General features: G+C 65.4%; 49 protein-coding genes (2 of these 49 cut by a window edge). 23 read left to right on the top strand and 26 right to left on the bottom strand.

Translation table 11 applies throughout. The annotated features are described in order from the left end of the window. Positions 1-332: the 3' portion of a DUF4148 domain-containing protein gene (locus LJ656_RS26190; RefSeq protein ID WP_230512426.1), read on the top strand. The gene continues 4 nt to the left of window position 1, outside the view; 332 of the gene's 336 nt are visible here — the last part of the coding sequence; the start codon falls outside the window, past its left edge; it ends in the stop codon at positions 330-332. Between the two features lie 267 nt (positions 333-599). On the opposite strand, the gene LJ656_RS26185 is transcribed toward LJ656_RS26190, so the two are convergent. Both LJ656_RS26185 and LJ656_RS26180 read right to left on the bottom strand, forming a co-directional pair. Continuing rightward, positions 600-1,436: an EamA family transporter gene (locus LJ656_RS26185; protein ID WP_230512425.1), complete on the bottom strand. Its 837-nt coding sequence runs from the start codon at positions 1,434-1,436 to the stop codon at positions 600-602. 117 nt (positions 1,437-1,553) lie between these two features. Continuing rightward, positions 1,554-2,711: an aromatic ring-hydroxylating dioxygenase subunit alpha gene (locus tag LJ656_RS26180; protein ID WP_230512424.1), complete on the bottom strand. Its 1,158-nt coding sequence runs from the start codon at positions 2,709-2,711 to the stop codon at positions 1,554-1,556. Positions 2,712-2,921: 210 nt separating this feature from the next. Between LJ656_RS26180 and LJ656_RS26175 the strand changes: the two genes are divergently transcribed. From LJ656_RS26175 to LJ656_RS26160, 4 genes are all read left to right on the top strand, one after another. Continuing rightward, positions 2,922-3,959 (top strand): M14 family zinc carboxypeptidase, encoded by a 1,038-nt coding sequence (locus LJ656_RS26175; protein ID WP_230512423.1) that lies wholly within the window; start codon positions 2,922-2,924, stop codon positions 3,957-3,959. Continuing rightward, positions 3,956-4,783, top strand: coding sequence for an alpha/beta fold hydrolase (locus tag LJ656_RS26170; RefSeq protein WP_230512422.1), 828 nt, complete (start codon positions 3,956-3,958; stop codon positions 4,781-4,783). Before LJ656_RS26175 ends, LJ656_RS26170 begins: the two co-directional genes overlap by 4 nt. A 222-nt stretch (positions 4,784-5,005) precedes the next feature. After that, positions 5,006-9,844, top strand: coding sequence for an NAD-glutamate dehydrogenase (locus tag LJ656_RS26165; protein ID WP_230512421.1), 4,839 nt, complete (start codon positions 5,006-5,008; stop codon positions 9,842-9,844). A 147-nt stretch (positions 9,845-9,991) separates the two neighbouring features. Further along, a complete protein-coding gene (locus LJ656_RS26160; protein ID WP_230512420.1) occupies positions 9,992-10,900 on the top strand; it encodes a cation diffusion facilitator family transporter in 909 nt (302 codons plus the stop codon). Between the two features lie 97 nt (positions 10,901-10,997). On the opposite strand, the gene LJ656_RS26155 is transcribed toward LJ656_RS26160, so the two are convergent. The 3 genes from LJ656_RS26155 to LJ656_RS26145 all read right to left on the bottom strand — a co-directional run bounded on the left by LJ656_RS26155 (position 10,998) and on the right by LJ656_RS26145 (position 13,844). After that, positions 10,998-11,978, bottom strand: a complete 981-nt coding sequence (locus tag LJ656_RS26155) for an aldo/keto reductase (protein ID WP_230512419.1) — start codon at positions 11,976-11,978, stop codon at positions 10,998-11,000. A gap of 314 nt (positions 11,979-12,292) precedes the next feature. Then, on the bottom strand, positions 12,293-12,598 hold the full coding sequence (locus tag LJ656_RS26150; protein WP_230512418.1) for a DUF4148 domain-containing protein: 306 nt from the start codon (positions 12,596-12,598) through the stop codon (positions 12,293-12,295). 241 nt (positions 12,599-12,839) lie between these two features. Next, on the bottom strand, positions 12,840-13,844 hold the full coding sequence (locus LJ656_RS26145; RefSeq protein ID WP_230512417.1) for a LysR family transcriptional regulator: 1,005 nt from the start codon (positions 13,842-13,844) through the stop codon (positions 12,840-12,842). Positions 13,845-14,030: 186 nt separating this feature from the next. Between LJ656_RS26145 and LJ656_RS26140 the strand changes: the two genes are divergently transcribed. From LJ656_RS26140 to LJ656_RS26115, 6 genes are all read left to right on the top strand, one after another. Further along, entirely contained in the window at positions 14,031-14,885 is an 855-nt protein-coding gene (locus LJ656_RS26140; protein ID WP_230512416.1) for an alpha/beta hydrolase, read from the top strand. A gap of 33 nt (positions 14,886-14,918) precedes the next feature. After that, positions 14,919-16,139: an efflux RND transporter periplasmic adaptor subunit gene (locus LJ656_RS26135; RefSeq protein ID WP_230512415.1), complete on the top strand. Its 1,221-nt coding sequence runs from the start codon at positions 14,919-14,921 to the stop codon at positions 16,137-16,139. Positions 16,140-16,173: 34 nt separating this feature from the next. Beyond that, the gene (locus tag LJ656_RS26130) at positions 16,174-19,359 is read left to right on the top strand and encodes an efflux RND transporter permease subunit (protein ID WP_230512414.1); all 3,186 of its coding nucleotides are present in this window, start codon (positions 16,174-16,176) and stop codon (positions 19,357-19,359) included. Between the two features lie 14 nt (positions 19,360-19,373). Beyond that, positions 19,374-21,053, top strand: a complete 1,680-nt coding sequence (locus LJ656_RS26125) for an efflux transporter outer membrane subunit (protein ID WP_230512413.1) — start codon at positions 19,374-19,376, stop codon at positions 21,051-21,053. Between the two features lie 229 nt (positions 21,054-21,282). Continuing rightward, on the top strand, positions 21,283-22,461 hold the full coding sequence (locus LJ656_RS26120; protein ID WP_425606014.1) for an acyl-CoA dehydrogenase family protein: 1,179 nt from the start codon (positions 21,283-21,285) through the stop codon (positions 22,459-22,461). A gap of 59 nt (positions 22,462-22,520) precedes the next feature. Further along, positions 22,521-23,849, top strand: a complete 1,329-nt coding sequence (locus LJ656_RS26115) for an Nramp family divalent metal transporter (protein WP_230512412.1) — start codon at positions 22,521-22,523, stop codon at positions 23,847-23,849. A 141-nt stretch (positions 23,850-23,990) separates the two neighbouring features. Here LJ656_RS26115 and flhC read toward each other — a convergent pair whose 3' ends face one another. From flhC to LJ656_RS26090, 5 genes are all read right to left on the bottom strand, one after another. Further along, on the bottom strand, positions 23,991-24,560 hold the full coding sequence (gene flhC / locus LJ656_RS26110; protein WP_075297567.1) for a flagellar transcriptional regulator FlhC: 570 nt from the start codon (positions 24,558-24,560) through the stop codon (positions 23,991-23,993). Positions 24,561-24,574: 14 nt separating this feature from the next. Continuing rightward, positions 24,575-24,895: a flagellar transcriptional regulator FlhD gene (gene flhD / locus LJ656_RS26105; protein WP_075297569.1), complete on the bottom strand. Its 321-nt coding sequence runs from the start codon at positions 24,893-24,895 to the stop codon at positions 24,575-24,577. A 537-nt stretch (positions 24,896-25,432) separates the two neighbouring features. Then, positions 25,433-26,656: a YeeE/YedE family protein gene (locus tag LJ656_RS26100; RefSeq protein WP_230512411.1), complete on the bottom strand. Its 1,224-nt coding sequence runs from the start codon at positions 26,654-26,656 to the stop codon at positions 25,433-25,435. A gap of 317 nt (positions 26,657-26,973) precedes the next feature. Continuing rightward, a complete protein-coding gene (locus LJ656_RS26095; RefSeq protein ID WP_230512410.1) occupies positions 26,974-27,507 on the bottom strand; it encodes a GNAT family N-acetyltransferase in 534 nt (177 codons plus the stop codon). A 24-nt stretch (positions 27,508-27,531) separates the two neighbouring features. After that, a complete protein-coding gene (locus LJ656_RS26090) occupies positions 27,532-28,422 on the bottom strand; it encodes a helix-turn-helix domain-containing protein (protein WP_230512409.1) in 891 nt (296 codons plus the stop codon). A gap of 186 nt (positions 28,423-28,608) precedes the next feature. Between LJ656_RS26090 and LJ656_RS26085 the strand changes: the two genes are divergently transcribed. The 5 genes from LJ656_RS26085 to LJ656_RS26065 all read left to right on the top strand — a co-directional run bounded on the left by LJ656_RS26085 (position 28,609) and on the right by LJ656_RS26065 (position 30,790). Beyond that, positions 28,609-28,977 carry a nuclear transport factor 2 family protein gene (locus tag LJ656_RS26085; protein WP_230512408.1) on the top strand — a complete coding sequence of 123 codons (369 nt, stop codon included), beginning with the start codon at positions 28,609-28,611 and terminating at the stop codon, positions 28,975-28,977. Between the two features lie 50 nt (positions 28,978-29,027). Then, positions 29,028-29,336 carry a hypothetical protein gene (locus LJ656_RS26080; protein ID WP_425606012.1) on the top strand — a complete coding sequence of 103 codons (309 nt, stop codon included), beginning with the start codon at positions 29,028-29,030 and terminating at the stop codon, positions 29,334-29,336. A gap of 99 nt (positions 29,337-29,435) precedes the next feature. Then, positions 29,436-29,900 carry an RbsD/FucU family protein gene (locus LJ656_RS26075; RefSeq protein WP_230512407.1) on the top strand — a complete coding sequence of 155 codons (465 nt, stop codon included), beginning with the start codon at positions 29,436-29,438 and terminating at the stop codon, positions 29,898-29,900. Positions 29,901-30,014: 114 nt separating this feature from the next. Then, a complete protein-coding gene (locus LJ656_RS26070) occupies positions 30,015-30,449 on the top strand; it encodes a DoxX family protein (RefSeq protein WP_230512406.1) in 435 nt (144 codons plus the stop codon). Between the two features lie 68 nt (positions 30,450-30,517). Next, positions 30,518-30,790: a hypothetical protein gene (locus LJ656_RS26065; protein ID WP_230512434.1), complete on the top strand. Its 273-nt coding sequence runs from the start codon at positions 30,518-30,520 to the stop codon at positions 30,788-30,790. Positions 30,791-30,966: 176 nt separating this feature from the next. On the opposite strand, the gene LJ656_RS26060 is transcribed toward LJ656_RS26065, so the two are convergent. Continuing rightward, positions 30,967-32,496, bottom strand: coding sequence for an MFS transporter (locus LJ656_RS26060; protein ID WP_230512405.1), 1,530 nt, complete (start codon positions 32,494-32,496; stop codon positions 30,967-30,969). 296 nt (positions 32,497-32,792) lie between these two features. Further along, complete coding sequence (locus LJ656_RS26055; RefSeq protein WP_230512404.1) at positions 32,793-34,094, bottom strand: MFS transporter; 1,302 nt, start codon at positions 34,092-34,094, stop codon at positions 32,793-32,795. Positions 34,095-34,432: 338 nt separating this feature from the next. On the opposite strand from LJ656_RS26055, the gene LJ656_RS26050 reads away from it, so the two are divergent. Next, the gene (locus LJ656_RS26050) at positions 34,433-35,200 is read left to right on the top strand and encodes an AraC family transcriptional regulator (RefSeq protein ID WP_230512433.1); all 768 of its coding nucleotides are present in this window, start codon (positions 34,433-34,435) and stop codon (positions 35,198-35,200) included. Between the two features lie 27 nt (positions 35,201-35,227). Beyond that, on the top strand, positions 35,228-35,554 hold the full coding sequence (locus tag LJ656_RS26045) for a hypothetical protein (protein ID WP_230512403.1): 327 nt from the start codon (positions 35,228-35,230) through the stop codon (positions 35,552-35,554). A 160-nt stretch (positions 35,555-35,714) separates the two neighbouring features. On the opposite strand, the gene LJ656_RS26040 is transcribed toward LJ656_RS26045, so the two are convergent. The 3 genes from LJ656_RS26040 to LJ656_RS26030 all read right to left on the bottom strand — a co-directional run bounded on the left by LJ656_RS26040 (position 35,715) and on the right by LJ656_RS26030 (position 38,553). Next, positions 35,715-35,969 (bottom strand): hypothetical protein, encoded by a 255-nt coding sequence (locus LJ656_RS26040; RefSeq protein WP_230512402.1) that lies wholly within the window; start codon positions 35,967-35,969, stop codon positions 35,715-35,717. Positions 35,970-36,122: 153 nt separating this feature from the next. After that, positions 36,123-36,455: a hypothetical protein gene (locus tag LJ656_RS26035; protein WP_075297599.1), complete on the bottom strand. Its 333-nt coding sequence runs from the start codon at positions 36,453-36,455 to the stop codon at positions 36,123-36,125. 205 nt (positions 36,456-36,660) lie between these two features. Beyond that, the gene (locus LJ656_RS26030; protein ID WP_230512401.1) at positions 36,661-38,553 is read right to left on the bottom strand and encodes a bifunctional sugar phosphate isomerase/epimerase/4-hydroxyphenylpyruvate dioxygenase family protein; all 1,893 of its coding nucleotides are present in this window, start codon (positions 38,551-38,553) and stop codon (positions 36,661-36,663) included. Positions 38,554-38,991: 438 nt separating this feature from the next. Here LJ656_RS26030 and LJ656_RS26025 point away from each other — a divergent pair, with 438 nt between their 5' ends. Further along, positions 38,992-39,930, top strand: a complete 939-nt coding sequence (locus tag LJ656_RS26025) for a shikimate dehydrogenase (RefSeq protein WP_230512400.1) — start codon at positions 38,992-38,994, stop codon at positions 39,928-39,930. Positions 39,931-39,976: 46 nt separating this feature from the next. Next, positions 39,977-41,329 (top strand): MFS transporter, encoded by a 1,353-nt coding sequence (locus tag LJ656_RS26020; protein WP_230512399.1) that lies wholly within the window; start codon positions 39,977-39,979, stop codon positions 41,327-41,329. Between the two features lie 190 nt (positions 41,330-41,519). Here LJ656_RS26020 and LJ656_RS26015 read toward each other — a convergent pair whose 3' ends face one another. The 3 genes from LJ656_RS26015 to LJ656_RS26005 form a co-directional block, all read right to left on the bottom strand. Continuing rightward, positions 41,520-42,245, bottom strand: a complete 726-nt coding sequence (locus LJ656_RS26015) for a TetR/AcrR family transcriptional regulator (protein ID WP_230512398.1) — start codon at positions 42,243-42,245, stop codon at positions 41,520-41,522. A 157-nt stretch (positions 42,246-42,402) separates the two neighbouring features. Continuing rightward, positions 42,403-43,692, bottom strand: coding sequence for an NAD(P)/FAD-dependent oxidoreductase (locus LJ656_RS26010; RefSeq protein ID WP_230512397.1), 1,290 nt, complete (start codon positions 43,690-43,692; stop codon positions 42,403-42,405). A gap of 77 nt (positions 43,693-43,769) precedes the next feature. Then, positions 43,770-44,708 carry a dihydrodipicolinate synthase family protein gene (locus LJ656_RS26005; RefSeq protein WP_230512396.1) on the bottom strand — a complete coding sequence of 313 codons (939 nt, stop codon included), beginning with the start codon at positions 44,706-44,708 and terminating at the stop codon, positions 43,770-43,772. Positions 44,709-44,904: 196 nt separating this feature from the next. On the opposite strand from LJ656_RS26005, the gene LJ656_RS26000 reads away from it, so the two are divergent. Both LJ656_RS26000 and LJ656_RS25995 read left to right on the top strand, forming a co-directional pair. After that, complete coding sequence (locus tag LJ656_RS26000) at positions 44,905-45,861, top strand: LysR family transcriptional regulator (RefSeq protein ID WP_230512395.1); 957 nt, start codon at positions 44,905-44,907, stop codon at positions 45,859-45,861. A gap of 258 nt (positions 45,862-46,119) precedes the next feature. Continuing rightward, positions 46,120-49,272 (top strand): transglycosylase domain-containing protein, encoded by a 3,153-nt coding sequence (locus tag LJ656_RS25995; RefSeq protein ID WP_230512394.1) that lies wholly within the window; start codon positions 46,120-46,122, stop codon positions 49,270-49,272. A 17-nt stretch (positions 49,273-49,289) separates the two neighbouring features. Here the strand turns inward: LJ656_RS25995 and LJ656_RS25990 are convergent, their stop codons facing one another. The 7 genes from LJ656_RS25990 to dkgB all read right to left on the bottom strand — a co-directional run bounded on the left by LJ656_RS25990 (position 49,290) and on the right by dkgB (position 57,143). After that, the gene (locus LJ656_RS25990) at positions 49,290-50,531 is read right to left on the bottom strand and encodes an ROK family transcriptional regulator (RefSeq protein ID WP_230512393.1); all 1,242 of its coding nucleotides are present in this window, start codon (positions 50,529-50,531) and stop codon (positions 49,290-49,292) included. Positions 50,532-50,574: 43 nt separating this feature from the next. Further along, on the bottom strand, positions 50,575-51,375 hold the full coding sequence (locus LJ656_RS25985; RefSeq protein ID WP_230512392.1) for an ATP-binding cassette domain-containing protein: 801 nt from the start codon (positions 51,373-51,375) through the stop codon (positions 50,575-50,577). Between the two features lie 20 nt (positions 51,376-51,395). Next, positions 51,396-52,385 (bottom strand): ABC transporter permease, encoded by a 990-nt coding sequence (locus LJ656_RS25980; RefSeq protein WP_230512391.1) that lies wholly within the window; start codon positions 52,383-52,385, stop codon positions 51,396-51,398. 97 nt (positions 52,386-52,482) lie between these two features. Next, positions 52,483-53,487 (bottom strand): sugar ABC transporter substrate-binding protein, encoded by a 1,005-nt coding sequence (locus LJ656_RS25975; RefSeq protein WP_230512390.1) that lies wholly within the window; start codon positions 53,485-53,487, stop codon positions 52,483-52,485. 550 nt (positions 53,488-54,037) lie between these two features. Then, on the bottom strand, positions 54,038-55,036 hold the full coding sequence (locus LJ656_RS25970) for an aldo/keto reductase (protein WP_230512389.1): 999 nt from the start codon (positions 55,034-55,036) through the stop codon (positions 54,038-54,040). Positions 55,037-55,117: 81 nt separating this feature from the next. Then, complete coding sequence (locus tag LJ656_RS25965; RefSeq protein ID WP_230512388.1) at positions 55,118-56,236, bottom strand: alkene reductase; 1,119 nt, start codon at positions 56,234-56,236, stop codon at positions 55,118-55,120. A 100-nt stretch (positions 56,237-56,336) separates the two neighbouring features. After that, complete coding sequence (gene dkgB / locus LJ656_RS25960; protein ID WP_230512387.1) at positions 56,337-57,143, bottom strand: 2,5-didehydrogluconate reductase DkgB; 807 nt, start codon at positions 57,141-57,143, stop codon at positions 56,337-56,339. Between the two features lie 21 nt (positions 57,144-57,164). On the opposite strand from dkgB, the gene LJ656_RS25955 reads away from it, so the two are divergent. Further along, positions 57,165-57,317, top strand: coding sequence for a hypothetical protein (locus LJ656_RS25955; protein ID WP_230512386.1), 153 nt, complete (start codon positions 57,165-57,167; stop codon positions 57,315-57,317). Here LJ656_RS25955 and LJ656_RS25950 read toward each other — a convergent pair. Continuing rightward, a protein-coding gene (locus LJ656_RS25950; protein ID WP_230512385.1) for an MFS transporter crosses the window boundary here: on the bottom strand, positions 57,307-57,671 show its end. It continues 838 nt past the right edge of the window; only the last 365 of its 1,203 coding nucleotides appear in the window; the start codon falls outside the window, past its right edge; its stop codon occupies positions 57,307-57,309. The two genes, LJ656_RS25955 and LJ656_RS25950, sit on opposite strands and share 11 nt — an antisense overlap.

Genomic DNA, 57,671 nt, shown 5'->3' with positions numbered 1-57,671 from the left:
AGTCGCTGATCGAAGCTGTCGTCATCGCCGCTCTCATTGCCACGCCGCTCGCGACGTTCGCTCAATCGAATCAGACCAGTGAGCCGCTGACCCGCGCGCAGGTGCGCGCCGAACTGATTCAGTTCGAACACGCCGGCTACCGGCCGTCGTCGGCCGACACGCACAACTATCCGGCCAACCTTCAGGCCGCCGAAGCGCGTGTCGCTGCCGGGAACGACGCGGCACGGACCAGCGGCTATGGCGCGCCCGCCGTTGGCTCGTCGCAGTCGGGCAGCCGCCCGGATACCGCTCCGACTTCCTATTCGGTGCCGGTGGTGAAGTACGTGCGTTAATGCGCGCGAGGCTCGCGAGCAGCCACTGATCCGAAGATCACGCGTGCTGTTGATTCAGCTTGAACACGAATGGCCTGCTGTCACTCCAACGTGACGCAGGCCATTCGCGCATCCAGGTTTGTCCCTTCTCCAGCAGCGTTTTTCGCGACTACGCAAACTTCCATTGCCCCCACGGATTTTGAATAGCAACGCGTCGCCGGCCGCACTTACACTGCATTCCGAACTGTTGTTGAACGCTGGCAAAGGATCGAGCGGCGTCGCCCAAATTCAAATCCGGATCAACACCGCCCCCAGCGTCACCAGCGCGCACGCCACGATGCGCCGCGCGGTCAGCTTCTCGCGCATGAAGATCACACCGATCAGCACCGCGAAGATCGAACTCAACTCGCGCAGCGCGGAGACCATCGCGATCGGCAGATAGCGATACGCCTCGATGATCAGGCAATACGCGCCGAGCGCGAGCACGCCGGACGCGACGCCCTTGAGCACCAGCGTGCGGCCGATGAACAGCCCCTTCGCACCGCCGCGCCAATGCCACGCGAGCAGGAACTGCGGAATGTTCCAGATCAGATAGACCCACATGATGTAGCTGAGCCCATTGCCGGCAACGCGCGCGCCGACACCGTCGACGACCGAATACGTCGCGATGAACAGGCCGGTCAGCAGCGCGAACGGCACGCTCTCACCGGAGAAGCGCATCCCGCGCCGGAATGCGAGCGAGACGATTCCGCACGACACCAGCGCGACGCCGAGCGCGGCGAGTGGCTTGAGCGCTTCGCCGGCGAACACCAGCGCGCCGACGAATACCAGCATCGGCGACATGCCGCGCGCGATCGGATAGATCTGGCCGAAGTCGCCGCTGCGATACGCGCGGATCAGCGCGAGCAGATAACCCCATTCGAGCACCGCCGACGCGACGATAAACGGCCACGCGGCCGGCGCGGGCAGCGGCAGGATCAGAACGCCGAGCGCGCTGACCGCGATATACGGCATCGCCATCATGCCGAGCAGCCACACGCGATCCTCGGACAGATGCAGGAACGCGTTCCAGGTCGCGTGAAGCAGCGCGGAGAACAGCACCAGCAGAACCACAAAGGTTTCCATCGACAGGCAATCGGGCGGCGGGAGGAGGGCAAAGGAAGGCCGCCGGGCGGCCGCAAGCCCGTGATTATTCCAGCAGAACGCCGAAATCGACGGATGGGCGACTAAAGCGAAGGGGCTTTATGGGGAAAAAAGTGGCGTTTTGGGGCGCTCGTCTCGCGGTGTGAGCGCCGCGTCGAGCGCCCAGGTTTGCACTTCATGGCGCGCGGGACAAGCGATTACGTTCACGCTGCGCCGGGCTTCACCACTGCCGTTCGCACCGTCCGCACCATTCGCACCATTCGCCGCGGCGGCGAGCCAGCCGCGCCTCTCCAGCGCCCGCACCCGCTGCCGGAACGCGATCTGCAACGCGTCCGATTTGACCGACACCTCGCTCTGCCATCCCTCCGGCACACACTCGGGACGAATCCGCCGCAGCACCGCGTGATCCTCCGCGAAGATCCGCAGATTGCGCTTGCGAAAACGCGCATCGAGCAGCGGACTCCTAAGGAACGTGCGACCCATCATCCAGTAAGTGCGCGTGTGCAGCGCATCGACCGGCACATGGGCCGACGCGATAAAAATCCGCCAGCCGTTGCCGAGCGTGAGTTCGAGCGTTGCGCACGGCCCGCTCAGATGAAAGCCGGTCTGCGTGACGACGTCGACGTGCTCGCCGGTCTCCCGGCGCTTGAGCAGACCTTTGCGCACCGGCCGGCGCATCGTGAGCCGCGCGTGGGCGCTCCAGTCGTCCTCGGCGGTCACGTCGAACGCGTCGATTTCGGGGCGGTCGGGCGCGCCGAACGAAGTGCCGTGCACGAACGGCGCGTGCGCGAAATCGAGCCCGTTTTCGACGATGCGCTCCCAGTTGGCGGCCCACTCGAAGGTGCCGTGGATCACGCGTACTGCGGGATCGTCGGCCCAGCCGAGTTCGGGCAGCGGCGGGCGTCCGCCGTCGGGCAGATCGCCGAGCAGCGCCCACACCCAGCCGTGCCGTTCGACGACCGGGTAGCTGTCGACGCGAGCGCGCGCCGGAATCCGCGCGTCCGGTTGCGCCGGAATGTGCGCGCACCGCCCATCGCCGCGATAACGCCAGCCGTGATACGGGCATTGCACTTCGCCGTGCATGCGTTGTCCGGCGGACAGCGACGCGCCGCGATGCACGCAGATATCGGATAGCAGATGGGCGCGCCCCGCTTCGTCGCGAAACGCCACGAAGCGATGGCCGAGCACGGTCACGGGCAGCAGCGCGTCGCGCAGATCGCTCGAAGCGGCGACGACGTACCAGAGGTTCTTGAGCATGGAGAGCGGTTGGCAATGAAACGTGGCAAGCAGTCTAAACGAGCGGCCCCGCGCATTGCAGATCGTCGGCCCGGCCGCGTTGGAGAGATCCGCATCTCAAGGCATCTGTGCCCCAGCCAACGTTGCGAATAAACAATCGTCATATGGGACGGATATATTGGAGGACAGCGCGGCGCGCCGCGTTCTTCCCAACGATCCGATCGACGCCCTATGCCGGCTCTGAGCTTCCTGCCAGATACCTTCGACGAATACGAGGACCTGAAAGCTCTGCTGGACGAGGGCGCGCGCTGGTTCGACACGACCAGCCTCGCGACCGTCGAGGTACGGGGACGGCGCTTCGAGGTGTACATGGCATCGGTCGGATCGACCGATCCGCGGGCGCCGGCGGTGGCCTTTTTCGGCGGCGTGCACGGGCTCGAGCGGATCGGCTCGCGACTCGTGCTCGAGTACTTGCGGTCGCTGATCTCGCGCCTGTCGTGGGACGATCTGCTGCTGCAAACTCTCGATTCGATAAGGATATATTGCTGCCCGATCGTCAATCCGGGCGGCATGTGGGCGTCCACGCGGGCCAATCCGCATGGCGTCGACCTGATGCGCAACGCGCCGCAGAACGCCGACGCACGCGTGCCGCTGCTCGCCGGCGGCCAGCGCGTCGGCGCATGGCTGCCGTGGTATCGCGGCCGCCGAGGCACGCCGATGGAGCCGGAAGCGGCCGCGCTCTTGCAGATGGTCGAGACGCAACTCGCGGCACGGCCGTTGAGCTTCGCGCTCGATTGCCATTCCGGCTACGGCTGGGGCGACAGCATCTGGTTCCCGTATGCGCGCACCCGCAGGCAGATGCCGCATCTGCCCGAAATGTACGTGCTGAAAAGCATGTTCGAGCACGCGCATCCGCATCACGGCTATACGTTCGAGCCGCAAAGCCACCAGTACCTGTTGCACGGCGATCTGTGGGACTACGCGTACGACCGCACGCCGGCGCCGAACATCTTCCTGCCGATGACGCTCGAACTCGGTTCGTGGCTGTGGATCAAGAAGAACCCGCGGCAACTGTTTTCGCGCCAGGGGATGTTCAATCCGGTGATGGCGCATCGCACCGCGCGGGTGCTGCGCCGCCACGCGAACCTGCTCGACTTCCTTGCGCGCGCGGCGTTTTCGTCGCCGCGTTGGTTGCCGCAGGGCGATCAGCGCGAGCAGATGCTGCAACGCGCGCTCGATCACTGGTATCGACCGGCGCCGCCGCGATGAGCACATGGATCTTGCTGCGCGGACTCACGCGCGAAACGCGGCACTGGGGGCGCTTGCCGCAGACGTTGCGCGAAGCGTTGGGCGCATGTGCGGGCGAGGGTGCGGGCGAGGCTGCGCGTCTGTTGCTGCTCGATCTGCCCGGCAACGGCGAATTCGCGCAACAGCGCGCGCCGGCTTCGGTCGCTGCAATGGTCGCGTCCGTGCGCGACGCAGCGCAGCACAGCGGCCTGCCGGGCCCGTACAGCGTGCTCGCGATGTCGCTCGGCGCGATGGTCGCGACCGCGTGGGCGCAGCGGCATCCGCACGAAATCGAACGGCTGGTGCTGATCAACACCAGCATGCGGCCGTTCAGTCTTCCTCACGAACGGCTGCGGCCGTCGGCGTGGCCGGCTCTGCTCGGCGTCGCCGCGCGCTGGAGCGACGCGCTCGATGCGGAGAGCGGCATTCATCGGCTGACCTGCAATAACACTGCAACATTGAGCGCCGATCTTGACGCGTGGGCCGCGATTCGCCGCAGCGCGCCGGTCAGTCGAGGGAACGCGCTGCGGCAGTTGTGGGCGGCCGCGCGTTTCAGCGCGGCACCTGGGCGGCCCGCGTGCGCGCTGCTGATCCTGTCGTCGCGCTCTGACCGGATGGTCGATCCGGCCTGTTCGGCGAAGCTCGCGGCCGCGTGGGACGCCGAGCATCGCGAGCATCCGTGGGCCGGTCACGACCTGCCGCACGACGATCCGGACTGGACTGCCGCGCAGGTTCGCGCGTGGCTCGCGCATGGCGACATACTGCAGGCGACACGCTGCGGGATGCGCTTCACGCAGCCGCCGTGAAACCCGCGTTCTCAACGGCTGGCGGGCATTGCCGCGCTGCAACGCGGCAAGCGGTTGCGGCGCCGAGCAGACGCGCCGGTGCGCCGCTCGCGTGGCCTCGCCAGCGGGTATTACCTGGCGGCGCGACGCATCGCGGCGCCCGCCGCAGGCGCATAATCCGGTTCAGACGTTGCCTGCGAATTTCGCCGTACTCACCATTGCCGCCAGCCAGGGGAGTCGATCATGCAAGCAAAGAACGAAGAAGCCGTCACGCACCTGCTGAACGATGTCGTCGAATTCGCGCGCGGGCGTTTGCCCGAGCCGACCTTCAGGATCGTCGAACCCTTCCTGCGGCACTACTACGATTTCGTCGACGCGGGCGACCTGCAAAGCCGCTCGATCGCCGATCTGTACGGCGCCGCGCTCGCCCACTGGCAAACCGCGCAGCGCTTCGCGCCGGGTCAGCAGAAGCTGCGCGTGTATAACCCGATTCTCGAACAGCACGGCTGGCATTCCGATCACACGGTGATCGAGATCGTCAACGACGACATGCCGTTCCTCGTCGATTCGGTATCGATGGCGGTCAACCGGCATGGGCTCGCGCTGCATTCGGTCGTGCATCCGGTGTTCAGGATCTGGCGCGCGGCGGACGGTAGCATCGAGCGCGTGAGCCAGGGCGCCGAAGAGGCGGGCGACACGCGCTCGCATCTGACCTCGTGCATCCATTTCGAAGTGGACCGCTGCGGCGATGCGGCGAAGCTCGACGCGCTGCGCGACGACATCGCGCGCGTGCTCGGCGACGTGCGCGCGGCGGTCGAGGACTGGCCGAAGGTGATCGAGCGCGCGAAGGAAACGATTCAGGACATGAAGGCGCGCGAGACCGGTGTGGAAGGCGTCGAAGCGCGCGCGTTCCTCGAATGGATGGTCGCCGATCATTTCACCTTCCTCGGCCATCGCGACTACGAGCTGGTGCAAATGGACGGCGGCTACGGCTTGCGCGCGGTCGCCGGCTCCGGGCTCGGGATTTTGCGCGACGCGCTGCGGCCCGCCGGCGCCGCGGAAGTGACGCCGTTGCCGCCGGCCGCCGCCGAAATCATCACGGGGTCCTCACCGATTTTTCTGACCAAGGCCAATTCGCGCGCGACCGTGCATCGGCCCGGCTATCTCGACTACGTCGGCATCAAGCTGGCCGGCCCGGACGGCAAGGTGCGCGGCGAGCGGCGCTTTATCGGCTTGTACACGTCGACCGCGTATTTCGTGTCTGCGGCGGAAATTCCGATCGTGCGGCGCAAATGCGCGAACATCGTGCGGCGCGCGGCTTTTCTGCCGAAGGGCCACCTGGCGAAATCGCTGGTGACGGTGCTCGAAACCTATCCGCGCGACGAGCTGTTCCAGGCCGATGAAGACCAGCTGTACGACACCGCGCTCGGCGTGCTGCGCTTGCAGGAGCATCAGCGCACCCGGCTGTTCGTGCGGCGCGATCGCTTCGACCGCTTCGTGTCGTGCCTCGTATTCGTGCCGCGCGACAAGTACAACACCGATCTGCGCCAGCGTATCGCGAACCTGCTGGCCGACGCGTTCAACGGCGAGAGCGTCGAATTCACGCCGCTGCTGTCGGAATCGACGCTCGCGCGGATTCATTTCGTTGTCCATGCGAAAGCGGGCGGGATGCCGGGCGTCGATACCCGCGAACTCGAAGCGCGGCTCGTGCAGGTCGCGCGCCGCTGGCAGGACGATCTGGCCGATGCGCTGCTCGATTCGTATGGCGAAGAGCACGGCAACCGGCTGTTGCAGCACTACAGCGACTCGTTCCCGGCCGGCTATCGCGACGACTATCCGGCCCGCACCGCGGTGCGCGATATCGAATTGATCGAACGCGTGCAGGGCAGCGAGCGCCTCGCGATGAACCTGTACCGGCCGATCGAATCGGGACCGCGCGCGTTCCGCTTCAAGGTGTATCGCGCCGGGTCGCCGATCGCGCTGTCGCGCAGCCTGCCGATGCTCGAACATCTGGGCGTGCGCGTCGATGAGGAGCGACCCTATCTGATCGAAGCGCCGGGCGCGCTGCCCGCGTGGATTCACGACTTCGGCCTCGAACTCGCGGACGACGCCGAGTTCGACATCGAGCGCGTGAAGGATCTGTTCGAGGAAGCGTTCGAGCAGGTGTGGACCGGCGCGATCGAAAGCGACGACTTCAATCGCCTCGTGTTGCGCGCGCAACTGAATGCGCGCGAGGTGACGATTCTGCGCGCGTATGCGAAGTATCTGCGCCAGGTCGGTTCGACCTTCAGCGACGCGTATATCGAGCGCGCGGTGACCGGCAATCCGGCGATCGCGCGGATGCTGGTCGAATTGTTCACCGCGCGCTTCGATCCGGTGTTCGGCGATACGCGCGACGCGCGGGTCGAACGTGCGCTGGAGGCGATCGACAGCGCGCTCGACCAGGTGCCCAATCTCGACGAAGACCGCATCCTGCGCCAGTTCCTCGGCGTGATCAAGGCGACCAAGCGCACCAACTACTATCGCTACGATGCGAACGGCCAGCCGAAGCCGTATCTGTCGTTCAAGTTCGATCCCGCCCAGGTGCCGGGCCTGCCCGAGCCGAAACCGATGTTCGAGATCTGGGTGTATTCGCCGCGTGTCGAAGGGGTGCATCTGCGCGGCGGGCGCGTCGCGCGTGGCGGCTTGCGCTGGTCGGACCGGCGCGAGGATTTCCGCACTGAAGTGCTTGGGCTGATGAAGGCGCAGATGGTGAAGAACGTCGTGATCGTGCCGGTCGGCTCGAAGGGCGGCTTCGTCGTCAAGAATCCGCCGCCGCCAAGCGAGCGCGATGCGTGGCTGCGTGAAGGTGTCGCGTGTTATCAGACCTTCCTGCGCGGCCTGCTCGATGTAACCGACAACCTCGCGGGCACCGACGTCGTGCCGCCGCCCGACGTGGTGCGGCACGACCCCGACGATCCGTATCTGGTGGTCGCCGCCGACAAAGGCACCGCGACCTTCTCCGATTACGCGAACGCGATCTCGCAGGAATACGGCTTCTGGCTCGACGACGCGTTCGCGTCGGGCGGCTCGGTCGGCTACGACCACAAGAAGATGGGCATCACCGCGCGCGGCGCGTGGGAGTCGGTCAAGCGGCACTTCCGCGAAATGGGCGTCGATACGCAGAGCATGGACTTCACGGTGGTCGGCGTCGGCGATATGTCGGGCGACGTGTTCGGCAACGGCATGCTGCTGTCGCCGCATATCAAGCTGCTCGCCGCGTTCGACCATCGACATATCTTTCTCGATCCGAGTCCCGATCCGGCTGCCAGCATGGCCGAGCGCGCGCGACTGTTCATGCTCGACCGCTCGAGCTGGGCCGACTACGATCCGTCGCTGATCTCGGCGGGCGGCGGCGTGTTTCCGCGCAGCGCGAAGACGATTCCGCTGTCCACCGCGGTGCAGATGACGCTCGGGATCAACGCGGCGGCGCTCTCGCCGGCCGAACTGATGCGCGCGATTTTGCAGGCGCCGGTCGATCTGCTCTATAACGGCGGGATCGGCACCTATGTGAAGGCGAGCCGCGAAACGCATCTGCAGGTCGGCGATCGCGCGAACGACGCGATCCGCGTGAACGGCGCCGAGCTGCGCTGCAAAGTGGTCGCCGAGGGCGGCAATCTCGGCCTCACGCAACTCGGGCGGATCGAGTTCGCGCAGCGCGGCGGCCGCATCAATACCGATGCGATCGACAATTCGGCCGGCGTCGATTGTTCGGATCACGAAGTCAACATCAAGATTCTGCTCGGGCTGGTGGTTTCCGATGGCGAGATGACCGAGAAGCAGCGCAATGCGCTGCTGGCCGAGATGACCGATGAAGTCGGGCTGCTGGTGCTGACCGACAACTACTATCAGACTCAGGCGCTGTCGATTGCGGGCCGCTATGGGGTCGAACTGCTCGACGCCGAGACGCGGCTGATGCGCTACCTGGAGCGGGCCGGGCGCCTGAATCGCGTGATCGAGTTTTTGCCGACCGACGAGGAAATCGCCGAGCGCGCGGCTGCGAAACAGGGGCTCACGACACCGGAGCGCGCGGTGCTACTCGCGTACAGCAAGATGTGGCTGTACGACGCGCTGCTCGAATCGTCGATGCCGGAAGACCCGCTCGTCAGCGATATGTTGATCGAGTACTGTCCGAAGCCGTTGCGGCAGCGTTTCCGCGAGCCGATGCAACGGCACCCGTTGCGCCGCGAAATCCTCGCGACGCATCTGACCAACGCGCTGGTGAACCGGGTCGGCTGCGAGTTCGTGCACCGCTTGATGGAGGAGACCGACGCGCAGCCCGGCGACATCGTGCGCGCGTGCATCATGGCGCGCGACGTGTTCGATCTCGACCAGATCTGGCGCAATATCGACGCGCTCGACAACCGCGTGCCGGACGACGTGCAGGCTCGGATGTTCGTCGAAGTCGCGCGGCTGGTCGAACGTTCGGCGCTGTGGTTCCTGCGCCATCTGCAATCGGGCGCGGCCGGCGACGACGTAACCGGTCTGCTCGCGCGCTGCCGCGATGCCGCGCAACGGCTCGCGCCGCAATGGCCGGCGCTGTTGCCGCACGCCGATCTCGAAGCGCTGTCGGAGCGGCAGCGCGGTTTCGTCGATGCGGGGGTCGATAGCGATCTCGCGGTGCGGATCGCGAGCGGCGAGGTGTCGGCGGCGTTGCTCGATATCGCGGAAGTCGCATCGACGTGCGGGCGCAATCTCGAACAGGTCGCCGGTGTGTATTTCGAACTGGGCACGCTGCTGAACTACAGCTGGATCAGCGAGCGCGCCGCGTCGTTGCCCGCGCCGACTCACTGGGACATGCTCGCGCGCGCCTCGGCGCTGGCCGAACTTGCGCGGCTCAAGCGCGCGTTGACCACCAGCGCGCTGGCCGGCGCGGACGATGCGTCGACCCCGGAGACGCTGGTGCACGCGTGGCGCGACAAACGCGCCGCGCAGCTCGAACGCTATACGCGGCTGTTGACCGATCTGCGCGCGACCGGCGGCGCGAGTCTGTCGGTGCTGCTGGTGGTCGTGCGGGAGATGGCGGCGCTCGAGAGGGCGTAGCGGCGCGCGCCGCGGCGGGCATGGACGTGCCGGTTGGCGGCCATACCCGTCGTTGTCGTCCATAATGCGGACTCTTGCCGATTCCTTTAGCGGCTGCTGCGCCGGTCGGCAAGAGACCCTGGTACTCTCACGGACGCTCTCCCGAAGATGAAAGAAGAATCGCCGAAAGCCATTTTCTACGCCCTCGCCGCCAATCTCGGCATTGCCATTTGCAAGTACGCCGCAGCCGCGTTCACCGGTTCCGGCTCGATGCTCGCGGAAGCGATTCACTCGACCGCCGATTGCGGTAATCAACTGCTGCTGCTATTCGGTTTGCGCGAGTCCCGCAAGCCGGTCAGCCCGTTGCATCCGATGGGCAGCGGTCGCGAAATCAATTTTTATTCGCTGCTGGTGGCGTTGCTGCTGTTCTTTGTCGGCGGCGCGTTTTCCGTCTATGAAGGCGTGCATCGGCTGATTGCCCGCCAGCCGCTGCAATACGCGTTCGTCGCGCTGGCGGTGCTCGGTGTGTCGGTGGTGCTCGAAGCGCTGTCGCTGTGGGGCGCGCTCAAGGAAATTCGCAAGACGAATCCGGATAAAAATCTGTGGCGCTGGTTTCGCGAGACGCGTGAATCGGAACTGCTGGTGGTGGCCGGCGAAGATATCGCCGCGCTGTTCGGTCTTGCGATTGCATTCGTCGCGGTGCTGCTGACGATGATCACCGGCAATCCGGTGTTCGACGCGCTCGGTTCGATCGGCGTGGGTTTTCTGCTGATGGTGATTGCGTGGCTGGTTGCGCGTGAAGTGAAGTCGATGATCGTCGGCGAATCGGCGAGTCCGGAAGTGCGCGGTGCTATCGAAGTGCATCTGGCCGCGCGGCCGGAGATTCGCGGGATCATCAATATGATCACGCTGCAGTGGGGGCGCCACGTGGTGGTCGCGGTGCAGGCGGAAATGATCGACTATGCGAGCGGCCGCGCGATGGTGGATGCGATCAATGTGATCGAAGCCGATTTGCAGGCGGCGTTTCCGCAGGTGCGGTGGGTGTTTTTCGAGCCGGATGTGCCGCGCGGCGGCTAATGCAGCGTCGGCGGTGATGTGAGGTCGAGCGAAACGACGGGTGCAATTGTGAGCCGTTCCGCGCGACTTCGATCAATCCGGTTATGAGTCGCGCCGCTTATTTAAACCCCGTCACCGCATGCGGCACATAACGCTCTTCTAAACGCCGGATCTCTTCGTCGCTAAGCTTCAGCGACAACGCCGCCACCGCATCATCGAGATGATGCAGCCTGGTCGCCCCGACGATCGGCGCGGTGATCGGCTTCTTCTGCAACACCCACGCAAGCGCGACCTGCGCGCGCGGCACGCCGCGCTCTTTCGCGATCTCGCTGACGCGCTCGACGATCTGCCGGTCCGCATCCTGCGTATGCGCGTACAGCGTGCGGCCGAATTCGTCGGTTTCCGAGCGCGCGCTTTCGGTGTCCCAGTCGCGCGTCAGGCGTCCGCGCGCGAGCGGGCTCCACGGAATCACGCCAATCCCTTCGCTCTCGCACAGCGGCAGCATCTCGCGCTCTTCCTCGCGATACAGCAGATTCACGTAGTTCTGCATCGTCACGAAACGGGTCCAGCCGTTGCGCTCGGCGACATGCAAGGCTTTCGAGAACTGCCACGCGTACATCGACGACGCGCCGATATAACGCGCCTTGCCGGCCTTCACGACGTCGTGCAGCGCTTCCATCGTTTCTTCGATCGGCGTGTGATAGTCCCAGCGATGAATCTGATAGAGGTCCACGTAGTCGGTGCCGAGGCGCCGCAGGCTGTGGTCGATCTCGGCCATGATCGCCTTGCGCGACAGGCCCGCGCCGTTCGGCCCCGGATGCATGCGGCTATTGACCTTGGTGGCCAGCACAATCTCGTCGCGCTTCGCAAAGTCCTTCAGCGCGCGGCCGACGATTTCCTCGCTGGTGCCGTCCGAATAGACGTTCGCGGTGTCGAAGAAATTGATGCCGTGATCGAGTGCCTGCTTGATGAAGGGACGCGCCGCTTCGTCGTCGAGCGACCACGGATGCGTGCCGCGCGAGGGCACGCCATAGCTCATGCAGCCGAGACAAAGACGCGATACATCGAGACCGGTGCGGCCGAGTTTCACATAATCCATCGTTGGTGCTCCTGTGGTGAAGTGCACAAACACGCTGCGTGAACAGAACGAAGCGGGTCTTCGATTATAGGGAAACGTCGATGGATGCGTGGACGCCGGCGACAGATGCTTTCAAAAGCACTTTCAAAACCGCTTTCAAAAGCAATACGCCCGCGGAGCCAAGTCCGCGGGCGCATGTCGGCAAAGGCCGAGACCGGCGATGAACAACGCTCAATGCGACGGACGATACGGCGTCCACACAGGCGTGTCGGTATCCCAGTTGTCGAGTTCCGATGGGGTCATGATGTACTCCTTGATAAAGAGGTGCGAAGCGCTTACTGGCCTTTCGCGACGCGGGTCACTTCGCCGTTCGTGCCTTCCTGCAGCGCGAGTCGCGCGGCTTGCGTCTCACCGACAAGGCCCTTGTTCGGATACGAGTTGCGATTGAGCGAAGGCAGCGAGCCGTCGCGGTACGCGGCGACGAGTTCGGCTTTGACTTCGGCGCGCGTTTTGGTGCTGGCGGTTGGCGCCGGTTGCGTGTCATAAGTGCCGGCACGGCCGATGCCGCCGCCGCCTTCGGCAAATACCGGCGCGCTGACCAGCAGCGAAAGAGCAAGACCTGCGAGCAGATGGCGTTTCATGATTCACTCCTGTCGATTCATTGGCGGCACGGGTGGTGCCGCGACAGGGTGAAATGTAGACGTGGGCGTCGCGCGGATAAATCGCGCTTTTGCGAAATGAATTGTCGCGATTCCAGAACAATCGCGCGACCAACGCGGCGGCACGCGGAATGTGCCTGATATGCAGGGCTTTTATGCGCCAGCCGCGGCATTAGTGCCGCGGCTGGAATTGAGTGTTTCAGTTGGCGAGCGCGTGGTCCGCTCAGGCGACCCACTCCGACATCACCGGCGTGTCGAGCGTCGGCGCGGACTCGCGTTCTTCGAACGTGCGCTTCGTGCAGGTCGCATCGAGACTGCCGCGGCCGCTGAGCAACGGGCAACGGTCGAACAGCTCGGCGATCCAGTCAACGAATACCCGCACTTTCGGCGACAGGTGCCGGCTGTGTGGATAGACCGCCGAAATCGGCATCGGCAGCGGCTTCATCTCCGGCAGCACCTCGACCAGCTGGCCCGAGCGCAGATGCGGCAGCACCATGAACAGCGCCGGCTGGATCAGGCCGAAGCCTTCGATTCCGCAGGTCACGTACGCATCGGCGTCGTTGACCGACACGATGCTCTTCATCTTCACTTCCACTTCCTGACCGTCGACCATGAATGCCCAGTCGATCGTGCGGCCGGTGCGGCTCGAAAAATAATTGACCGCTTTGTGGTTGTCGAGATCTTCGAGAGACGTCGGCATGCCCGCGTGCTTGATGTAGTCCGGCGACGCGCAGGTCACGCCTTCGAAAATACCGATCCGGCGCGCGACCAGCGACGAATCCTGCAACTCGCCGACCCGCACCACGCAATCGACGCCTTCCTGCAGCAGATCGACGGGCCGGTCGGTCAGACCCAGTTGCAGATCGATATCCGGGTAGCGGGTGTGAAATTCGCACAGCGACGGAATCACGATCAGCCGGCCGATCGAGCCCGGCATATCGATGCGAAGCTTGCCGTGCGGCTTCTTGTTGCCGCTCTGAAAACTCGCCTCGGTTTCTTCGACGTCCGCGAGGATGCGCACGCAGCGCTCGTAATACGCGGCGCCGTCCGGCGTCAGCGACAGACGCCGGGTGGTCCGGTGCATCAGCCGCGTGCCGAGAAACGCTTCGAGGTTCTGAATAATCGTGGTGACGGACGCGCGCGGCAGATCGAGCGTTTCCGCTGCACGGGTAAAGCTGTTGGTATCGACGACACGGGTGAACACTTGCATGGCCTGAAGCCGGTCCATTGCAAACCTCCAGAAGGGGCGGGTGCGGCGGCGGTAATGGAATCCGCGAGAACAGTCGCAAGCGCAATCGCGAGCCGATTGTTCAGAGGCACCGAATTGTGTTGCCGGATTATAGGCATTTATTTGCGAGTCTGCCGAACCCACAATTCGCACCATTGAAGTTCTATGCGCGTTTGCGCGGCTGACATGGATGCATTCAAATTCCCGTACTCGTCGGTTCCCGCTGCCAATGAAGCGGTGGACACCGGCGGCGCGGTGCTCGAAGTGACCGACGTGCGGATCGACGGCCATGCGCAGGAAATCACCTTGCGCCTGTACCGGCTCGCGAAGAAGACCTCACTGCCGGTGCTGCTTTACTTTCACGGCGGCGGCTATACGAAGGGCTCGATAGATCAGGCGGACTTCGCCGCGCGTTATTTCGCAGAACACTTACCGGCACTCGTCGTGTCGGTCGGCTACTCGCTCGCGCCGCGCTTTCCGTTTCCGGCCGCGCCCGAAGACGCGCACCGCGCGGCGCTGTGGGCGCAGACGCGGGCGCGCGCATTCGGCGGCAACAGCAGAAAGATCGGCGTCGCCGGCCACGACGCGGGCGGGCAGTTGGCCAACTGTCTGGCGTTTATCGCCCGCGATCGCGGCGACGTCGAGATCGTCGCGCAGGCGCTGTTCGGGCCGATGCTCGATCCGAGCCTCACGCGGCTGGGCGACGAACAGCGGCTCGGCTCCGACATCACCGCGCGCGAGTGCGCCGCGTGTTACCGCGCGTACCTGCCGCAAGCATCGCAGCGCATGCACCCGTATGCGGCGCCGCTCGAATCGTGCCGGCTGTCCGGTTTGCCGGCCACGCTGATCGCGACCGCGCAGAACGACGTGCTGCACGTGGAGGCCGAGAAATACGCGAGCAATCTGATCGATGCCGGCGTACGCACCCAGGTGGTGCGTTATCCGAGCGTCTCGCACGCGGCGCTTGCCGATCATCCGCCCGCTTTGCAGGAAGCGGTGCGCTTTTTCCAGTGGCGCTTCGACGCGCGCGCTCATCGATAAACACAAATCAAGCAACGATACCTGGAGCTACTCATGACTATCCTTCCGCTTTCCCGCCGCCGCGTCACGCTTGCCGCGCTGGCCGTTCTCGTCCTCGCCGGGCTCGGCACGTTCGGTGCAATTCGCGTGGATGCCAGTTCGCCGGCCGCGCCGACCATCGTGCCGGAGGTCGACGTCGCGACCGTGATTCAAAAAACGATCACCGACTGGCAGACCTATTCGGGCCGCCTCGAAGCGGTCGAAAAAGTCGACGTGCGTTCGCAAGTGCCGGGCACGATCGTGTCGGTGAACTTCAAGGACGGCGCGCTGGTGAAAAAGGGCGACACGCTGTTCGTGATCGATCCGCGTCCGTACGCGGCCGAAGTGGACCGTGCGGCGGCGCAACTGGCGGCCGCGCAGGCGCGTACCGGTTACACGCAAAGCGACTGGGAGCGCGCGCAGCGGCTGATCGTCGACAACGCGATCGCCAAACGCGACTACGACGAGAAGCAGAACGCCGCACGCGAGGCGAGCGCGAACCTGAAGGCCGCGCAAGCCGCGCTCGAAACCGCGAAGATCAATCTCGGCTATACGCGGATCGTCGCGCCGGTGTCGGGCCGCGTGTCGCGGGCGGAAATCACGGTGGGCAACGTGGTGTCGGCGGGCGCCAGCGCCGCGCCACTGACCACGCTGGTGTCGGTGTCGCCGATCTACGCATCGTTCGACGCGGACGAACAGACCTACCTGCAATACCTGAGTCGCGCGAAGGACGGCGGCAAGGTGCCGGTGCAGCTCGGTCTGGCCGATGAGACCGGCTACTCGCGCAACGGCGTGATCGAATCGGTCGACAACCGTCTGGACACCTCGTCGGGCACGATCCGCGTGCGCGCGAAGTTCGACAACGAAGACGGCGCGCTGATTCCCGGCCTGTATGCACGCGTGAAAGTGGGCGGTAGCGAGCCGCATCCGGCGCTGCTGATCGACGACGCGGCGGTCGGCACCGACCAGGACAAGAAATTCGTGCTGGTCGTCGATCAGGGCAATCACGTCGTGTATCGCGAGATTTCGACCGGCGCGATGCAGGGCAATCTGCGCGTGGTCAAGGATGGTCTGAAACCGGGCGACCGGATCGTCGTGAACGGTATTCAGCGGGTACGGCCCGGCGATGCCGTGCGCGCGCACATGGTGCCGATGACCGCCGACCAGGACCCGAACAGCGCGCCGCTCGCGCAGTCGCGTGCGAAGGCAGCGGCCAATGCGAACGGCAATTCGTGAGCCGCGGCGCCTGCACCAACTTTAAGAGCTTCCCATGAACATATCCAAATTCTTCATCGATCGCCCGATCTTTGCAGGAGTGCTGTCGGTATTGATCCTGCTCGGGGGCATCATCGCGCTCTTCAAGCTGCCGATTTCCGAGTACCCGGAAGTGGTGCCGCCGTCGGTGGTGGTGCACGCGCAGTATCCGGGCGCGAACCCGAAGGTGATCGCCGAGGCGGTCGCCGCGCCGCTCGAAGAGCAGATCAACGGCGTCGAGAACATGCTGTACATGCAGTCGCAAGCCAATAGCGACGGCAATCTGACGCTGACCGTTACGTTCAAGCTCGGCACCGATCCGGACCTCGCGACCCAGCTCGTGCAGAACCGCGTGAATCAGGCGCTGCCGCGTCTGCCGGAGGACGTGCAGCGGCTCGGCGTGACGACGATCAAGAGTTCGCCGACGCTGACGATGGTCGTGCACCTGATCTCGCCGAACGACCGCTACGACATGACGTATCTGCGCAATTACGCGCTGTTGAACGTGAAGGACCGGCTCGCGCGGATTCAGGGCGTCGGCGAAGTGCAGCTGTGGGGTTCGGGCGACTACGCGATGCGGATCTGGCTCGATCCGCAGAAGGTCGCGCAGCGCGGCCTGACCGCAACCGAAGTCGTCAACGCGATTCGCGAGCAGAACATTCAGGTGGCGGCCGGCGTGATCGGCGCGTCGCCGTCGGTGCCGGGCACGCAGTTGCAGTTGTCGGTGAATGCGCGCGGCCGCCTGAAAACCGAGAGCGAATTCGGCGACATCATCGTGAAGACCGCGCCGGATGGCGGCGTGACTTATCTGCGCGATATCGCGCGCATCGAACTGGCGGCTTCCGAATACGGGCTGCGTTCGCTGCTGGATAACAAGCCGGCGGTCGCGCTCGCGATCAATCAGGCGCCCGGCGCGAATTCGCTGGCGATTTCCGAGCAGGTGCGCGCGGCGATGAAGGAGCTCGCGCAGGACATGCCGGCCGGCGTCGAATACCGGATCGTTTATGACCCGACGCAGTTCGTGCGCTCCAGTATCGAGGCGGTGATTCACACGCTGCTCGAAGCGATCGCGCTGGTCGTGATCGTCGTGATCGTGTTCCTGCAAACGTGGCGCGCGTCGATCATTCCGTTGATCGCGGTGCCGGTGTCGATCGTCGGGACTTTCTCGCTGCTGCTGGCGTTCGGTTTCTCGATCAATGCGCTGTCGCTGTTCGGGATGGTGCTCGCGATCGGTATCGTCGTCGACGATGCGATCGTGGTGGTCGAGAACGTCGAGCGCAACATCGCCAGCGGGCTCAGTGCGCGCGATGCGACCTATAAAGCGATGCGCGAGGTGAGCGGGCCGATCATCGCGATCGCGCTGACGCTGGTCGCGGTGTTCGTGCCGCTCGCGTTCATGACGGGCCTGACCGGCCAGTTCTACAAGCAGTTCGCGATGACCATCGCGATCTCGACGGTGATCTCCGCGTTCAACTCGCTGACGCTGTCGCCGGCATTGTCCGCGTTGCTGCTGCGCAGCCACGGCGAAAAGGAAGACTGGCTGACGCGCGTGATGAACAAGCTGCTCGGCGGCTTTTTCCGGCGCTTCAACAAGGTGTTCCAGCGCGGCTCGGAAGCCTACGGCCGCGGCGTGACCGGCGTGCTGCGCCGTAAGGGCGCGATGCTCGCGGTGTACGCGATCCTGCTCGGCGCGACGGTGCTGGTCGCGCGCATCGTGCCGGGCGGCTTCGTGCCCGCGCAGGACAAGGAGTATCTGATCGCGTTCGCGCAGCTGCCGAACGGCGCGTCGCTCGATCGCACCGAGAAGGTGATTCGCGACATGAGTGCGATTGCGCTGAAGCAACCGGGCGTCGAAAGCGCGGTCGCGTTCCCGGGTTTGTCGGTGAACGGCTTCACCAATAGTTCGAGCGCGGGGATCGTGTTCGTCACGCTCAAGCCGTTCAAGGAACGCGGCGACCGCAAACTTTCGGCCGGTGCGATTGCCGGTGCGTTGAATCAGCAGTACGGCGCGATCAAGGACTCGTTCGTCGCGGTGTTCCCGCCGCCGCCGGTGCTCGGTCTCGGCACGCTCGGCGGCTTCAAGATGCAGCTGGAGGATCACGGCGCGCTCGGCTACGCGGAATTGAACAAGGCCGCCGAAGCGTTCGTGAAGCGCGCCGCGCAGACGCCGGAACTCGGCCCGAGCTTCTCCAGCTATCAGATCAACGTGCCGCAACTGAACGTCGATCTGGATCGCGTGAAGGCGAAGCAGCTCGGCGTGCCGGTCACCGATGTGTTCAACACGATGCAGATCTATCTGGGCTCGCTGTACGTGAACGACTTCAACCGCTTCGGCCGCGTGTATCAGGTGCGGGTGCAAGCCGATGCGCCGTTCCGTCAACGCGCGGACGACATCCTGCAACTGAAGACGCGCAATACGTACGGCGACATGGTGCCGTTGTCGTCGCTCGTCACGGTGACGCCGACCTTCGGGCCGGAGATGGTGGTGCGCTACAACGGCTATACCGCGGCCGATATCAACGGCGGACCGGCGCCGGGCTTTTCGTCGGGACAGGCGCAGGCCGCGGCCGAGCGCGTGGCCGCCGAAGTGTTGCCGCGCGGCGTGAAGCTCGAATGGACCGACCTCACGTATCAGCAGATTCTGGCCGGCAATGCGGGTATGTGGGTGTTCCCGATCAGCGTGCTGCTGGTGTTCCTCGTGCTCGCGGCGTTGTACGAAAGTCTGACGCTGCCGCTCGCGGTGATCCTGATCGTGCCGATGAGCGTGCTGTCCGCGCTGACCGGCGTGTGGCTGACCGGCGGCGACAACAACATCTTCACGCAGATCGGTTTGATGGTGCTGGTGGGGCTGTCGGCAAAGAACGCGATTCTGATCGTCGAATTCGCGCGCGAACTCGAACACGATGGACGCACGCCGCTCGCGGCGGCGATCGAGGCGAGCCGCCTGCGTCTGCGGCCGATTCTGATGACGTCGATCGCATTCATCATGGGCGTGGTGCCGCTGGTGCTGTCGACCGGCGCGGGTTCGGAGATGCGTCACGCGATGGGCGTCGCGGTGTTCTTCGGGATGCTCGGCGTCACGCTGTTCGGGCTGATGCTGACGCCGGTGTTCTACGTGGTGCTGCGTACGCTCGCGGGCGGCACCGTGCACGTCGCGCAGAAGGATTCGCCGCGTTATGGGGCGGCCGTTACGGACGCCTAATGGAGAAAACAATAATGAAACGCTATCAATCGCGTGATCTTTTATCCGGTTGGGGCCGGGCCGCGGCGAGCGGTTTGCTGCTTGCGATGCTGGCCGCGTGCTCGGTGGAGCCGGTCTATCAGCGACCCGACGTCGCTGCGCCGGCCGCGTTCAAGGAAGCGCCGGTGACCGCGTCGACCGCTGCATCCGAGGTGCCGGCAACCACCGCGCAAAACGCCGGGACGTGGAAGCCCGCGCAACCGAACGACGATGCGCTGCGCGGCGAGTGGTGGAAAGTATTCGGCGACCCGCAACTCGATGCGCTCGAAGAGCAGGCCGCGGCCGCGAATCAGGATCTGAAGGCCGCGGCGGCGCGCGTGCAGCAGGCGCGCGCGGTGACCCAGGCCGCGAAGTCCGACTGGTTCCCGAAGTTCGACGCGGGCTTCGGCCCGACCCGCGAACGGGCGTCGGCAGCTTCGCAATTTCTGCCGGACAGCGCGGGCGGCACGACCGGCACGATCTGGCGCGCGCAGGTCGGCGCATCGTATGAGGCGGATCTGTTCGGGCGGGTCGGCTCGAACGTCAACGCATCGCGCGCCGATGAGCAGCAGAGCGAAGCATTGTTCCGTTCGGTGCAGTTGTCGTTGCAGGCCGACGTCGCGCAGAACTACTTCCAGTTGCGCGAGCTCGATACCGATCAGGATCTGTACCGCCGCACCGTCGCGCTGCGCGAGGATACGCTGAAGCTGGTCGAGCGGCGCTTCCGGGAAGGCGATATCAGCGAGCTGGATCTGTCGCGCGCCCGTAACGAACTCGCGAGCGCACGGGCCGATGCGGTCGGTGTCGCGCGCCAGCGCGCGGCGTCCGAACATAGCCTCGCGATTCTGCTCGGCAAGCCGCCGGCGGATTTCTCGTTTGCGGAAGCGCCGCTCGCGCCGATGACGGTGCGGGTGCCGCCGGGTCTGCCGTCGGCGCTGCTCGAACGCCGGCCTGATATCGCGGCGGCCGAGCGTGCGATGCAGGCAGCCAATGCGCGGGTCGGGCTCGCGAAGTCCGCGTTCTTCCCGAAGCTCGATATCACCGGCGCGTTCGGCTTTGAATCCGCGACGCTCGGCGATCTGTTCATGTGGTCGAGCCGCGCGTTCATCCTCGGACCGCTCGCGGGCACCGCGTTGACCTTGCCGCTATTCGACGGCGGCCGGCGCAAGGCCAACCTCGCGCAGGCGCGCTCGAAGTATGACGAGGACGTCGCGCAATACCGGCAGCAGGTGCTGGTCGCGTTTCGCGAGGTCGAGGACAACCTGGCCGATCTGCGTCTGCTCGACGATCAGATGCGCGAGCAGAACAACGCGGTCGACGCGTCGCAACGGGCCGCGCATCTGTCGCGTACACAGTACACCGAAGGCGCGGTCAGCTATCTGGACGTGATCGACGGCGAGCGCCAGGTGCTGTTGTCGCAATTGCAGGCGAGCCACCTCGCGGGTACGCAGGCGGTCGCGACCGTGAATCTGATTCGCGCGCTCGGCGGCGGCTGGGGCGATGTGCAGGCGGGCGATCCGGGCGCGGCGGCGGTTGGGGCGGCGCCGGCACCGGCGGTGCCTGTCGCTGCTTCGCGTGTTGCCGCGGCGCCGGTTGCTTCGGTCTCCGGATCGTCTTCGGTGCAGCAGGGTGCCGCCGTGGCGGAGCACGCGCAGCAAGTCGTCGCGAAACGCTGAGCGAGCGCCGCACGCCGGTCTCGCAGTCGCTTCGCTATTCAGTACTTTTAACGCCGGGCCGCGCGCAAGCGCGCGCCCGGCGTTTTCGCATGCGTCGCGTGCAAATCGTTTTTCGCGCTTTCCTTGTGCGAATCGCTTCGTAGACATGCGTGCGCGACGCTCTCTATCATCGCCCGGATCGAGCCAACGACATCAGCAGAGCCAGCCAGTGACTTTCGTGCATGACGGCATCGCGCAGGTGCGCGAGCAGCAGCAATCTCTTCCCGCGCATGACCTGTCGGCGCTACTCGCCGCATTGCGCGCCAGCGCCGCGCAACGCGATCGCGACGGCGGTCACGCCGCGCAGGAAAAACAATGGATCGCCGACGCGGGCCTGCTGACGCTCGCGGTGCCACGCGAATTCGGCGGCGCGGGCGCGCGCTGGTCCGAGATTTACGACGTCGTGCGCGAACTGGCGCGGGTCGACAGCGCGCTCGCGCATCTGCTCGGCTTCACCTGCCTGCAGGTGGTGAGCATCGATCTGTGGGGCAATCCACGGCAACGCGAGCGTTATCTGCGCGGCACCGTCGAGCACCGTTGGTGGTGGGGCAATGCGGTGAATCCGCTCGACACCCGGCTCATCGCCAGCGCGACGCCCGACGGCGGCTATCTGCTCGATGGTCAGAAAGGCTTCTGCTCCGGCACGCGCGGCTCGCACATGATGACCGTGTCCGCGCAGGACCCCGCAACCGGCAAGACGATATTCGCCGCGCTGCCCACTACGCGCGACGGCATCACCGTCCACGACGACTGGAATCCGATCGGCCAGCGCCAGACCGATAGCGGCAGCGTGTCGTTCACGCGCGTGCGGATCGAGCCGTACGAAGTGCTGGAGCGGCCCGACACGCCGCATGCGAGTCTGCGCACGCTGATCTCGCAACAGGTGCTAACCAATCTGTTCGTCGGCCTCGCCCAGGGCGCACTCGACGAAGCACGCGCGTACGTGAACCAGCACGGCCGGCCGTGGATCAGTGCCGGCGTCGCCAAAGCCACCGACGATCCCTACCTGATCCAGCGCTTCGGCGAGATGCATCTGCAGACGGTCAGCGCGCAGGCGTTGGCCACGCGCGCCGCGCACGCACTGGATCAAGCGTGGCAGCAAGGCCCAACGCTCGATGCGGACAGCCGCGCGCGGGTCGCGCTCGCCACCTCGGAGGCGAAGATCGTCGCGCAGCGCGCGGCGCTCGAACTCGGCGAACAGCTGTTCGACGCATGCGGCGCCCGCGCGACCCATGCGCCGCTCGCGCTCGACCGCTTCTGGCGCAACGCGCGCGTGCACACGTTGCACGACCCGCTCGACTATCGCGTGCGCGACGTCGGCCGCTACGCGCTGAGCGGGACATTGCCGGAGGTTTCTTTGTACACTTGAGCCGGTTCGCGACGCCCACCCCGGGCGTCGTATCGATTCCCCATCGAGAGAGTCCCGGCTTGCTGTTCAAACTACCGACCACCGCGACCGCGCCGTTCTGCCCATCCGAGGTACAGGGCTCGGTCGCCGTCTCGCCAGGCGCGCCGTTCTGGAAAAAAATCCTGCAGTTCGCCGGCCCCGGCCTGCTGATTTCGATCGGCTATATGGACCCGGGCAACTGGGCCACCGCGATCGAAGCCGGTTCGCGCTACGGCTACAGCCTGCTGTTCGTCGTGCTGCTGTCGAGTCTCGCGGCGATGGCGCTGCAATGCCTGAGCATGCGGCTCGGCATCGTCACCGGACGCGACCTCGCGCAACTGTCGAGCGCGCGCTATTCGCCGAACGTCGCGCGCGTGCAGTGGCTGCTCGCGGAACTGTCGATCATCGCGTGCGATCTGGCCGAGGTGCTCGGCGGCGCGCTCGCGTTTCACCTGCTGTTCAACTGCTCGCTGACCACCGGCGTGCTGCTGACCGCGTTCGACACGCTGATCGTGCTCGGTCTGAAGGGCAAGAACTTTCGCGATCTCGAAGCGATCATGCTCGGGCTGATCGCGACGATCGGCGTCGGCTACATCATCGAACTCGCGCTCGTGAAGCCGCACTGGCCGTCGGTCGCGCAAGGCCTCGTGCCATCGTGGCAGGCGCTCAGCTCGCGCGAGTCGATGTATCTGGCGATCGGCATTCTCGGCGCGACGGTGATGCCGCATAACCTCTATCTGCATTCGTCGATCGTGCAGACCCGCGCGGTCAAGCGCGATCCGGCGAGCCTGCGTTCCGCGATCGGGCTCTCGCGCATCGATACGATCGCGTCGCTGGTGCTCGCCGCGCTGATCAACATGGCGATCCTGATTCTCGCGGCCGCCGCGTTTCACGCGACCGGCCATCGCGAGGTCACGCAGATCGAGGACGCGTACCGGCTGCTCGCGCCGATCGTCGGCACCGGCTTCGCGGCGATTCTGTTCGCGATCACGCTGCTCGCGTCCGGCCAGAGCTCGACCTTCACCGGCACGGTGGCGGGGCAGGTCATCATGGAAGGCTTTCTGAAGATGAAGATTCCGTGCTGGCAGCGGCGCTTCATCACGCGCGCGCTCGCGTTGATTCCGGCGTTGATCGGCGTGCAGATGCTCGGCAACGGCGCGGTCGGCCAACTGCTGGTCGCGAGCCAGGTCGTGTTGAGTCTGCAATTGCCGTTCGCGCTTTATCCGCTGATCCGGATGACTAACGATCGCTCGCTGATGGGCGAGTTCGCGAACAGGCTGCCGACGCGATTGCTGGTGTGGGGGCTGTTCGTTGCGATCAGCGCGGCGAATCTGTGGCTGGTCGCGCAGACGGTGGGGCTCGCCGGCTGAGCGATCGAAAGACCAGAAGACCGGAAGATCGGAAACGCAGGCGAAAAAAAATCCGCGCAGCTCACGTGAGCTGACGCGGATTTTTTATGAGCTTCGGTTCGAAACGGTTTGGCCCCGTCGAGGTCGGGCGAATCTGGTCGTTCAGGCGGCCTGAGCAACCTGCGCTGCTTCGAGCGCTTCCTGGCGGGCGGCGGCCGCCTTCTTGGTCTTGCCGGCACGCGACGGCGGCTGGCATGCGCCGCACACCACGTTGTGCTGCAGGTCGTGCTTGTGCGCGACGAACTTGCCGGTGCAGCGGCAGCACCGGGTCAACTGCAGAATGTCGGCGTCGAAGAAACGCACCAGCGTCCATGCGCGCGTCAGATCGAGCACCGGTTCGGTTTCGCTGTGCTGGCAATGCTCCAGATACAGCCGATAGCCTTTGGTCAGCGCGTCCAGATGCGAGCAGCGCGCCTCGTTCTTCAGGAACAGGTACGTGTTGTAGAACAGCGACGCGTGAATGTTCGCGAGCCACGTCATATACCAGTCCGCCGAGAACGGCAGCATGCCTTTGGGCGGCGATACGCCCTTGACCTCGCGGTACAGGCGGATCATGCGGTCGCGCGAGAGCGTCAGTTCGCTTTCCAGCACTTGCATGCGGGCGCCGAGCTCGATCAGCGCGATCGCGCGGAATACTTCCTGTGCGTCTTCGGTCAGGCTTCGCTTGAGCATTGCGGTTACCCCGGTCAGGCAAATTGCTCGGCGGGCTGGCCTGCGAGCAGGATCGCCGTATGAGTCGGTGCGACTGCGGTGTGCTTGGTGGTTTGCGTCAACGCCGAGAGCATCGAATGGTCGTTGAAGCGGAAGAAGCACAAAAGCTGATCGGAAGAGGCCAGCTTGACGATCTGCGCGAGCGACAGCCCGGCAAGCAGATCGGCCAGTTCCGACGACAAACCCAGCCGGAACATGCCGACCGGTTTGTCCTCACGCAACATGCGTTGCGCGAGCATGATGTAAGACAAGTTGATTTCGCGGATTGAATCCAGCGTCTCGCTGCTACGGTCCATTTTTTCTGTTTCCGAAGCCCCGAATTACTCTGTCGGCTTTTTGCCGTTATCTCTTTTCTGCCTCGCCGGAGGCACCCCTCCGGTTACATGTTGCGGCCTGATACAGACCTGCAACTTTTGATACATCGCGTTACATTTCGTAACAGCTTGGGACGAATTGTATGAAGGGTAAAAAGAGAAAGCAATCCCTTGTCGCAAAAATATCTCAAAAAAATGAATGATTTTTCGGTAACTTTTTCAGGTCACCGTAATGACTCATGCGAACAGAATTTTTGACCGACCGAGATTTCCCTCTAATTCGTGGAAACCCTTGTCGCACGGGCGTTCGGCAATATTGTCCGATCAAATCGAAGGGCGAGCCTCGAGTCGCCGGATAGGCTGCCTGAATAAGAAAGGAAATAGAAAGGCGCGCAAAGACGCAGTAATAAGTACTGCTTTTGTAACGGCCTTAGGGACAGGTCGGAGATGTAACGGCGGGATGTTGCCCCGGTTACAAACCGGGGCGGCGGGCAGCGTTTGTAACGAGGTGTGTAAGGACTAGCAGCCGGTCGAACGGATGCGCTCGACTTCGAGGCCGAACAGCGGCCGCAGGCGGGTGCCGAGCACGTTGCCGGCGAACGCCGCGGCGAGCCACAGCCAGCCATGCAGGCTGCCCGACACGATGCCGCTGAAATATGCGCCGATGTTACAACCGTAGGCGAGGCGGGCGCCGTAACCGAGCATCAGGCCGCCGACCAGCGCGGCGATCAGCGAGCGCGCCGGCACTTTCCAGACCGGCGCATAGCGGCCGGCGAGCGCGGCCGCGGTCATGGCGCCGAGCACGATGCCGAAGTCCATCACCGACGTGACGTCATGGCTAACCGGCGCGGCGAGCGAGCCGGCGTTGGCCGGAGCGGCCCAGTACGGCCAGCTGGCGACGTCGACGCCGAGCGCGCCGAAGATCTTCGCGCCCCACAGCGCGAACGCGGACGTCACGCCCCACGGCCGGCCAGACAGCGCGAGCGTCGCGAAATTGAGCAGGACCAGCGCGATCGCGCCGACGAACAGCGGCCACGGGCCATGCAGCCACGGCGACGCATGCGGCGCACGCACCGGCTCGTTCACGAGGCGGCCGTGACGGCGCCGTTCGACCAGCACGGTCAGCGCGGCGATCACCGCGAAGATCACGAGGTTCAGCGCGATGGCCGGGCCGGCGCCGAGCGTCTTGACCAGCGACAGCGGCTTGAGCGACGGCAGCGCGGTCCAGAACGGCATATGGGCGGTCGCCACGACCGAACCGACGATGAACGCCGCCAGCGTCACCAGCATCCGCGTGCTGCCGCCGCCGACCGTGTACAGCGTGCCGGACGCGCAGCCGCCGCCCAGCTGCATGCCGATGCCGAACATGAACGCGCCGACCAGCACCGAGGTGCCGGCGGGCGCGACCAGCCCGGTGACCGGATGGCCGAACAGCGTACCGGCGGCGAGCGCCGGGAAGAACAGCAACACGCCGAGCGCGAGCATCAGCATCTGCGCGCGCAGACCGGCGCCGCGGCCATCGGCGATAAACACCCGCCATGCGGACGTGAAACCGAACGCCGCGTGATACAGCGACATGCCGAGCAGCGCGCCGACCACGTAGAGCGCGGCCTGACGGCCGCTGACGGCTTGTGCCAGATAGATAGCGCCGAGCGCAATCAGGATGAGCGCAATGACCAGCGGTTTCGGATTGACGTCGAAACGGCGCGGCACGCGCGGAAGTGAGGTAGAGAGGTCGGACATGGATAAGTTGACAGACAGGCAGCGGTAACAGCCGCGAATCGAGGCCGCGGGGCGACGGCCGGAAACACGCTACGTGATTGACGCAGCGACAAAAAAGCAACCTGAAAAGATAGCACGGATCGCGGGTTCTGGCCGGGTAGCCGGGCAGGCGGCGGGGGCATCGGCGCGATGGGCACGGACTGAACGGGAGCTAAAAGCGCATTTCCACGTGCAGCGCCGCGCGATTGGTTTGACAACATCGGGTTTGACAACATGGGCTTTCCGGCGGCGCGCCACCCGCTGCGTGCGGCGTGCCGGCCGCAGCGGATGGTCGGTCGTTACAGGAAGCGGGCCATCAGGTCCTCGTCGTGGAATACGCCGCCGACGTTCAACGCTTCGATCTCGCAGCCGTATTTGCGAAACCCGACCGCCTCGTACAGCTTGCGCGCGGCGTCGTTGCGGCTGCCGACGGTCAACTGGAGCTGCCGCAGTCCGTCGACGCGCGCCGCGCGGCTAATCAGCTCGCCGAGCAATGCCCGTCCGACGCCGCGCCCAGTCGCCTCCGGCGCGACGTACATGCCGACGACGTTCGCTTTGTGGCGCTCCTTGTCGGCCTGGTGGCGCAGCAGCCCGACTATGCCGACGAGCGGCGCGTCGTCTGAAGCGAACGCACCGAGCAGGAACGTGCCTTCCGCCGACGAGCTCTGCAACGTCGCGTCATGATGTGCGGCGCCTTTTGCCAGCGCCTCTTCGTAACTCTGGCCGAACGCCGCCGGATGCGCGCGCAGTCCGCGCAGACGAAGCTGGAAATAGGCGTCGCGGTCGGTTGGGCCGAGTTGGCGAATCAGCGGGGTGCGGGCGTTGACGGACATAGTGGCGTTGGATTGTGTTGGTTGTTACCCGGCGCGGGCATTGACATCGGCAGTGGCGCCGGCGCTGGCCGCGCGTTCGCCGGCGGCAAACGCGCGCAGTGCCGCCGCGGTTTGCTGATCGGCCGGAAAGAACGCTTCGATCGCGAGCTCGGACAAAGTCACGTCCACCGGCGTGCCGAACACGGTGGTCGTGCTGAAAAACGACAGCACGCCGATCGGTGTACGCAGCCGCAACGGTACGGCGACCTGATTGAAGCCGGCATCGGCCGGGTCGGCGGCGTCCGCATCCGGCGGCGCGGGATAGCCGGCGAGTTCGTCGCGCAGCGCGCTCAGCGTGTCGTCGCCGCTCACCTCGATCTGCCGTTGCAGGCGCGCTAGCACATGCTCGCGCCACGCATGCCAGTTGACGATCGATGCGGCGATGCCTTGCGGATGCAGACTCAGACGCAGCGCGTTGACCGGGGGCTGCAGCAGTTCGGCGCTCGCGCCGCTCAACAAAGGCGCGAGCGCGTTGTTGGTGGCGACGATGGTCCAGTGCCGGTCGATCGCCAGCGCCGGGTAGGGCTCGTGTCCCTTCAGCACCAGTTCGACCGCTTCGCGCGCGGCGGCCAGTTGCGGGTCGGACAGCGGACGTTCGCGAAAGAGCGGTGCGTAACCGGCGGCGACCAGCAGCGCATTGCGCGCGCGCAACGGCACATCGAGGCGTTCCGCCAGATGCATGACCATCTCCCGGCTAGGCAGTGCGCGGCCCGATTCGACGAAGCTCAGATGCCGGGTCGAAATTTCGGCCTCGGTGGCGAGCAGCAACTGACTCATGCGCCGCCGTTGCCGCCATTCGCGTAGCAGATCGCCGACCGTGCGGCTTGCTGCCGGCGCGGGCGATGCCGCCGTGTGTGCAAGTGAAAGTGTGTTCATGGCATCGATGATAGTGAATGCGCGCGAGAAGTCCATTACGTGCGAGGTAATGCATTTACGTCGGCAAGTTACCTGCGACGTAATCGACTCGATGCGCGCAAACGCCGAAGCTTGATACCGAGCCCGGCGCATACGACGTGTGCGGCGCGAAGTGCTCAGTCCTGCAAATCAATCAAGGAGTTCGAGATGAATGCGCATACCGATCTGATCGACCGTTATTTCGACACATGGAACGAAACAGATGGCGCGCGCCGTCGTGAGCTGATCGCCGCGACGTGGAGCGCCGACGCGGACTATCGCGACCCGCTGCTCGCGGGCAGCGGCCATGACGGCATCGACGCGATGATTCGCGCGGTGCATGAGCGCTTTCCGCAGCACACGTTTCGCCGTACGACCGATGTCGACGGCTTCGCGAACCGGCTGCGGTTTTCGTGGGCGCTGACCACGCCGGCGGGCGAGTCGATCGTCAAGGGATCGGACTTTGGCGTAGTCGACGAGCAAGGCCGCTTGCAGGCGGTCACCGGGTTCCTTGACCAGGTCCCGGGCGGCGCCTGAGCCGCCGCGTTCGACAGCCCGCGCGCCTCGCGCTTTTTATGGAGACGATCATGTCCGACCCCGCTGCCCGCACTTGCGTCGAAGACCGCCGCACCTGCCTCGCATTCACACGCATGGCGGCGGGCGTCGAACTGTTATCGAGCGCGATTGCCGGCTTCGCGTTGCTCGCCGGCGCGCGGGCATTCATGTTCGTCGCGCTGCTCGGCTGGCGCGAGCCGGTGCTGGGCGGCGCGGGACTACTGCTGCTTGCGGTGATCGGCTGGTTGCGCTCGCGCTGCGATGCGGGCGTCGTGACGCGCACGGCCCGCAAGCGTGCGACGCTGCTTGCTACAATCGATCGCCGTGCGGCTGACGCGTAATCACTCCCGCATAACGCGTGATGCCTGTCATACGCGCCGCCCGCGCCCATCATTCACCGCGCCGCCGTCGCTCGCTCGCTCGAACAACAAGGAGACACCGTGCTGAAGAATCTGGATCCGCTGCTGAACGCCGACATCCTCTATGCGCTGCGCTCGATGGGTCACGGCGACGAAGTCGTGATTTGCGACGCCAATTTCCCGGCCGAATCGGTTGCGCGCGATACCGTGCTCGGGCAGTTGCTGCGACTGGACGGAGTGAGTTCGCCGCGCGCGGTTCGCGCCGTGCTGTCGGTGCTGCCGCTCGATACCTTCATCGATCATCCCGCGTCACGGATGGAAGTGGTCCGCGAGCCGCACACGATTCCCGCGGTGCAGCGCGAGGCCCAGGCCGAGGTCGACGCGGCGGAAGGGCGCGCGGTGCCGTTCGTATCGATCGAACGGTTCGCGTTTTACGAGCGCGCGCGCAACGCCTACTGCGTGATCGCGACCGGCGAGGAGCGCGGCTACGGTTGCTTCGTGTTCACGAAGGGCGTGCTGCTTGCGCCTGATGCGCCGCACGGCTGAGCGCACCGATCCGGGCTTGGAAAACGCGCCCGTTGCACATATGCTCTGGGGCAAGGCGGGGAACTGCGGCAGGCCATCCGGGTCTGCTGCTTATTCAATTTCAGGGAGCCCCCCATGTCGCGTCCAGTCGATTCCGGCATTATCTTCATCGCCCGTCTGGCACTTTCGGTGCTGTTCCTGTGGAGCGGAGTGATGAAGCTGCTGGGCTACGCGGGCTTCGTCGGCTACCTGCATTCGAAGGGCGTGCCGTTCGTGCAGATCGCCGCGCCGATCGCGACCGCGATCGAAGTGCTCGGCGGCCTGCTGCTGGTGATCGGCTTCAAGGTGCGCCCGCTCGCACTGTTCATGGCCGTCTACACGGTCGCGACCGCGGTGCTCGGCCACGACTTCTGGAACGTCGTCGACCCCGCCGCGCAGCACGACATGGTGATCCACTTCTGGAAAAACATCGGCATCGCCGGCGGTTTCCTGCTGCTGTTCGTGACCGGTGCGGGGCGTCTGAGCATCGACGGCGCGCGCGCGCCGCGTGGCGGTCTCGGCGGCCTGTGACGCGCCGCCTGGCGCGGCCGGCTCGCCAGATAACGCAATCCATTGCGCGGCAATCAACGGAGCACATGATGATTCAGAACTTCGAGCAGATGATTGGCGGTCAGCTTACCCAGCTATGCGCGAGTCTTGGCGAAGGGCCGACCCCGCATCGCGTGATCATCAGTCTCGCGGAGTCGGCGAAGACGCTGGTGGTGCTGGACGCGTCCGGATTTCTTGGCACGCTGAAGGCGGAAATCGAGGACCCGGAAAAGCTGATCGCCGATGCAATTGCAAAAGCGCGCAGCGAAGGGCTGATCGAACGCGCGCTCGACACCGGCGTGATTCAGGAGGCGTCGCTGTAGACGCTTGCACCGGCACGCGAGCGTCGGCGTGCCAGCCGTTTCGCGATGCTCGCCGCGCGTCGCCGCACAGTTGTTTTCGCGGCGCTCGTTTGTTTTGCGCGGCGCTCGTCGCGTGTCCCGCTCACTGGTTTTTCGTTCGCTGGCTTTTCGTTCGCTGGTTTTTCGTTCGCTGCCTGTCATTCGCCCGTGGCGCTCGCCCGGCGCCCCGTGCCTGTCGCCGCGTGCGGTTGCGGATGCACGAGACACGCGAGCACGCCGCCCAGCACCAGTAACGCCACCGAAATCGCGGTCGCCAGCTGCATCCCGGGCACGATCTGCGCGGCCGTCGCGCCGCCCGCGAGCGCGCCGAATGCGGCCACGCCGACCGCGCCGCCCGCCTGGCGGGCAGTGTTCAGCACCGCCGACGCGGTGCCCGCCCGCTTCGCTTCGGTCGAGGCGAGTACCGCGGTCGTCATCGCCGGCACCGCAAGTCCCATCCCCGACGGAATCAGCAGGAACGGCAGCAGCAGGCCGATGAGCGGGGTGTCGGCGGTAACGAAATGCAGCAGTCCATAGCCGAGGCCGGCCGTGATCGCGCCGACGATCATCGGCACCCGCGCGCCGAAGCGGCCGACCACCCAGCCGCTCGCGACGTTCGAAATCAGGAAGCCGCCCGTCAGCGGCAGGAATGCGAGGCCCGCCTGCAACGGCGTGTAGCCGCGCGCCCGCTGCAGATACAGGCTCAGCACGAACACCATGCCGTAGTAGGTCAGGTTCACGCAGATGCCGAACAGCACCGCCGCGCTGAAGGTGCGCGTGCCGAACAGCGACAGCGGCAGCATCGGCCGCGCGACGCGCGCTTCGACCAGCAGGAACGCGCCGCCCGCCAGCAACGCGAGCACGAAGCCGCCCGCGACGACCGGATGCGTGAGGCCGAGCGGCCGCCATTCGATCACCGCGGCGACGAACGCGGTCAGGGCGACGATCGCTAGTGCCTGGCCGCCGAGGTCGATGCTGCGGGAAGTCGTAGCGGCGGTGCCGCGTGCGGCGGGCGAAGCGGCTGACGCGGATTGAGCGGATTGAGCGGATTGAGCGGATTGAGCGGATTGAGCGGATTGAGCGGATTGAGCGGATTGAGCGGCGGGCGCGCGCGGAATCCACCGCACCGTCGCCAGCCACCCCGCCGCGCAGATCGGCAGATTGACGAGAAAAATGCTGCGCCAGCCGAATGCGGCGATCAGCAGCCCGCCTAACACCGGCCCCGCCGCGATCGAGATTGCGCCGGACGCAGTCCACAGCCCGACCGCGCGCGCCCGCAGCTTCGGTTCATGGCCGAACGACTGGTTCAGCAGCGCGAGTGAATTCGGCAGCATCGCGGCCGCGCCGATGCCTTGCAGCGCCCGCGCGGCGATCAGCATCGGCGCATCGAGCGCGAGCCCGCAGGCGAGCGACGCGAGCGCGAACAGCACGATCCCGGCCCCATACATGCGCCGCGCGCCGAAGCGGTCGCCGAGCGCGCCGGCCGACAGCATCAGCACCGCGAACGCGAGCGTGTACGCATCGACGACCCATTGCAGGCCCGCGACGTTCGCCTGCAGGTCCGCGCCGATTTTCGGCAGCGCGATATTGACGATGGTCACATCGAGCTGCGTGACCACGAAGCCGACGCTGACGGTCGCGAGCACGCGGCCGAGGGCGGGCGAGAAGGAGGGGGCGGACGGGTTCATGGCTGCATCGTAAGACGGATGCGGCGCGCGATGTTTCGCTGTGGGCTGAAGTATCGATGCAGCGGCAGCGGGCGCTCGGCGCAACGCATGTAAAAGAACGCTGCGCGGCAATGCGTGAGCCGGCTGCGCGTCGCGAAGCGGCACGCGCAGCGCTGCGCGAGCGCAGGCGCGGGCAAACTGCTCCCGCGAACAAAAACGGAGACAGAAACAGAAACGGCGCGCTGAAACAGCGCGCCGTCGCAAACAGCCATCTCGAGCCGCGAGGCCACCGCCCGCGCGACCCGGAATAACTCAAATCACCGCTGCTGCGGCGCGTCCTTGATAAAGAACGTCGTCAGCGCGCCCAGCACGCAGATTGCCGCGACATACAGCGGCGCGGCCAGCGGATTCGATTTCATCATCAGCGACACGAGGATCGGCGTCAGCCCGCCGAACACCGCGTACGCGACGTTATACGAGAACGAAATACCCGAGAAGCGCACCGCCGGCGGGAACGCGCGCACCATCACCAGCGGAATCGCGCCGATCACGCCGACGAACAGCCCCGCCAGCGCGTAGAGCGGCACCAGCGCGGAGGTATCGACGGCCAGTTGCGTGAACATCACGTAATAGGTCACCGCGAGCGCCAGGCCGCCGACGAAAATCGTCCGCCCCGGCCCGATGCGCCCGGCGATGGAGCCCGCCATCACGCAGCCGATCGTCAGGCACAGCGTCGCCACGCAGTTCGCCAGCAGCGCGGTGGCCGGCTCGAGATGGAACTGCTTTTGCAGCAGCGTCGGCGTCATCAGGATCACCACGACGATCGCCGCCGACAGCATCCACGTGAGCAGCATCGACACGATCACCGCGCGGCCGTGGTCGCGCAGCACCGCCTTGAGCGGCACTTCGGCGGCAATCGCCTTGCGTTGCTTCAGTTCGGCGAACACAGGCGTCTCGTGCAGCCAGCGGCGCAGATAGACGGAGAACATCCCGAACACGCCGCCGACGAGGAACGGAATCCGCCATGCGTACGCGGAGATATCGACGGGCGTGAAGTGTCGATTGACCGCCGATGCGATCAGCGAGCCGAGCAGGATGCCGGCGGTGAGGCCCGCGGTCAGCGTCCCACACGCGTAGCCGACGTGGCGCTGCGGCACGTGCTCGGAGACGAACACCCACGCGCCCGGCACTTCGCCGCCGACCGCCGCGCCCTGCATCACGCGAAACAGCAGCAACAGCACCGGCGCGAGCACGCCGATGCTCGCGTAGGTGGGCAGCAGGCCCATCAGCAGCGTCGGCACCGACATCAGCAGCACGCTCAGCGTGAACATGCGCTTGCGGCCGAACAGGTCGCCGAAGTGCGCCATGATGATGCCGCCGAGCGGCCGTGCCAGATATCCGGCCGCGAAGATGCCGAAGGTCTGCACCTGACGCAGCCAGTCCGGCATCGCGGCCGGGAAGAACAGCTGGCCGATCGCCGGCGCAAAAAACACGAAGATGATGAAGTCGTAGAACTCGAGAGCCCCGCCGAGCGCGGCGAGACCGAGCGTCTTGTAATCGCTGTGCCCGAGCGGGCGTGGGGTGGCAGCCTGCGCTCCACCCAGATTGGTCGCTTGCATTGCTATATCGTTGTGATGAATTGGACGCCACGCGGGGAGCGTGGACAGACGGCGGTCGTCGGGCGAGAAGTGTGGCAGGCGCTGGGTAGAGCACGGGACACCGGCGCGCCGCCCGGATAAAGGCGGCCGCGCTGACGACAGGGGCCGGCGCGGATTTTACAGGACGAAAGCCTGGGCCCTATCAACTTGCATAAAACGTGATGACCGATGGGAGCGCTCGCGCGGCGGATTTTGGCGGCCGACCCGCCGCTCTATAATCGATCGCATCCAGAGCGCACGCCATCCGGCACCCGCAACCAACCGTAATCGATCACGCCCCGACCCACGGAATGCGCATGATGAACACGCTGGCTAACTCGCTCCAATCGGACGAAACGACGTTGTCCGGCATGCTGACGCACTTCAGATTGCTCGAGCCGGTGTTCGACGCGATGCCCGACGTCGTGTTTTTCGTGAAGGACGCCGACGCCCGCTATGCGCTCGTCAACCGCACGCTGGCCTCGCGCTGCGGCTTCAAAGACAAGGCAGCGCTGCTCGGCAAGACCGCCGAGGATGTGTTTCCGCGCCGCTTCGGCCGCGTCTACACCGCGCAGGACAAGGCGATCATCGGCGTCGGCAACCAGTTGCTCGATCAGCTCGAACTGCATCTGTATCCGGGCCGCCAGCCGGGCTGGTGCCTGACCTGCAAGCAGCCGCTGCGCGACGCGAGCGGCAAGGTGGTCGGCCTCGCCGGCATCTCGCGCGACCTGAAAGCCGACGAAAGCAGCCATCCCGCCTACAGCCGGCTTGCCGCGGTCGTGCAGTCGATCCAGCAGAACTACGTGCAGCCGCTGAACCTGAAGCAACTGGCGGCGATGGCGGATATGTCGGTCGCGCAGCTGGAGCGTTATTTCCACAAGGTGTTTCATCTGACGCCGCGCCAGGTGCTGCTGAAAACGCGGCTCGACGCGGCGACCGCGCTGCTGGTGTCGCACGACAAGGTCACCGACGTCGCCGCGCGCTGCGGCTACACCGATCACAGCGCGTTCACGCGGCAATTCAAGGCGACGGTCGGTGTGACGCCGACCGAGTACCGGATGCTGCTGCACGGCACCATGCGCAACTAGCCCGCGCATTCGCTGTGTAATTGTGTAATGGCTGGCCGGCATCACTATTACGTGTACGTCGTCGCGCTCGACGACCGGGTCTGGAACGAGGCGCGGTTTCGTCGCGCGAATCCGGACTACCGGTTTCTCAAACCCTGCGTTTATGTCGGCATGACCGGGCTCGATCCGGACTTGCGCTTCGATCGCCACAAGGCCGGCATCCAGTCCAATCGCTATGTGCGCGACTACGGTCTGCGCCTGCTGCCCGAACTCTACGAGGTGTACAACCCGATGCCGTACCGGGGCGCGCAGGATATGGAGATTGAACTTGCGATCGGGCTGCGCGAGGCGGGGTATGGGGTTTGGCAGGCGTGAGCGGCTGGGCGCTCGCGTGAGGTTCCCGGCCAACGCACGGCCAACCGAGCGGCCAATGCGCGGCCAAAAATGGAAAAGGCCGCGCCGACTGCAAGCGTCGGCGCGGCCCTGGAAAGATTCGGAGAGGATGGTAAGGCGGCTGCGCGTTGGCGCTACCTCGTTACTTGATACCGAGGCCGCGCAGCACCGCGTTGCCTTCCCTGGTCAGGCGGATATGCGGGGTGCCCGCATCGTTGGAAATGGTCTCGACGAGACCCGCTTCGTAAAGCTGCGGAATCTCGGGTTTCGCGGACGCGTCGATCGGCGCGTGCAGTAACAGCAGCAGCGTCGCCAGTTCGTGATGGCTCAGCAGACGGCGCAGCATCGTCGGCCGTTTGGCCGGTGTCGGGTCGGTATTCGGTTCAGGCTGGTTCATGGAGCACACCTCGTGCGGTGACATGTGCGGGCATCTTGCGGACGGAGTCTTAAACGATTCTTAAGACTCCATTGTCCTGTAACACCGTGACATGAACATTGCAAAACGCTCTAAAAGAGCCGCCCGAAACCTTTCGTTATGCGCACCGGAGCCTTACGGGGCGCAGGTTTTGGCCGCCGCTTCGATCCACAGATTGCTGACGTGACGCTTGCCCGCATAGAAGCGGTAGGTCGTCGCGCCGGCGTCGCTGCGTACCTTGATCACGTTGGAGTCACCGAAGTCGAGCATCTGGCCTTGCGGGATCGCGGTCGACTTGAACGACGCATTGTGCTTGTTGGCCAACTGGGTCAGACAGGCGACCACATCGTCGACCGAGCGTTGCGTGGTCGTGTCCGTGACGGGCTCGCCGGCATCCGGATTTTTCTGGAAATACGCGCACGCGCTGAGCAGCAGCGGAAGGGACAGGACTACAACGAACTTCTTCATGGCTCTCCTGGCGTTGATTCGGCGATTCGGCGGACGGTCCGGCGCTCGCGCCGCGAGCCGCGTGGTGCGCGCTCTGGCGGGCTGGACCGCAAAAACAGGCGCCATTATATCGAGACGGCGCACCGGCCCCGGTCGGCACGCAGGTCGCGTGCCTGCCGCCGCCTTACTTACGCCGCCTTACTTACGCCGCCTTACTTACGCCGCCTTACTTACGCCGCTGCGCCTGCGCCGCCAGCCGCACCGCCGCATTGGCCGCGCCATAGCCGTCGTAACCGCCGCGCCGCTCGACGATCTCGAGGAAGAAGCGCTGGTCGAGCTGTTCGGTGTACGCGTGGAAGAACTCGCCGCCGCGCTCGTCGCGGTCGTACAGGATGTTGTTCGCGCGCAGCGCTTCGAGCATCGTGTCCGACAGCGCGTAGCGGGCTTCGAGGTCGTCGTAGTAATTGCGCGGGATGCGCAGCACCGGCACGCCGTCGGCGACGAACTCCGGGATCGCGCTGAAGATGTCGCCGGTGCTGAACGCGACATGGCTCAAACCCGAGCCGTGATACGTGTGCAGCGCCTCGGCCACCGCGGTATGGCGATCCACCGATGCATTGAGCACGATTCGCACCGAGCCGTCGCGGCTGCGCAGCGCCCGGCTGCGCACGAGGCCGTACGGGTCGGGCACCAGCACGCCGGCTTCCGCCTGGAAGCCGAGCGCGGTGCGCAGGAACAGCACCCAGGTATCGAGCGACTCGGCCGGCACCGACAGGCACACGTGATCGATACGCGTGAGCGGCCCGACTTCGGTCGGTCCGTTGACGTCGGTCAGCACGAAATCGGCTTCGAACAGCGTCGGCTGATCCGGGGTTTCGTCGACGAAATAGTTCAGGCTGCTATCGGGTGCCTGGACGGCCGGCAGCGCGCGCTCGTTCGGGCCGATCTGGCCGGAGAACGGCGCGTAGCCGAAGCCGGCCGCGCGTTCAAACGCCTGGCCCGCATCGTCGACGCGAAACGCCGACGCGCACAGCGACAGCCCATGCTGCTGGAAGAACGCATTCGCGAACGAATCCGGTTCGGCGTTCAGCACGATCGACGCCGCGCCGTGCTGGAACAGCGTCACGTCTTTCGAGCGATGCTCGCCGGCCTGGCGAAACCGCAGCCGGCCGAGCCAGTCGACGAGGCGCGCGCGCGTGGTGTGATCGACCGCGAATTCGAGGAACTGATAGCCGACGTGCGCGGGCGCCGCCGGCGAGCGATACAGATCGGCTGCGGTCTGCTGCGGCTGCTGCTGTGTTTCGAGCAGTTCGCGGGTCTGTTCTTCGAGGAACAGCAGCGAGCGATGACCGTCCGCGGCGGTGATGGTGGTCGGCGCGGCGCGGAAGCCGTCGTTGAAAATCTCCAGCGACAGCGGCCCCTTGTAGCCGGCCTTGACGACCTGCGCGGTGAAGTTCGCCAGATCGAAGTCGCCCTGGCCGGGGAAGCAGCGGTAGTGGCGGCTCCATTCGAGCACGTCCATCGCGAGCTTCGGCGCGTCGGCGATCTGCACGAACGCGATGCGCTCGCCCGGAATGTCGGCGATCGCGTCCGGCGTATCGTTCAGCGACAGCGTATGGAAGCTGTCGAGCACCAGCCCGAGATTCGGATGATTGACCGCGTCGACCAGCTTCCACGCATGGCGGTAGGTCTTCACGTGCTTGCCCCAGGCCAGCGCTTCATATCCGGCGATCACGCCGGCCGACTCGGCCGCGCGCGCCAGCGCGCCGAGCTGGTCGATCATCAGCGCGTCGTCGCAGATCGTTTCCGGCGACACGTTGCTGCATACGAGGATGCGGTCGGTGCCGAGCTCGTGCATCACGTCGAACTTGCGCCGGGCCCGTTCCAGATTGCGTTCGAGCCGCTCCGGGCTGACCCCGTCGAAGTCGCGGAACGGCTGGAACAGCATGATCTTCAGCCCGAGATCCTCGGCGATCCGGCGCACGTCGGCGGGCGAGCCGTCGAAGTACAGCAGATCGTTCTCGAAGATCTCCACGCCTTCGAAGCCGGCCGCGCGGATCGCGCTCAGCTTCTCGACGAGGGTCCCGCTAATCGACACGGTGGCAATCGAACGTTGCATGAACGGCTCCTGCGGAAAACGAACAGACGAAGGTGAAAACGCGCGCGGTCAAACGGTGGAAAGCGCCGGCCGGCGCCGGCTGGGCAGCTTGCTGCATTGCGCAAAATGGGCCACTTCGATACCCACCTCAGCAAGACGCAAGCCAGAACACTCCCATCCTGGCCGCGAGTGTCGACAGTCTATACAAACTAACTAGATGGTACAAATTCGTGGAAACCCCGAATGACGGCGAGCGCGGATGCGCGCACACTTCGCTACGCGTCGAAAGAGCGCCGCGCATGCCGCGCCTCTACACGCGTCTTACATTGCAGGAGTCGTCGTCATGGGCTTTGCCCCCGTACGGGTCCTGAACGGACCGAATCTCGATCTGCCCGGCACTCAGAGCCTCGGGCTCGCGCTGGAACGGATGGCGACAATTCTTAAGGATAGGGCGGCGAAATGAACACTCAAGCGAACACTCAAACCAACCCGCGCGACGACGCGCAGATCGCCGCGCTGGCGAATGCGCAAGCGAGCTTGCGGGCGACTCCGAAGTCATACCTGGTCGGCCTGATCGGCGCCGGCATCAGCGGCTCGCTGACCCCGGCGATGCACGAGGAAGAGGGCAGCCAGCTCGGTCTGCATTACGTGTACCGGCGCATCGATCTCGACGCGCAGAAGCTCGACGCAGCCGCGTTGCCGGAACTGCTGACCGCCGCCGAACGGATGGGTTACAACGGCCTGAACATCACCTACCCGTGCAAGCAGGCGGTGATTCCGCTACTCGACGATCTGTCCGACGAAGCGCGCGCGCTCGGCGCGGTCAATACCGTGCTGTTCAAGGACGGCAAGCGCATCGGTCACAACACCGACTGTTCCGGTTTCACCCGCGCGTTCCAGCGCGGTCTGCCGGGCGTCGCGCTCGAGCGCGTGGTCCAGCTCGGCGCGGGCGGCGCCGGCGCGGCGGTCGCACATGCGGCGCTGAGCATGGGCGCGCAGGCGTTGACGCTGTTCGACGTCGATGCGAACCGCGCGCAGTCGCTTGCCGACGAGCTGCAACAGCGCTTCCCGAACGCCAAGGTCAGCGCGGGCAGCTCGCTCGCCGATTCGATGGCGGCCGCGCAAGGCCTGATCCACGCGACCCCGACCGGCATGGCGAAACTGCCAGGCCTGCCGCTGCCGGCCGAACTGCTGCACCGCGACCTGTGGGTTGCCGACATCGTTTATTTCCCGATTCGCACCGCGCTGCTGCAGGCCGCCGAGGCGCTCGGCTGCCGCACGCTGAGCGGCGGCGGGATGGCGGTCTATCAGGCGGTCGATGCGATGCGTATCTTCACCGGCCTCGAACCGGACGCCGAGCGCGTGTACACCCATTTTCAAGCGCTGTTGCAACGCTAACCGGCCGCGTAAAGACCGGCACACAAGCTGAGGAGACTATCAGGACATGCAGCAATCGGTTCATTCCAGCAAACCCACGCAAAGCGGCCGGCCGGTGAGCACCGGCCGCCGTTCGAAAGCCCGATACAAGATCCTCGCGCTGCTCGCGGTCGGTACGATGATCAACTATCTCGACCGCACCGTGCTCGGCATCGCCGCGCCGCAGCTGACCAAAGAACTCGGCATCAACGCCGCGCTGATGGGGCTGCTGTTTTCGGTGTTCTCGTGGAGCTATGTGGCTTCGCAGATTCCTGGCGGTCTGTTTCTGGACCGCTTCGGCAGCAAGCTCACGTACTTTCTGTCGATGACCTTCTGGTCGCTGTGCACGCTCGCGCAAGGTCTGGTCAGCGGGATCGGCGGCCTGTTCGCGTTCCGGCTCGGGCTGGGCGTGTCGGAGGCGCCGTGCTTCCCGACCAATAGCCGCGTGGTCGCGACGTGGTTCCCGCAAAGCGAACGCGCGATGGCGACCGGCACCTACACGGTCGGCGAATACATCGGCCTCGCGTTTTTCAGCCCGTTCCTGTTCATGCTGATGGGCGCGTTCGGCTGGCGCTCGCTGTTCCTCGTGGTCGGCGGCGTCGGTATCGTGTTCGGCGTGATCTGGTGGCTGCTGTATCGCGAGCCGCGCGATCATCCGTCGGCCAATCAGGAAGAACTCGACTACATCGAGGCGGGCGGCGGTCTCACGCAGAGCAGCAAGGATGCGCACGGCGCGGCCGAGCCGAAGAAGAGCGGCTTCCAGTGGGGCACGATCGGCAAGCTGCTCAAGCATCGTCAGCTGACCGGCATCTGTCTCGGCCAGTTCGCCGGTAACTCGACGCTGGTGTTCTTCCTCACGTGGTTCCCGACCTACCTCGCCACCGAGCGTCACATGGCGTGGCTGAAGATCGGCTTCTTCGCGATCATGCCGTTCATCGCGGCGTCGATCGGCGTGATGTTCGGCGGCGTGTTCTCCGACTGGCTGCTGCGTCGCGGCGTCTCGGCGAACGTGGCGCGCAAGCTGCCGATCATCGCCGGCCTGCTGCTCGCGTCGACGATCATTCTGGCGAACTACGTGGAAAGCAACGTGGTGGTGATCGCGATTCTGTCGGTCGCGTTCTTCGCGCAGGGGATGGCCGCGCTCGGCTGGACGCTTGTGTCCGATATCGCGCCGGAAGGTCTGCTCGGCGTGACCGGCGGCATCTTCAACTTCGCGGCGAACCTCGCGGGCATCATCACGCCGCTGGTGGTCGGTCTGATCGTCGCGGCGACCGGCTCGTTCGTCGGCGCGCTGGTGTTCATCGGCGTGATCGCGCTGATCGGCGCGCTGTCGTACATCTTCATCGTCGGCGATATCAAGCGGATCGTGCTGGTGGATTGAGCGCTCTGGCGGGCCGTCGTCGCGGATCGACGGCGGCCGGTTGCCGTATCCGGGTCCCCGGTTGTCGTCGCGAAAGCGGCGATAAGCGGGGATTTTTTGCGTTTGGGGCGTACGATCGGCAGCGAAACCTCGGGCGGCGCGAACAACGTCGAGGCGTCGAATAGCGAGCCGGCGCGCAATGCGCGCGCCGTCAATCTTCCTTTTTCACGTAGCGCAGGATCATATCGACGATCATCGCCCGATGACGCGCGCGCAACCGCGGATGCGACGGATCGCGGCCGAACGCGGTGCCGAACGTATGACGGTTGCCCACGCGATGAAAGCACATCGAGCTGATCATCAGATGCAGGTCGATCGGATCGATGTCGCTGCGGAACTGCCCCGACGCGATGCCGCGCGCGAGCAGATCTTCGATCGTGTGAATCACGGTGACGTTGCGGCCTTTGAACGTCTTCACCTGCTCGACGTATTTCGCGCCGTTGATGTTTTCGATCGTCACGAGGCGCACGAAATCGCGCTGGCGGTCGTGGTAGTCGAACGTGAATTCGACCAGCGCGCGCATGCCTTCGACCGGGTCGAGTTCGCTGATGTGCAGATCCTGTTCGAGCGCGCGGATGTCGCCGTACACCTTTTCGAGCACCGCCTGATACAACCCTTCCTTGCTGCCGAAGTAGTAGTACAGCATGCGCTTGGTGGTGTTCGTGCGCTCCGCGATCGCATCGACGCGGGCGCCGGTCAGGCCCATCGCGGAAAACTCCTGGGTCGCGACGTCGAGAATGTTGCGCTTCGTCTGCTCCGGATCGTACTTGCGCCGGGCGTCGCCACGCCGGACGTCGCTACGACGGACATCGTTAGTGGGTGTCTCCTGGACGATGCCGTTGCTATCAGGCTCGGTGGCCTTGCTTCCCTTTTTCATTGTGTATTCAAGCGGCAGTGACGGCGCATTCTAGCATGGGCAAACCCGCCCCCGGCGCGGCTTTCGGGCATTCATGGAGGCATCGGCGGGGCGTCGTTGCATTGTGACCTGACATCGCTACGAGCGCCGGCAAAACCCGTCGATTTTTACAGATGCCTTACCTTGAAGGTCGCGCGGGACGGCGGCGCGCGGCCCACGCATCGCGTGTTTGCATCGCGCTGTAGGTCAATTGCGCGGCGGCGAGGCCGAGCGCGCCGTAGGTGCGCGTAAGGCCGAAGGTCGCGAACGCGTCGGGCACCGGCCGCTCGCCGGCGATCGCCGCCGCGAGCAGCTCGCCCGACACCGTGGTCGGCGCCATCCCGTGACCGCCGAACCCGACCGCGTACCACACGCCGTCCGCGCTGCGGCCGATCTGCGGCATCTTGTGACGCGCGTAGCTCATCAGGCCGCCCCATGCATGCTCGATACGCACGTCGTGCAACTGCGGGTAGACCTTCAGCAGATCCTGGCGCAGCAGGCGCGCGATCGCGGGCGGTTCGCGGTCGCGCACCGAGATGCGGCCGCCCCACAGGATGCGCGTGTCGGGCAGCGGCCGATAGTAGTCGAACGCGAAGCGGGTGTCGTAGATCGCGGCGCGGGTCGCGATCGCGTCGGATAGACGCGCGCCGAGCGGTTCGGTCGCCATCACATAGGTGGCGATCGGCAGCACCGCGCGTTCGACCCGCGCATACACGTTGCGCGCATAACCGCCGCCGGCCATCACGACGTGGCGCGCCTCGAGCGCGCCTTGCGAGGTCTGCACGACAAAGCCGGCGCCGTCGCGTTGCAGGCTCACGACCGGCGAGTTTTCGTGGATCGTCACGCCGGCTCGCGCGGCGGCCGCGGCGACCCCGAGCACGTATTTGAGCGGATGGAAGTGGAACGCGTTGCGCTCGAACAGACCGCCGTGATAGCGCCGCGTGTGCAATTGAGCCGCGAGTTCGTCGGCGCCGAGCGGTTCCCAGTCGACGCCGAACGAATCGCGCATCAGACGCCGTTGGCTGTCGAGTCGCGCGGGTTCGTCGAACCAGTTCGCGAGGATCACGCCGGCGTCGGTCGCGTCGCAATCGATCCGGTAGTGCGCGATGCGTTTGCGCATCAGATCGACCGCGTCGGTGGTCAGCGTATAGAGTTCGCGCGCGCGGAGCGGGCCGAGCGTTTTCAGCAGGTCCGCGCAATCGAGGCTGTAGCCGCCGAACACGAAGCCGCCGTTGCGGCCGGACGCGCCGAAGCCGACTTGCCGCGCTTCGAGCACGACGACGTCTTCGACGCCGCGCTCGGCGAGTCCCAACGCGGTGGACAGTCCCGCGAGTCCGCCGCCGACGATGCACACGTCGGCGCTGCGCCGGCCGTTGAGCGGCGCGTATGCACAGCAGCGGGTGACGGTGGCTTCGTAGAAACTTTGCATGGAGCTAGAGCCTCTGAAGAGGCCCTAGCGTAGCGGTAAGCGCGGGTGTACGTCCAGCGTGTGCGAGAGGGCGCGCGTTACCGGCCCCAGCGCAGCACCAGCGGATCGAGCCGGCGCGCGATCTTCAGCAAGCCTTCACGGGTGGCCGGATGCATCTGCGGCAGCGGATGACGCACCGCGTCCGAGCGGATCACGCCGCCTTCCTTCATCAGCGCCTTGCACGACGCGAGGCCGCCCTGGCGGTTTTCGTAATTGATCAGCGGCAGCCACTGCTGATAATGCGTGGCCGCGAGTTCGGTATCGCCGGCCGCGTACGCATCGACGATCAGGCGAATGCCGTCCGCATAGCCGCCGCCCGTCATCGAACCGGTCGCGCCCGCGTCGAGATCGGCCATCAGCGTGATCGCCTCTTCGCCGTCCCACGGACCGACGATCGCGTCGCCGCCCAGTTCGATCAGCTCGCGCAGCTTGTTGGCGGCCTGCGGCGTTTCGATCTTGAAGTACGACACCTGTTCGATTTCGCGCGCCATCCGGGCGAGGAACGGCGCGGACAGCGCTGTGCCGCTGACCGGCGCGTCCTGGATCATGATCGGAATGTCGATCGCATCGGAGACCGTGCGATAGAACTCGTAAATGCCGCGCTCGCCGATGCGGATCGTCGCGCCGTGGTACGGGGGCATCACCATTACCATCGCGGCGCCCGCGGCCTGGGCGGCGCGGCTGCGCTCCGCGCACTGGTACGAGCTGAAATGGGTGGTCGTGACGATCACCGGCACGCGGCCGGCGACGTGTTCGAGCGAGACCTGCATCAGCGTGTTGCGCTCGTCGTCGGACAGCGCGAACTGTTCGGAGAAGTTCGCGAGGATGCACAGGCCGTTCGCACCGGAGTCGATCATGAAGTCGAGGCAGCGCTTCTGGCCTTCGAGGTCGAGGCGGCCGGCGTCGTCGAAGATCGTCGGCACGACGGGGAATACGCCGCGCAATGCGGCCTGGGGCTGGGATTGGGATTGGCTCATGGCGCTTGTCGTCTCCGGCGATGTATTTGAATGGATCGGGTGTGTTCGCTTCGCTTGAGCGAAGCGCGCACCCATTGAAAGTGCGTGCCGCCGACTATACGACTGCGCGCCTCGCAGGTATATTGAATTGTTTCCATCCTGCGATCGCTTTTGCGACTCACCCCCGCCTGACCCGCGCCCGCCACCGCTCCATCCGATGAAAGACACGCTGAACGTCCTGCTCTCGAAGCTGCGCATGAAGCAGCTCAATCTGCTGATCGCGCTCGACGACCACAAGTCGCTGCACAAAGCCGCCGGCGTGATGGCGATGACGCAGTCGGCCGCGAGCAAGGCGTTGCAGGAACTCGAATCGATGCTCGAAGCGCCGCTGTTCGAGCGTTCGAAAAGCGGGATGATTCCAAACCAGCTCGGCCACTGCGTGATCCGCTACGCGCGGGTCGTCACGACCGACCTGACCGCGCTGTGCCAGGACGTCGCCGAGATTCGCTCGGGGCGCGGCGGCCGGCTCGCGGTCGGCGCGATCATGGGCGCGATTCCGGACTGCGTGGTGCCCGCGCTGAATCAACTGCATGCGGCGCAGCCGGATCTGTCGATCGAGGTGGTCGAGGACACCAGCGCGCGGATGCTTGCGCAACTCGACGACGGCCGGCTCGATCTGGTGGTGGGCCGAGCGGCGGTCGCGGCCGAGCCGTCGAAGTATCAGTACCGGCAGCTCGGCGACGAGCCTTTATCAGTGGTGGTCGGCTACCAACACCCGCCGCTGCCGCGCCGCGAGATGACGCTGCGCGAGTTGGCCGGACATCGCTGGGTCATGTATCCGTCACATATGCCGCTGCACGCCTTGCTCGAACGCGAGATGGATCTGGCCGGCCTCGCGATGCCCGGCAATCCGATCTCGACCGCGTCGACGTTCGTCACCGTCGCGTTGCTGCAAAGCAGCGCGGAACTGGTGTCGCTATTGCCGAGCGCGATTGCCGGACCGTTCGTGCGGCACAAAATGCTGCGCGTCGTGCCGGTCAGCCTGAAATCGCCGTCGCAGACGTTCGGCGTCGTCACACGCAAAGGCGGGGTACTGTCGCCGCCGGCCGAACGGTTTATCGCGCTGTTGCGCGCGCAAACGCAGCAGCAAACGCAGCAGCAAACGAAAACGTAAGGATCGCTACGCAACGGCTGCCACCGCGACGCCGGCGCCGGAAACGAAAAAACCGCCGTTGGCGGCGGTTTTGCGTGACCCAAAAGACGTCCAATATCTCACGCCTGTTCGCGGTTTGTCATCGGCCTTCGATGAGTGTTGTAGCGGCGACACTGTCGGGTAAATACGAACCGAAGACCCGGTCTTTTTCCGAGCTACACTGGTTTAAATGCAGTGAGCCAGGGTCGATAGCCTGGCGACAGCTCGGGGAGAGCAGCCATGAATCGGCCACCGCTTCGGTTTCCGCTTCGCGCAAACGGTACCGTGCCGGTGCGCAGTTGGCGTTGGCTCAAATGGGGGCTGGCCGTTTTTTTTCTGATCGGCATCGCGCTCGTCGCGCGCCTCGCGCAGATCGAAATCGACACCTCGCGGCTGCAAGCCCGCTACCTTTCCGAACTGACTCGCGACGTCGCGTACTCGGTCGCCGACGGTCCCAGTTCTTCGATCCGTTTCCCACCCGCCGATAAAGGCCCGTACGATACGCGGCTCGGCTACGCGCTATTGCCGCAATTCCAGCAGCGTCTGCTGCAACGCGGTTTCGAGGTCAGTTCGCAGGCGCGCGATTCCGCGCGGATGCTGTCGCTGGCCGATAACGGCCTGTTCCTGCCGTACCAGGAAAAAGACACCGCCGGCCTGCAACTCTTCGACGGCACCGGCGCGCCGCTATTTAGCGCGCAGTATCCGGGTCGCGCCTATGCAAACTTCGACGCGATTCCTCCCGTGATCGTGAACTCGCTGCTATTTATTGAGGATCGCTATCTGCTCGATCCGAACCAGCCGAACCGCAACCCGGCGATCGACTGGGGCCGCTTCAGCCGCGCGCTCGCCGATCAGGGCTTGCGCATCTTCAACCACCATCAGCAGACGCCGGGCGGCAGCACGCTGGCCACGCAGATCGAGAAATTCCGTCATTCGAGCGGCGGCCGCACTGCGACGCCGCCGGAGAAATTGCGGCAGATCGCGTCGGCGTCGGTGCGCGCGTATCTGGATGGCGCGCAAACGCTGCCCGCCCGCCAGCAGATCGTCGTCCGGTATCTGAACTCGGTGCCGCTCGCCGCGCAGCCCGGCGTCGGCGAAATCAACGGCATCGGCGACGGGCTGTCCGCATGGTACGGGCGCGACTTTCGCGAAACCAACCGGCTGCTGAACGCGGCGTCGAGCGACGCGAATCTGCCGGAGCAGGGGCGGGCGTTTCGCGAGGTGCTGTCGCTGATGATCGCGCAGCGTGCACCATCGTTTTTCTTGCGGCGCGGCTATCCGGAACTGGAGCGGCTTACCGACAGCTATCTGCGCCTGCTCGCGAGCGGCGGCGTGATCTCCGCGCAGTTGCGCGACGCCGCGCTGGCCGCGCAAGTGCAACTGCATCATGCGGGCAAGCGTGTGCAGGATCCCGAATCGTTCGTGTCGCGCAAGGCGGTCACGTCGATGCGCTCGCATCTGCTGAACGCGCTCGGCCTGCGCAGCTTCTACGAACTCGATCGTCTCGACGTAGAGGCGCAGGGCACGTTGAACAACTCGGTGCAACAGGCGGTGTCCGAGCGGCTCGCCGCCGCCGCGACGCGCGATGGTGCGAAAGCCGCGGGCCTCGTCGGCTTCGAGATGCTGCGCGGCTCCGACGATCCGTCGCATATCGCGTACAGCTTCACGCTGTTCGAGCGGCACGGCGACGCGAACCTCGTGCGGGTGCAGACCGACAGCGTGAACCAGCCGTTCGATATCAATTCGGGCGCGCGTCTGAACCTCGGTTCGACCGCGAAACTGCGCACCGTCGTCACGTATCTGCAAATCGTCACCGACCTGCATACGCGTTACGGCGCGATGAGCGATGCCGAGCTGAAGGCGCTCAAGCCCGACCTCAACGATCAGCTGACGCGGTGGGCGATCACCTATCTGCTGCACACGCGCGACCGCTCGCTGCAGTCGATGCTCGACGCGGCGGTCGAGCGCAAATACTCGGCGAGCCCGGGCGAAACCTTTTATACGGGCGGCGGCGCGCAGACCTTCACGAACTTCGAGTCCGACGACAACAGCCGCATCCTGACCGTGCATCGCGCGTTCCAGCACTCGGTAAACCTGGTGTTCGTGCGGCTGATGCGCGACATCGTCCACTACGAGATGGTGCAGACCACCGGCCCGTCCGCGCAATGGCTCAACGACCCGGCGACCCGCAAGATGTATCTGACGCGTTTCGCCGATCAGGAAAGCCGCGTGTATCTGAAGCGCTTTTACACCAAGTACCACGGCAAGACGCCGGATCAGGCGATCACGCTGCTGCTCCTCGGCGTGCGCAAGTCGCCGCCGAAAGTCGCGACCGTGCTGCGCAGCGTCGCGCCGGACGAGTCGAATGCCTGGTTCAACAAACTGATGCGCGCGGCGCTGAAGAATACGCCGGCCGCCGCGATGCTCGACGACGAAGATCTCGCGAACCTGTACGACAAGTACGGGATCGACCGCTTCAATCTGAACGATCGCGGCTATATCTCGAGCGTGCATCCGCTCGAACTGTGGACGCTCAACTATCTGCGCTCGCATCCCGACGCGACGCTCGCGCAGATCGAAACCGCGAGCCACGACGTGCGGCTGTCCACGTATTCATGGCTGTTCAAGACCCGCTATCACGCGACTCAGGATCGCCGCATCAAACGGATGGTCGAGCTGCGTGCGTACGACGCGATCGGCAAATCGTGGCAGGCGCTCGGCTATCCGTTCGCGAATCTGACGCCGTCGTATGCGGCGGCGATCGGGGCGTCCGGCGACCGGCCCGCGGCACTCGCGCAACTGATCGGGGTGATCGCGAACGACGGCAACAAGGTGCCGACCGACACGCTGACGCAAATCGACTTCGCGAAAGACACGCCGTACGAAACGCATTTCCGGCGCGCGGCGGTCGCGCCGCAACAGCAGTTGTCGCCGGAAATCGCCGGCACGGTGCGGATGCTGTTGCGCGACGTGGTAACGGGCGGCACCGCGCGGCGCCTTGCGCAGGGCCTCACGTTTCCGAACGGGCAGACGCTCGACGTGTACGGCAAGACCGGCACCGGCGATCAGCGTCTGAACGTGTATGCGAAGGGCGCGCGGCTGATCGAATCGCGTAAGGTCAATCGCAGTGCGACCTTCGTATTCGCGCTCGGCGATCGCTTCTACGGCACGCTGACCGCGTGGGTGCACGAGCCGTATGCGTCGCATTACGAGTTCACGAGTGCGTTGGCGGTGCAGTTGCTGAAGTCGATGGCGCCGGCGTTGCAGCCATTGCTCGATCGACCGGTTGCGAAGACCGTGGCGGTGGCGCCGGCTCCGGCAGTGGTTTCTGCCGCGATTCCGGCTGCTCCTGCTGCTCCTGCTGTGACCGCCGTTAAGGTGGCGGGGCAGTAGTCGGGGTCAGCGCATCGTTATTCAAAACCGGCCTCCGTCGCCGGCTTCAGAAACAGCTCGTGTACCGGCGCGAAATGCGCGTATAGCGGCAGGATCGCGCCGCCCAGCGCTCTTGCGTCGGCGCCGATCGCGCCTTCGAGCAGTTGCGGCCGCACCATCCCTTCCCATTCGAAATGATCGAGCACGCGTTCAGTACGGCGAATGATTTCGCGCAGCAATTGCCGGTCGAGTTCGCCGTCGATCACGACCGCCTCCAGATCGAGCAACGCGGCCGCATTGGTCAGCGCGCTCGCGATCGCCGGACACGCGCTGTCGAGCCACTGTTCGGTATGCCGCCACAACTCGGCCGACAGCGCGCGATGATCGTGCGCGGCGGCCGGCGGCGCGCCGGCATCGCTGAACAGCTTTTCGAGCACGAAGCCCGACGCCGCATGCAGTAGTTGTCGCGCCGGCTTGCGCGCGCCGCCTTCGCGCAGCGGAATCGAGCCGACCGCGCCGGCATTGTCGTGCGGGCCGCCATGCAAACGGCCATCGATCACGAGGCCGCCGCCGATAAACGTGCCGACGAACAGATACAGAAAGTTGTGAATCCCGCGGCCCTGGCCCATCACGAGTTCGGCCGCGCACGCGGCGGTGGTGTCCTTCGCGAATTCGACCGGCAGCCCGGTCATCGTCGCGATGCGCGCGCGCAGATCGATCTCGTGCCACGCGTCGAGCGCATCGGGCGGCGCGCCGAGAAAATCGCGCCAGCCGCCGAGCCACAGCGGCGCCGCGACGCCGACGCCGACCACCTTGCCGGACTTCGCGCCGAGCGTCTGGTGCACGCGCGCGAGCCGGCTTTCGAGCGCGGGAAACAGCGCGCGCGGATCGGGATACGCGTACTCGAACACGTCGCGGCATACCACGCGGCCGGCGAAATCCAGCGCCAGCACGTCGAGACTGCGCCGGCCGACCTTGATGCCGATCGTGTACGCGCCGTCGCCGCGCAACGCGATCGGCACCGACGGCTGGCCGATCCGGCCGCGCACCCGCGCCTGCTTTTCGAGCAGGTCGTCGTCGATCAGACGGTCGACGATCATCGACACCGTCTGCATCGACAGACGCGTGAGGCGGCTCACGTCGGCCTTCGGCAGCGGTCCGTGCAGGCGGATCGTTTGCAGCACGATGCGCTCGTTGAACTGGCGCATGCCGACCTGGTTCGAGCCGACCGGGCGTCTGGCGGGGCGGCGGTTGCGGCTTGCGGTGCTGGTCGTATCCATCGTCGGGAGGTCTGTTCGGCGGCTCGGTGGGTGCGGCGGCGGCTCAGGCGATCGCCTTCACGTCGGCTTGCTTCGCACCGGTCATGATCGCGACCGCGTCCGACATATGCACGTCCTTCGCGTTGACGAGCGCCGCGCGCCGGCCGAGCCGCTGGATGTGAATGCGGTCCGCGACCTCGAACACGTGCGGCATGTTGTGGCTGATCAGGATTACCGGCAGCCCGCGATCGCGCACGCGCCGGATCAGCTCCAGCACCATATTGCCTTCTTTCACGCCGAGCGCGGCGGTCGGCTCGTCGAGAATCACCACGTGCCGCGCGAACGCCGCGCTGCGGGCGACCGCGACGCCTTGGCGCTGGCCGCCCGACAGCGTTTCGACCGCCTGGCGCATCGAGCGGATGCCGATCTGCAAATCCTTCATTGCCGAGGTGGCTTCTTCGAGCATCCGGCGCTTGTCGATCATCTTGAACAGCGAGCCGCGCCAGCCCGGTTTCAATAATTCGCGGGCGAGGAACAGGTTTTCGGCGATGCTCATTGCAGGCGCGACCGCGAGTTCCTGGTAGACGGTTTCGATGCCGTGCGCGCGGGCGTCGAGCGGGCTGCGGAATTTGACTGGCTTGCCGTCGAGCAGAATCTCGCCTTCGTCGGGCACGGTCGCGCCGGACAGCGCCTTGATCAGCGACGATTTGCCGGCGCCGTTGTCGCCGATCACCGCGAGGATTTCGCCGGGCAGCACTTCGAAGTCGCAGCCGTCGAGCGCGGTCACGTTGCCGTAGCGTTTGACGAGGCCGCGAGCCTGCAGGACCGGCATCACGGCAGAAGAGGTTGGGGTGAGAGTCGACATCACAGGGCTCCTGTTCAGGCTCAACGGCCGCGGTGCGAAAGTTTGTCGGCGGCGACCGCGAGAATCACGAGCATGCCGGTGATCAAAACCTGGTAGACCGAAGAAACGCCGATCAGCGTCAGGCCGTTGCGGAACACGCCGACGATCAGCGCGCCCAGCAGCGTGCCCACAATCGAGCCGCGCCCGCCGAACAGGCTGGTGCCGCCGAGCACGACCGCGGTGATGCTGTCGAGGTTTTCGGTTTGCCCCGCCTGCGGATCGCCGACGCCGGTGCGCGACACCGACAGCAGCGCGGCAATGCCGTAGATCGCGCCGGCCAGCGTGTAGACGGTCAGCAGGATTTTCGTCGACGACAGGCCCATCAATCGCGCGGCTTCCGGGTTGTTGCCGAGCGCATACAGGTGCCGGCCGGGCACGGTGTCGCGCAGTACGAACCACGTGCCCAGATACATCAGCAGCGTCAGCACGGTGCCGTAGGTGACCTCCGCCGGCCCGATCCGGAACGTGCTGCCGAGAAACATGATCGCATCGGGCAGGTTCGACACGCTTTCCGCGTTCGAGTAGATCTGCGTCAGCGCGAACGCGATGTTCAGCGTGCCGAGTGTGACGATAAAGGCGGGCAGCTTGATGCGCGTGATCAGCAGACCGTTGAGCAGACCGAACAACGTGCTGGCGCCGATCCCGCACAGAATCGCGAGAAGCGGCGGCACGCCCATCACGACCGCGAACTTGGTCATGATGATCGAGCCGAACGCCATCACCATCCCGCAGGACAGATCGATGCCGCCGGTCAGCACGATCAGCGTCTGGCCGATCGCGATGACCGCGACGACCATCGTCTGTTGCAGGATCAGCGACAGATTCTGGAACGACAGGAAGCGGTCGCTCTGCGAGATGAAGAACCCACAGGCGGCGGCCAGCGCGATCAGCGGTCCGGCTTCGGACAGCGACGGCAGGTGTTCGGTGAAGGAGGGGCGCGGGCGACCGGCGGGCGCGGAGGGAGTCGACATGATGGCAGTCCTCAATACATGAGCGTGACCTTCAGGGTGGCGGTCACGCGGCAATTCCGATGGCGGCCCGGTGCGGCGGGCCGCCGTGCGATGCGCGTTACTTGTTGCCCCAGCAGTTGTCGAGGCCGAACTTCGTGTCCTTGCTGTCCAGGCCGGACATCGGTTTATCCGTGATCAGCGTGACGCCGGTGTCCTTGTAGCCGGAGACCTTCTTGCCGTTCTTCGCATAGTCGACGCCGGCATTCACGCCGAGCGCGGCCATCTTCAGCGGGTACTGTTGCGAGGTCGCCGCGATCGCGCCGGCCTTCACGTTGCGCACGCCTTCGCAGCCGCCGTCGATCGAGACTATCATCACGCTCTTGTCCTTGCCGGCCGCCTTCAGCGCGCGATACGCGCCGGCGGCCGCCGGTTCGTTGATCGTGTAGACGACGTTGATGTCGGGCGCTTTCTGCAGGCAGTTTTCCATCGCCGTCTGGCCCTTCGCCTGATCCCCGCGAGTGTCCTGGCTGCAGACGATCGACGCATCGCCTTCCTTCACGCCGAAGCCTTCGAGAAAGCCGTTATGGCGCAGCACGCCGACCGATACGCCGGGCGCGAGATCGAGCGTCGCGATCTTCGCCGGCTTGCCGTTCAAAGCGGCCTTCGCGTATTTGCCGATCAGCACGCCGGCCTTGAAGTTGTCGGTCGCGAACAGCGCGTCGGTCGCGTCCTGCGGGTCGGTCGGCGTGTCGAGCGCGACCACCATCACGCCGGCCGAGCGCGCTTTCTTGATGCTCGGCACGATCGCCTTGGTGTCGCTCGGCGTGATCAGGATCGCTTTCGCGCCGGCCGTCATCATGTTTTCGATCGCGGTGACCTGGCTCGCGTTGTCGCCGTCGAATTTGCCGGCGGCCGTCATCAGCTTCGCGCCGTCTTTCGACGCCTCGGCTTCCGCGCCCTGGCGCATTTTCACGAAGAACGGATTGGTGTCGGTCTTGGTGATCAGGCCGACGACGGGCTGATCGGCCGCCCGGGTCGCGCTCGCGCACCACAGCGCGGACGCCGCGACGCACACCGACACGACTTTGCCGGCGACACGATGCCTGCGGGAATTCAGATTCATGGGACGCTCCTCCGATGACGATGATCGATTGATGTTCTGGACTGCTTGGTACTGAAGCTGGACTGAAAAGCCGGGAAAGCTGGAAACGGTTTGCCGCCGATCTGCTGGTTTGCGTCGACCGCCGGTTTGCAGGTGAGGCTGGCGGCGCGCTTGCACTGCTTAAATCACTTTGGTTGATTTAGTACAGCAGGCGGATTAACGATCGTCAAGGCGGAAGATCGAAGCGCGAATTGCGGCGTGACAGCTAGTCAGGAAGTGCGGCGCCAGACGCGACAAGGCTTGCGCGCTCTGGTGCGGTGCAAGATGAGGGCGCGGGGCTTCGGGAAAGTCCTGGCTCGATTGAAAGCGGATTGAAATCTGAGGGGGCTTTTTTGCGCGCTGGATCGACGCGCGGGAGGGATGCGTTCAGCGTTTATTTAAAGGACTTAACGAGCGGATCGCGCAGCCGGTTTCGTACCGGCTGCGCGATCAATTTTGCGGAGGCCTTCTAGGGTTGCTGCTGCCGCGGCAACCGGCCCGCTTGCCCCACGTAGGTCGCCGCGCGCGTCAATCAGCTTTGCGGAGTCGGCGCATCCGCGCTAATAAGCGCCGCAGCCTTCAACTGATCCCACAGTGCAACCGGAATCGCGCTGTTCATCAGCGCGAGGTTTTCCGCGATCCGCTCCGGACGGCTCGCGCCCGGAATGACGCCGGCCACCGCCGGATGCGCGAGCGAAAAGGTCAGTGCGACCGCGCGAATATCCACGCCGAACGGCGCGCAGATCGCGTTGATCCGCTGCACGCGATCGAGAATCGCTTGCGGCGCGTTCTGATACTCGTAGTGCGTCCCACCGGCGAGCACGCCGGAGTTGTAAGGACCGCCAACGATCACGCCGAGCCCGCGCTGCTGCGCGGCCGGCATCAGTTTTTCGAGCGCGTTCGCATGGTCGAGCAGCGTATAGCGGCCGGCGAGCAGAAAGCCGTCCGGGTCGGCCCGTTCGAGCGCGAGTTCGCACGGCTCGACGCGGTTCACGCCGAGTCCCCAACCCTTGATCACGCCTTCTTCACGCAGCCGCGTGAGCGCGCGCGCGGCGCCGTTTATCGCCGTGTCGAACACGTCGCGCCAGGCGTCGCCGTGAAAATCGACAGCCGGGTCGTGAATCCACACATAGTCGAGATAGTCGGTGCGCAGACGCTTGAGGCTGTCGTCGATCGAGCGCAGCGTGCCGTCTTCGCTGTAGTCGTAGACGATGCGGTTCGGCAGTCCGTGCTCGAACAGCCCGCCTTTTTCGCCGAGATCGCGCGCGGTGGTGGCTTCGACCTCGTCGAGAATCAGGCGGCCGACCTTGGTGCCGAGCACGTATTCACTGCGCGGACGTCCAGCCAGTGCCTCGCCGAGTCGCAATTCGGCGAGCCCCGCGCCGTACAGCGGCGCGCCGTCGAAATAGCGAATCCCGCTATTCCACGCGGCGTGAACCGTCGCGATGGCCTCGTCCTCAGGGATGTTCCGATACATGTTGCCGAGCGGTGCGGTGCCGAAACCGATTCGCGACGCGATGGTGATACGCATGAGTGTTCCTTCGAATAGGGGTGCGATAAACGCGCAACCGGTCCGCGGTCCGTGGGCCACGGATACGCCGGTGCGCGTCGCTCAGGCGGCCGCGCTGCCGTCGAGCAACGGGTAGTCGGTCAGACCTTGCGCGCCGCCGCCGAACAGCGTTTCGCGTCGATGTTCCGCGAGCGGCGCGGCGGTGCGCAGGCGCTGCACGAGGTCCGGGTTCGCGACGAACGGCCGGCCGAACGCGATCAGATCGGCCCAGCCCGCGTCGATCGCGGCGCGGGCCCGCTCGCCGGTGTAGCGGCCCGCATAGATCAGCGCGCCGGAATACGCGCCGCGCAGCTTGTGCTTGAATTCGAGCGGCATGTGAGGCGCGTCGTCCCAGTCGGCTTCGGCGATATGGATGTAGGCGACGCCGATCTCGCCGAGCCGTTTTGCCGCCGCGAGATAGGTCGTTTCCGGATCGGCGTCTGCGCAGCCGTTCAGGGTCGTCAGGGGTGCCAGGCGAATGCCGACGCGCTGCGCGTCGCCGGTGCCTTCGATCAGCGCGCGCGCCACTTCGTCGAGAAAGCGCAGGCGGTTATCGAGCGAGCCGCCGTATGCGTCGGTGCGGTTGTTCGCGTTGGAGTCGATGAACTGATTGACCAGATAGCCGTTGGCCGCGTGCAGTTCGACGCCGTCGAAACCGGCGTCGATCGCATTGCGCGCCGCCGCGCGGTATTGCGCGACGATGTCGCGAATCTCGGCGATGCTCAGCGCGCGTGGTTCGGAGGCCTGAACGAAGCCCGGCACGCCGGCTTCGCCGCTGGCGATGAACACGTTCACGCCCTTGGCCTGCAGCGCCGACGACGACACCGGCTGCTCGCCGCCGAGCAGGCTGGTATGACTCAGACGGCCAACGTGCCACAACTGCGCGAAGATGCGACCGCCCTTCGCATGAACCGCGTTCGTCACCTTGCGCCATCCTTCGACCTGGGCCGCCGTGCAGATGCCGGGCGTCCACGCGTAGCCTTTGCCGAGCGGCGCGATGTAGGTGCCTTCGCTAACAATGAGTCCGGCGTCGGCGCGCTGCGCGTAGTACTCGGCCATCAGGTCGTTCGCTTCGTCGCCGGGTTGGCTCGCGCGCGAGCGCGTCATCGGCGGCATCACGATGCGGTTCGGCAGCGTCAGCGTGCCGAGCTTGAAGGGTTGAAAAAGCGGATCATGCTGCATGGTGCGGGTGTCCTGTTCAGCTTCGCGGCGGCTGCGCCGCGAAGGTTGGAGATGGGCTAGGGGCTTCGTTTCGTTGCGCGTCGGTTGCGCCTCGGTCGCGTCAGTCCCACTGCGCGGCGAGACCTTCCGGACTCACTTCGCGACCGTTGCGTTCCAGTGCCGCGATTTGCGCCATGTCGTCGTCGCTCAGTTCCAGCGTTTGCGCGAGCAGGTTGCTCGCGAGATTCTCGCGTTTGGTCGACGAAGGAATCACCGAGTAGCGCAGGCGCAGCGCCCACGCGAGCGCCACCTGGGCCGGCGTCGCGTGGCGGCGTTCGGCGATCGCGCGAATCACCGGGTCGCCGAGCACCTTGCCGTAAGCGAGCGTCATGTACGAGGTGACGTGAATGCCTTCGCGTTGCAGGAAGTCCACCAGTTTGCGGCTTTGCAGATACGGGCTCAGCTCGATCTGGTTGGTCGCGATGTTCTCCTTGCCGACCACCGCGATCGCCTGCTTCGTCAGTTCGATGTTGAAGTTCGACACGCCGATCTGCTTGGTCAGACCTTGCGTCTTCGCTTCGGCGAGGGCGCTCATGAACTCTTCGAGCGGCACGCCGTTGCCCGGCGCGGGCCAGTGGATCAGCGTCAGATCGACCGCGTCGGTGCGCAGCTTCGTGAGACTGTCCTTGAGACTCGGAATCAGTTTGGCGCGCGCATAGTTGTCGACCCAGATCTTGGTGGTGACGAACAGCTCCTCGCGCGCGACGCCCGACGCGGCGATCGCTTCGCCGACTTCGGCCTCGTTGCCGTAGATCTGCGCGGTGTCGATCGCGCGGTAGCCGAGTTCGAGGGCGTTGCGTACCGAATCGATGACGACCTGGCCTTGCAGACGGAAGGTGCCCAGGCCGAATGCGGGGATGGTGCTCATGAGGTTCTCCGGACAATAAGAGTGCAGATCGATGCACGCATTGTGCGCGCGTCGATCTATGCGAAAAACAGCGAGAAAAAGGAAACAGTTTTGAATAAAAATCAAATATCTGCCGGCGGCAGCGCGCATCTGGGGCGCTGGACCGGATGCCGGGCAAGCTCTGTCAGTGGCTGACCGCCATCGGCTCCGCCGTGCGCTCCGGCTGTCCTTCGCGGCGGTCGAGCCGGCCGCTCAAAGCGGTGAGCGCGAAAGCGCCGAGCGTGACCGCCGCCGCGATCCACGGCGTATGACCGAGGCCGATGTGCGCGACGATCAGACCGCCGAACGACGAGCCGCCCGCGACGCCGAGATTGAACGCGGCGATGTTAAAACCGGCGGCGACGTCGGCCGATTCCGGCGCAAAGCGGCGCGCCTGCTGGACCACGTACACCTGCAGAGCCGGCACATTGCCGAACGCGACCGCGCCCCACGCCAGCATCGTCAGCACCGCGAGCCACGGGTTGTGCACGGTGAACGTGAGCGCGAGCA

The sequence above is a fragment of the Paraburkholderia sejongensis genome, assembly GCF_020880815.1.
Lineage (GTDB): Bacteria > Pseudomonadota > Gammaproteobacteria > Burkholderiales > Burkholderiaceae > Paraburkholderia > Paraburkholderia sejongensis.
This window is presented reverse-complemented; position numbering and strand designations above follow the sequence as displayed.

Bases quoted from the DNA above. Each gene is read 5' to 3' on its own strand.
- LJ656_RS26185 (WP_230512425.1), bottom strand. From the start codon at position 1,436: ATGGAAACCTTTGTGGTTCTGCTGGTGCTGTTCTCCGCGCTGCTTCAC.
- LJ656_RS26180 (WP_230512424.1), bottom strand. From the start codon at position 2,711: ATGCTCAAGAACCTCTGGTACGTCGTCGCCGCTTCGAGCGATCTGCGC.
- LJ656_RS26175 (WP_230512423.1), top strand. From the start codon at position 2,922: ATGCCGGCTCTGAGCTTCCTGCCAGATACCTTCGACGAATACGAGGAC.
- LJ656_RS26170 (WP_230512422.1), top strand. From the start codon at position 3,956: ATGAGCACATGGATCTTGCTGCGCGGACTCACGCGCGAAACGCGGCAC.
- LJ656_RS26165 (WP_230512421.1), top strand. From the start codon at position 5,006: ATGCAAGCAAAGAACGAAGAAGCCGTCACGCACCTGCTGAACGATGTC.
- LJ656_RS26160 (WP_230512420.1), top strand. From the start codon at position 9,992: ATGAAAGAAGAATCGCCGAAAGCCATTTTCTACGCCCTCGCCGCCAAT.
- LJ656_RS26155 (WP_230512419.1), bottom strand. From the start codon at position 11,978: ATGGATTATGTGAAACTCGGCCGCACCGGTCTCGATGTATCGCGTCTT.
- LJ656_RS26150 (WP_230512418.1), bottom strand. From the start codon at position 12,598: ATGAAACGCCATCTGCTCGCAGGTCTTGCTCTTTCGCTGCTGGTCAGC.
- LJ656_RS26145 (WP_230512417.1), bottom strand. From the start codon at position 13,844: ATGGACCGGCTTCAGGCCATGCAAGTGTTCACCCGTGTCGTCGATACC.
- LJ656_RS26140 (WP_230512416.1), top strand. From the start codon at position 14,031: ATGGATGCATTCAAATTCCCGTACTCGTCGGTTCCCGCTGCCAATGAA.
- LJ656_RS26135 (WP_230512415.1), top strand. From the start codon at position 14,919: ATGACTATCCTTCCGCTTTCCCGCCGCCGCGTCACGCTTGCCGCGCTG.
- LJ656_RS26130 (WP_230512414.1), top strand. From the start codon at position 16,174: ATGAACATATCCAAATTCTTCATCGATCGCCCGATCTTTGCAGGAGTG.
- LJ656_RS26125 (WP_230512413.1), top strand. From the start codon at position 19,374: ATGAAACGCTATCAATCGCGTGATCTTTTATCCGGTTGGGGCCGGGCC.
- flhC (WP_075297567.1), bottom strand. From the start codon at position 24,560: ATGCTCAAGCGAAGCCTGACCGAAGACGCACAGGAAGTATTCCGCGCG.
- flhD (WP_075297569.1), bottom strand. From the start codon at position 24,895: ATGGACCGTAGCAGCGAGACGCTGGATTCAATCCGCGAAATCAACTTG.
- LJ656_RS26100 (WP_230512411.1), bottom strand. From the start codon at position 26,656: ATGTCCGACCTCTCTACCTCACTTCCGCGCGTGCCGCGCCGTTTCGAC.
- LJ656_RS26095 (WP_230512410.1), bottom strand. From the start codon at position 27,507: ATGTCCGTCAACGCCCGCACCCCGCTGATTCGCCAACTCGGCCCAACC.
- LJ656_RS26090 (WP_230512409.1), bottom strand. From the start codon at position 28,422: ATGAACACACTTTCACTTGCACACACGGCGGCATCGCCCGCGCCGGCA.
- LJ656_RS26085 (WP_230512408.1), top strand. From the start codon at position 28,609: ATGAATGCGCATACCGATCTGATCGACCGTTATTTCGACACATGGAAC.
- LJ656_RS26080 (WP_425606012.1), top strand. From the start codon at position 29,028: ATGTCCGACCCCGCTGCCCGCACTTGCGTCGAAGACCGCCGCACCTGC.
- LJ656_RS26070 (WP_230512406.1), top strand. From the start codon at position 30,015: ATGTCGCGTCCAGTCGATTCCGGCATTATCTTCATCGCCCGTCTGGCA.
- LJ656_RS26065 (WP_230512434.1), top strand. From the start codon at position 30,518: ATGATTCAGAACTTCGAGCAGATGATTGGCGGTCAGCTTACCCAGCTA.
- LJ656_RS26060 (WP_230512405.1), bottom strand. From the start codon at position 32,496: ATGAACCCGTCCGCCCCCTCCTTCTCGCCCGCCCTCGGCCGCGTGCTC.
- LJ656_RS26055 (WP_230512404.1), bottom strand. From the start codon at position 34,094: ATGCAAGCGACCAATCTGGGTGGAGCGCAGGCTGCCACCCCACGCCCG.
- LJ656_RS26050 (WP_230512433.1), top strand. From the start codon at position 34,433: ATGAACACGCTGGCTAACTCGCTCCAATCGGACGAAACGACGTTGTCC.
- LJ656_RS26045 (WP_230512403.1), top strand. From the start codon at position 35,228: ATGGCTGGCCGGCATCACTATTACGTGTACGTCGTCGCGCTCGACGAC.
- LJ656_RS26040 (WP_230512402.1), bottom strand. From the start codon at position 35,969: ATGAACCAGCCTGAACCGAATACCGACCCGACACCGGCCAAACGGCCG.
- LJ656_RS26035 (WP_075297599.1), bottom strand. From the start codon at position 36,455: ATGAAGAAGTTCGTTGTAGTCCTGTCCCTTCCGCTGCTGCTCAGCGCG.
- LJ656_RS26030 (WP_230512401.1), bottom strand. From the start codon at position 38,553: ATGCAACGTTCGATTGCCACCGTGTCGATTAGCGGGACCCTCGTCGAG.
- LJ656_RS26025 (WP_230512400.1), top strand. From the start codon at position 38,992: ATGAACACTCAAGCGAACACTCAAACCAACCCGCGCGACGACGCGCAG.
- LJ656_RS26020 (WP_230512399.1), top strand. From the start codon at position 39,977: ATGCAGCAATCGGTTCATTCCAGCAAACCCACGCAAAGCGGCCGGCCG.
- LJ656_RS26015 (WP_230512398.1), bottom strand. From the start codon at position 42,245: ATGAAAAAGGGAAGCAAGGCCACCGAGCCTGATAGCAACGGCATCGTC.
- LJ656_RS26010 (WP_230512397.1), bottom strand. From the start codon at position 43,692: ATGCAAAGTTTCTACGAAGCCACCGTCACCCGCTGCTGTGCATACGCG.
- LJ656_RS26005 (WP_230512396.1), bottom strand. From the start codon at position 44,708: ATGAGCCAATCCCAATCCCAGCCCCAGGCCGCATTGCGCGGCGTATTC.
- LJ656_RS26000 (WP_230512395.1), top strand. From the start codon at position 44,905: ATGAAAGACACGCTGAACGTCCTGCTCTCGAAGCTGCGCATGAAGCAG.
- LJ656_RS25995 (WP_230512394.1), top strand. From the start codon at position 46,120: ATGAATCGGCCACCGCTTCGGTTTCCGCTTCGCGCAAACGGTACCGTG.
- LJ656_RS25990 (WP_230512393.1), bottom strand. From the start codon at position 50,531: ATGGATACGACCAGCACCGCAAGCCGCAACCGCCGCCCCGCCAGACGC.
- LJ656_RS25985 (WP_230512392.1), bottom strand. From the start codon at position 51,375: ATGTCGACTCTCACCCCAACCTCTTCTGCCGTGATGCCGGTCCTGCAG.
- LJ656_RS25980 (WP_230512391.1), bottom strand. From the start codon at position 52,385: ATGTCGACTCCCTCCGCGCCCGCCGGTCGCCCGCGCCCCTCCTTCACC.
- LJ656_RS25975 (WP_230512390.1), bottom strand. From the start codon at position 53,487: ATGAATCTGAATTCCCGCAGGCATCGTGTCGCCGGCAAAGTCGTGTCG.
- LJ656_RS25970 (WP_230512389.1), bottom strand. From the start codon at position 55,036: ATGCGTATCACCATCGCGTCGCGAATCGGTTTCGGCACCGCACCGCTC.
- LJ656_RS25965 (WP_230512388.1), bottom strand. From the start codon at position 56,236: ATGCAGCATGATCCGCTTTTTCAACCCTTCAAGCTCGGCACGCTGACG.
- dkgB (WP_230512387.1), bottom strand. From the start codon at position 57,143: ATGAGCACCATCCCCGCATTCGGCCTGGGCACCTTCCGTCTGCAAGGC.